Source organism: Nitrospirae bacterium CG2_30_53_67, from assembly GCA_001873285.1.
Lineage (GTDB): Bacteria > CG2-30-53-67 > CG2-30-53-67 > CG2-30-53-67 > CG2-30-53-67 > CG2-30-53-67.
The window spans coordinates 1-52,690 of sequence record MNYV01000017.1 but is presented as its reverse complement, the minus strand read 5'-3'; the positions used below and the strand labels follow the sequence as shown (position 1 = coordinate 52,690).

The following is a 52,690-nucleotide window of genomic DNA, read 5'->3' as shown; positions in this document are numbered from 1 at the left end:
TACAGTGTACCAGAGGGGTACGCCTCAGTCGCGCGCCTTGATGAGACCACCCTACGACCCTCTCGGTACGTCACCATATTTACGAACAGGACCACTAAGCGAGTCATGAATAAATTTTCTCACCGTCTCATGGAAGGACTCCTTCACCCAGACCAGGATATCGTTGTGTCCGGCATCCCGGACCGTGAAAAAGGTCTTGGGTTCATTGGCTGCATCAAAAAGCCTCTTTCCCAGTTTATAGGGAACGATGTCATCCCGGTCCCCGTGGAGAATCAACAGGGGAACATGAACCTTGCCGATCTTTCCGATGGAATCGTAGCGGATGCGGAAGGGGATAAGACGGCCCAGAACGGGATAGTGGACCTCCGCCATGTCGCGGACCGAGGTAAAGGGCGATTCCAGAATCAGGCCTGCGCAGGGAGACTCCATGGCCATCTGAACGGCCACGGCTGACCCGAGGGATTCCCCGAAGAGGATCAACGCCATAGGCGAGACCCCCTTGTCCGAGGCAAGATAGCGGAGGGCTGAACGGGCATCTTCATAGGTCCCCTGTTCAGAGACCTTCCCGCCACTCTTCCCATACCCCCGGTAGTCCACGATCATCTGATTGACCCGCCACGCATCATGGTAAATTTTGAGCAGTTCCACACGGTCCCCGATGTTCCCGGCATTTCCGTGAAACCAGAGCAGGGTCGCTTCCGCCCCTTCACAGGGAACATACCAGGCGCAAATCCTGACCCCGTCTCCGGTCCGGATAAAGACCTCCTCATAGGCAAGCCCCACATCCGAGGGCGTGCCGGCCACATGAGCATCCGGGAAGTAGATGAATCCGCTCTCAATCGGCACGCTGCATCCCATGACAACCAGTAATATCCAGTTGAAAAATAAGAATTTTCTCATCTGCGGGGAGTATACCCCATGTCATCCTTCCCGCCAAGCCATTCCTGTAAGAATCCAGGTAAAAATCCGGGGCCAGGGCGGCTGACCTGATTTTTCCAGACCTGCTCAAGTTCTGGCCCATTTTATCCGATAGATAAAATAAATAAAGATACTAAAAGACTAAATGGATAGCAAATCATCGTGGAATGCATCCGGAAACATCCTGCTATCGGCGTGACCATGCTTCAGCACGTCAGCTTCCTCGACCGGGAGCGGCTGATCATCCTGCACCACCACGAGTGGTTTAACGGTTCGGGATATCCCTCCAGGATCCGCGGGGAGAGGATCCCCATCGGAGCCCGGATCATCGCCGTTGCCGATGCCTATGTGGCCATGTGCCATGACAGGTCGCACCGCAAAGGCAGAGGAGACAAGGAAGCCGTTGAAGAACTTATCCGGAACAAGGGGAGACAGTTCGATCCATCGGTCGTGGACGCCTTCATCCGGGCCTTGGCCGGGGCGGGCCAGCCCAGGTAATATCCCTTTAATTCAAGGTCTTTCTCAGTCCCTGAACCACCCTGCCTGTTCCTTCAACTCCCTGTCCATAAATGTCTCCGCCTCACGTTGATTTTTTCCTTTGAAACGGCGATGAATTATGCTATTGTGCATTTCCGAATTAAAAATCATCTCCAAAAGAACGGGTGAAAACATCAGGGGTCAAGGGGTCAAGGATTCCAGGGGTCAAGTGAAGCGATCAAATACTACAGGGTAGTTAACGGTTTGGCAGAAGTCTTATCAATTATGCTTGGAGATTTACAAAATAGCAAAAAAATTTCCTGAAAAAGATAGTGATATCGAGGAGGTTGAGCGAATGCTCAAGGCTCTGATCAAATCACTGAAAAACAAACACTTGACCCCTTGACCCCAAGATACCTCAGTGTAGTAGCCGTCGCAGACGGCAAGGATAGAGAAAAGCGGTGCACGCGAAGCGTAACCCTGGAATCCTCGAACCCTTCTTACCCTCTATATGGGAGAAGAACTTAAATTAAAAGAAGGCGCATTTGTATCCAATCATCCCCACCTGCAGGATCAATGTTTTAAAGCAGGAGCATTATTGAAGCTTCCATCGTTGAAAATCAAAAATATCCATGTGCCCCGTCCGATTATCCAGGGAGGGATGGGGGTCGGCATATCCTGGGATAACCTCGCTGGAAACGTGGCTAAAAACGGGTGCATCGGGATCGTCTCAGGGGTCTGCACCGGTTATCGGTATCCCGACTTTGTGAAGACTTTCCAGGGGCGGCCGTTGAGCCCGGCCAATCTGCACCATCGCGAATCCCTGATCCGGATTGTCAAACGAGCCAAGGAGATCGCCGAGGGGAACGGAGCGGTCGGGGTGAATATCCTGTACTGCATCACGGATTACGGAAGGGTGGTCAGGGATGCGATAGATGCGGGGGCCGATCTGATCATCTCCGGCGCAGGAATCCCGTTGCGTCTTCCCGAATATGCGGGCGATGCGGATATCGCCCTCATTCCCATTGTCTCATCGGCACGGGTTCTCGGCATCATCTGCAAAAGCTGGCTCCGCCGCTACAACCGCCTTCCCGATGCGGTGGTCATGGAAGGACCCAAGTCCGGCGGACACCAGGGATATACGTTTGAGCAGTGTGAAGATCCTGAATACGCTTTAGAAAATATCTTTCCCAAGGTCCTGGACGAGGCCAGGAAATGGGGCGACTTCCCGGTCATCCCTGCGGGCGGGATCTGGGATAGGGCGGATATCGAAAAGTTCATCTCGAAGGGGGCCGCCGGTGTTCAGATGGCCACCCGGTTCATCGGAACCTACGAGTGCGACGCGCCGGATGAATTCAAACAGGTCATCGTAAATTCAAGGAAGCAGGATATTTTCCTGATGAAATCCCCGGTAGGGTATCCTGCAAGAGGCATCCTCACCCCTCTCCACCATGCCATCAAGCAAGGCTCCTCTCCAAAAATCCAGTGCATCTCCAACTGCATCTCGGTCTGCAACCACGGGGAAAAGTCCAAACAGGTGGGCTTTTGCATTGCCGATAGATTAGGCGATGCCGTATGGGGGAAGGTGGATACCGGGCTGTTCTTCTCCGGGAGTAACGGGTGGCGTATTAAAAAACTGGTCCATGTCAAGGATCTCATTGAGGATCTGACCCGGGAAGTCACGATCCCCCTGGAAGCGGCATCCTGTTAGCGCTGCATCCCCGAAGACCTTTTCTCTTCCAGTCCGAGTTTTTTGATCTTCCGGTGAAGATTGCTTCTCTCGATCTCCAGGACCTTCGCGGTCTGGGAGATATTCCAGTCATTCTCCTGAAGCTTCTGGAGGATATAGTCCAGCTCAAATTCCTGCCTGGCCTCTCTCAGGGTCCCGGAATAATGCATGACCTTGGCCCTGCCGGCCGCACCGCGGATCCCCACGGGAATATTCTCCGGTCCGATCGTATCTTGCTGCACCATGATCATGATCCGTTCCACGATGTTCTTAAGCTCCCGCACGTTTCCCGGCCAGTCGTACTGCATCAGGAGGTTCATCCCTTCCTTGAGAATCTCTTTGGGCCTGACCCCGTTCTTCTGCGCATACTCATGGATAAAATACTGAACCAGAAGAGGGATGTCCCCGGGCCTTTCCCGGAGCGGAGGCATATACATGGGGATGACATTCAGCCGGTAGAAAAGATCATCCCGGAAACGCCCTTCTTTGATCTCCTTTTCAAGGTCCTTGTTTGAGGCGGCAATTACGCGCACATCCACTTCGATGGTCTTGGTCCCCCCCACCCGCTGGACGGTCTGCTCCTGCAGGACGCGGAGGACCTTGGCCTGTGTGGCCAGAGTCATATCGCCGATCTCGTCCAGAAAGAGCGTCCCCTGGTCCGCCAGTTCGAACTTCCCCTTCCGCATGCTGGTCGCCCCGGTGAAAGATCCTTTCTCGTGGCCGAAGAGTTCCGATTCGATCAGCTCCTGCGGGATGGCCGCGCAGTTGACCTCCACAAAGGGATTATCCCTCCGATCGCTTTGGAAATGGATCTGGCGGGCGATCAGTTCCTTGCCGGTCCCGTTCTCTCCGTAGATCAGGACCCTGCCGTTACTGGGCCCGGCGATCTTGATCTGCTCTTTTAATTCGAGTATGACCGGCGTCTCCCCAACAATCTCATACCCCTGGATCAGACGCCCTCGGAGGGCGCGGTTCTCATCTTCGAGCCTCTTCTTTTCCAGGGCGTTCTGGATCACGATATCCAGCTTGTCCACGGATAGGGGTTTTTCGATGAAGTCGTAGGCGCCGAACTTGGTGGACCGGACGGCCGTATCGATGGTGCCATGACCGGACATCATGATGATGACGGCATCCGGGTCGTTTTCCTTAATCTTTCTTAAGACCTCGATCCCGTCCATACTCGGGAGCCAGACATCCAGAAGGGTGACATCGGGCGACACATCCCCGAAAATCTTCAGCGCTTCTTCCCCGGACCCGGCAGAGACCACCTCATACCCCTCGTCCTCGAGCACATGGGTCAGAGATTTCAAGATGCTGACTTCGTCATCCACTAAAAGAATCCGCGCCTTGGCCATAGACATTCCTTCATTGAGGTTCTTTTCCCATTGAAAATGCAAAGCGGATGCTTTGCATTTTCAAGCCGCGACCGGCAGCTCTATCACAAACATGGTCCCCTTGGGTTTATTGTCCTTCACCCGGATATACCCTCCATGATCCTTGACAATACGGTCCACGATGGAGAGCCCCAGGCCGGTGCCGGATTTTTTTCTCGAGAAGTAAGGCAAAAAGAGTTTCTCCTTGTCTTCCGGACGGATCCCGGTCCCCTCGTCCCGCACCTCCAGGGTAGCCATTTTAAGGCCGGGATTGAAGCAGGTTCTGATCCAGATCCTTCCATGATCGCTCATGGCTTCCACCGCATTCTCCAGCAGATTGATCAAGGCCCTTCGGATCTGTTCTTTGTCTATATTCAGGATGGGGAGTTTTTCGTCCAGCTCCTTGATGATTTCGATCCCTTTGTGCCCTTCATAGAGGGTGGCAGCCTCCTCGACGATGACGTGGAGATCATTGGGCGAGGGCTGCGCATCCGGCATCTTGGCGAACTCGGAGAATTCGTTCACCAGCTTTTTCATTCCTTCCACTTCGCTGATAATCGTTGAAGTACAATCCCGGATCACCTCATCCAGGTCCTCGGATTTCTTTTCGTGCTTGCGCAGCAGCCGCTGGGCCGAAAGCTGGATCGGAGTCAGCGGGTTTTTGATCTCATGGGCGATCCGGCGGGCTACCTCGCGCCATGCCGCCGCTTTCTGGGCCTTGGCCAGCTCGGTGAAATCATCCAGGACCACGACCGCGCCCAGATAGTTTCCCCGGTCGTCTTCCAGCGATGTGACATGGCCCTTGACATGCAGGGTCTTTTGTTCGGTCGAAATCTTAAGATCCCTGCCAAAGCTCTTTTGATGTCCGGTCGTCACCATCTGGATGCTCTCCAGGAGTTTGGGAAACTTGAAGATGTCCCGGTAATCTTTTCCTCTGGCGTCCACCATCCGAATCCCCAGCATCTGTTCCACTGCCCGGTTGATGGTGGTGATGCGCCCCTGCCAGTCCATGGAGATGACTCCGGTATCGATATTCTGCAGGATGGTCTCGATGTAACTCCTCCTTCTGTCCAGCTCTTCGTTCGAAACCTTGAGTTCGATGTTCGTCCGCTCGAGATTTTCCTTGCTTCCCTTGAGATCGCTCATCATCCGGTTGAAGGAGTCCATCAAAACACCCAGTTCATCCTTGGCGTCCACATCAATCACAAAGTCCAGATCCCCCTCCGCAATCCGGTGCGTGGCCCCCGTCAGCTCCTGGATGGGGATCGTAATCTTGCGGGCCAGATAAAGCCCCACCCAGATGGCCGAGAAGGCGATCACCAGGGTGCCCAGGAAAAGAACCATGATGTAGAGGGCCTTTTTGGGATTTTTTAAACTTGCCTGCCTGCGATATTCATCAAAGGCGCTGATGATGTTCATCATTTTGTTGGCCAGGCTCTTCTGGACATAGTAGTTGACCACGATCACCCCGACCACATCCGTGCGGTTAAAGGAGGAAACCACCGGCACCACGCCCCGGATGATATCCCCCTCTCCCATGGGTTCGCTTTCCGTGTGTTCCTTGCCCTTGAATCCGATCTCGATGATCTCAGAGCGCGGCCCCACAAAGGTCTTTGAAGGGACCTCCGGGTTCATGGCCTTGACCAACTCTTCGTGCGTGGCCGAAAAGACCTCCACCACACCGAGGTTGTACTCTTTCTGCTTCTGGTTGATGAGTTCCCGAAGCCGCTTCAGATTCACCTCGTTGAGCAGCTTGTTTTCCGTGATCTGTTCGCTGATCTGCCGTCCGTAATAGAGGGCGTTCAGCTCGGAATTCTTATAGTAGACCTTGGCCACGTCCATGGACTCCTCCAGGGAATCCTCCACGCGTTTATTGAACCAGTTGTCTATGCTCGTGGTGATCAGGAAACTGGCGATGGTGAACAGAAGCACGGAAGGAATCACGGAGAAACCGATAAAGGCGATGATGAGCTTAGTCTTGATTCTGGCCCTCGGCAGAACCTTTCTCCCCTCGAAGTAATACTTGATCAGGTTTCGAAAAACCATAAGGATGAGCACAAGGGAGAGGATGGTGATGATCACGGCCAGAGCAAGAAGGATGCTGTAATCGGAGACCGGGATCCGGATCTTCTCCGAGTTCTCAAGCTTCGATCTGAACCTGAAAAAGAACCCGATCAAGGCCAGGATGCCGAGGATGACAAACAGTTTCGGACGGAAGCGATGGGAGGAATGGGATCTCTCGGATCCGGATTGCCGATCCGCCATGCTTTTCCTCCTTTGAAATGCGGTTATCCTTTCATGTTCCTGTAAAATTTCAAAAAATTATAACCCAGCGGGGGGGAAATGTCCATATGTAAAACACCCCCATACTTTGCTCTTAAGCAGGGTTGACGATGATCTCCAAGGGCCGGATCGGATCTCGTCGGCTATGGAACCGAGGGGAGAGATAAAAAAAGGAGCCGGCCTCTGACGGCCGGCTCCTGATACTTTTTGGTGGAGCTGATCGGGATCGAACCGACGACCTCTTGAATGCCATTCAAGCGCTCTCCCAACTGAGCTACAGCCCCGAATTAAATATAAAATCAATATAGCATTGAGAAAATTCCCTTGTCAAGGCTAAATCCTATTGACTTTTTTGAAGATTATTGTAAACTGAAAAAAATTTCAGAGTGATCATTTCTTAAGCATGATATCCTAAGAATCAAGAATAAGGAGGTCTCATTATGGCTGTCCGTGTGGCAATTAATGGGTTCGGGAGAATCGGGAGGAATATTTTAAGAGCGTCTCTCGACAACAATAAACTGGATTTTGCAGCGATTAATGACCTGACCACGCCGGAGACTCTGGCCCATCTGCTGAAATATGATTCAATCCACGGCACATTGGAGACGAAGGTCAAGGCCAAGAAGAACGCCATCTCGGTCGGGGAGCGGGAGATCAGGATTCTTTCGCTCAGGGATCCGGCGGCTCTTCCCTGGAAGGAATTGAAAATCGATGTGGTCGTGGAGTCCACGGGACTTTTTTTGGACCGCGCCAATGCATCCAAACATCTTGCAGCCGGAGCCAAGAAGGTGATTATCACCGCTCCGGCCAAAGAGCCTGATGTGACCATGGTCCTTGGGGTGAACAACGGGATGTACAATCCCAAGGAACACCATATTATTTCCAATGCCTCCTGCACCACCAACTGTCTTGCCCCCGTGGCCAAGGTCCTCCTGGAGAATTTCGGCATTGTCAAGGGGCTCATGACCACGGTCCATGCCTATACCAACGATCAGAGGATCCTCGATTTCCCGCACAAGGATTTACGCCGCGCCCGGGCCGCATCGGTATCCATTATCCCGACGACAACGGGCGCCGCCCGGGCCGTTTCCCTGGTTCTTCCCCAATTGAAAGGAAAACTGGACGGGATGGCCATGCGGGTTCCCACGCCCAATGTTTCAGTGGTTGATCTGGTGGCATTGACCGAAAAAGAGACCACCAAAGAGGAGGTCAATGAAGCCATGAAAGCCGCATCCAAAGGGGCGCTCAAAGGGATCCTGCAATACATCGATGAGCCGCTGGTTTCCAAGGATTTCAATGGGAGTTCTTTTTCATCCTCTTTTGACGCAGCCCTGACTTCGGTGATCGGAGGGAATCTGGTCAAGGTGATTGCATGGTATGACAATGAGTGGGGGTACTCCTGCAGGGTGAGGGATCTGATCCTTTTTATCTCCAAAAAGAAATAACTTCAGAAAAGAAGGATTTGTGATTTATTTCCATGCCGGCCGAAGGCTCGCTTAGAGCGGATCCCTTGTTCTGCCGGCATATTTTTAGGCGCAAAAACCATGTATGCTGTGATCCTGGCCGGGGGAAGCGGCACCCGGTTCTGGCCCAAAAGTCGGCGGAGAAGACCCAAACAGCTCCTGAACATTGTCGGTCTCACATCCATGCTCCGGCAGACCGTGGAGCGGGTCCTCACGCTCATTCCTTACGAACGGGTCCTCATCGTTTCCAGCTCTGAACTTGTGGAAATGGTGAAGCAGGAAATCCCTGAACTCCCCAGGGAGAATCTTCTCATCGAATCTGTAGGGCGAAATACCACCCCCGCCATCGGCCTTGCGGCTATGGTCCTGAAAAAAAGGGACCCTGACGCAGTGATGGTCATCCTGCCGGCGGATCATGTGATCCGTAAAAAAAGCCGCCTGCTGCAGGGCTTGAAGAAAGGGGATCGGATCGTGAGAAAACATCAGGTCTTGATTACCCTTGGGATCAGTCCCACTCGTCCGGAGACCGGATATGGATATATCGAACAAGGGAAGGAATTTGAAGACGGGGTCTTCCGGGTGCGGCGGTTCACCGAAAAACCGGTTCGTAGAACCGCCGAAAGGTTTCTGAAGACCGGGAGGTTTTCATGGAACAGTGGAATGTTCATCTGGAAGGCGGCGGATATCCTCTCTGCGATTCAACGCTTCTGCCCGGAACTCTACCCAGGGCTGATTAAGATCGAAAAAGCTCTGGGAACAGAGAAAGAGGCACAGACGATCAGCCGGGTTTATAAAAAGATCCGGGGAGATTCCATCGACTATGGGGTTTTGGAGAAGGCGGACAACATCCTGGTGATCCCTGTGGATCTTGGATGGAATGATGTGGGTTCGTGGAGCGCTTTGGATGAACTTTCAGGCAAGGATAAAAACGGGAACGTGGTCCATGGGGATTCTATCCTGTTGGATACCCGGAGAAGCATCTTCTATTCCGAAGGGAGGATGATTGCGGCTATCGGGGTGGAGGATCTGGTGGTGGTGGAGACCGGGGATGCGCTCCTGGTCTGCCGGAAGAATCGGTCCCAGGAAGTCAGAACGGTCGTGGATCTTCTGAAAAAGAAGGGGTTGGATCAGTATCTGTGAGCCGGATCATTGGCATCGGGATTGATATCATCGAAATTGCACGGATCGAGAAGGCCATGCAGAAGGGTTCCGACCGTTTCCGTCATCGGACCTTCACGGACCGTGAGGTGGAGTACTGCGAGAAGAAGAGGAAAAAATATCAGCACTATGCCGCACGTTTTGCCGCCAAGGAGTCGGCCATGAAGGCCCTGGGGACGGGGTGGCGCAAAGGGATCGGTTTTTCAGAGATTGAGCTGATCCATGGGTCCTCCGGAAAGCCGGAGTTGTTCTTTCATGGAAAGGCCGGGGAGATCTTAGACGCATCAGGAGGGAAGGAGGCGTTTGTTTCCGTTTCTCATTCTCATAATTATGCCGCAGCCATGGTCGTACTCACGGGGTAACCTGGTTCCTGATTTCTTTTCCCCGTTTTGATGATTTTTGCCGAGGCGCCGGATCCACAAAGGTGACGCTTTTTTCTTCCGACATCACCGCCAGAATTTTTGCAGGTAACGAAGCCGGTCCGCTCAGAATTCTTTCAGCCAGCGGTACTTCAATGAACTTTTTGACGGCGCGCTTCAAAGGTCTTGCTCCATAACGCGGATCGGCGCCTTCGCGGATCAGAAAATTGATGACATTCCTGCTGAACCGGAGATGGATCTTCATCCCGCTGAGTTTCCGCTGCAGGTGTTCAAGCTGCAGTTGGACAATCCTTCGTGTTTCCTTGTGTCCGAGCGGGTTGAAACAAATGATCTCGTCAATGCGGTTCAGGAATTCAGGGCGGAAGATCTTCTCAAGGGATTTCAGGGTCTCACGCCTGACCACGTTACGATTCAAGACGTCCTGTCTCGTGAATCCTACGGCGCTTTTCATCTCCTCAATTCCTTCAACGCCTGCGTTGCTCGTGAGGATGATCACGGCATCCTGGAAGGGGATTTTTCTCCCTTTATTGTCGGTGAGAATCCCCTCATCCATGATTTGAAGAAGCAGGTTGTGGATCATGGGGTTTGCCTTTTCGATCTCATCGAAGAGGACCACATTCACCGGCCGTTTCAGCATCTGTTCGCTAAGGCTCCCGCCGTCATCGTATCCTACATAACCCGGAGGGGCGCCGATCAGCTTGGCATATTCATGGGGCTGCGAGAACTCCGAGCAGTCCACCCGGACCATATTTTTCTCATCCCCGGTCAAGAACTCGGCCAGGGCCTTGGCCAGTTCGGTCTTGCCTACGCCGGTCTGCCCGATGAAAAGGAAACATCCCACCGGCCTGTTTGAATCCTTGATCCCGACCTTTGCGCTTTTGATAGACTGGGCGATCTTGTTAATGGCCTCATCCTGTCCTATGATCCTCTTTCTTAACGAGTCTTCGATTCCATGGATTTCCCGTATGCAGGTCCAGAGGTCTTTTCCCCCTGTAGAGAGGAGCAAAGAGGATCGCTCATTTTTTTCCTGCACGGGTATATTGACATTGTAGATATTCAAAGACGGGTTCACCTTGATACACATCCGGTAGAGTTCCTCGATGGCGCTTTCAATGTCGACCTCCCGGTCATATTCACGATGGATCAAGGATCGGACCTCTTCATCGTACTCAGGAATAGACGCCTTGATAACCAGCTCCTGGTATGAGCTTTTATCCCTCATGTCTGCGTTTTGAAAAAACAGGTCCATTTCTTCCTGGGTCAGCTCTTTGACCTTGATGAAGGAGTCGATCATCGGACAATATCTCATTTTGAGGCTTGATTTGAACTGCATGGATGGTTCCTCCCTATCCATATCTCAGGACGTCATTCTCATGCTTTTATGAATATTTTATCGGATCTCATGGCCCGGAACTTGAGAGGATTCTTGGATGATTCAAGAACCGAGCCGGTGTTTATTTATAATAAATAATCCTAAAGAGGGGTTGCAATTTTCATGCGGGGTGACTATATTTTCAACTCTATTAGCACTCCTCATTGCTGAGTGCTAACAATTCCACTAATCTTTTAAGCCGTTAAAATGGGAAAATGGTGATGTTTAATAGTAACTCATTGAAATGAAAGGAGAATCAATATGCTCAAACCATTGAAGGATCGGCTTTTGATCAGCTACCTGGAAAAGGAAGAGAAGACGGCTGGAGGGATTATTATTCCAGACACCGCCAAGGAACGCCCGCAGAAAGGGAAGGTGGAGGCCATCGGGAAAGAAGTGGAAGACATCAAGGTCGGGAATGTGATCATGTTCAAGACCTACTCTCCGGACAACATCAAGATGGACGGCAAGGAGTATGGGATTTTAAAAATGGAAGACGTCATGGGTATTATTGAATAACATCTCGAAAACCAAGGAGGAATAGAATTATGGCGAAGCTCATCAAGTATAGTGAGGAAGCAAGAACTGCAATTTTGTCCGGAGTCAATCAACTGGCTGACGTGGTCAAGGTTACCCTGGGGCCGCGGGGAAGAAATGTCGTCCTCGATAAAGGGTTCGGCGCGCCGATTTCGACCAAAGACGGCGTGAGCGTTGCCAAGGAAGTGGAGTTGGAAGATAAGTTCGAGAACATGGGGGCTCAGATTGTCAAGGAAGTTGCCAGCAAGACTTCGGATGTGGCCGGAGACGGAACGACGACAGCGACGGTTTTTGCCCAGGCCATTTTCCGGGAAGGGATCCGGAATGTGACGGCCGGCGCCAACCCTATGGAACTGAAACGCGGGATCGAAAAGGCTGTGGCCGTGGTGGTTGAGGAACTCAAAAAGCTCAGCAAACCCACACGGGACAAGAAAGAGATCGCCCAGGTAGGGACCATCTCCGCTAACAATGACACAACCATCGGAGAGATTATCGCCGAGGCCATGGAAAAGGTCGGCAAGGAAGGGGTCATCACGGTTGAAGAGGCCAAGGGGATGGAGACGACCCTGGAGGCCGTGGAAGGGATGCAGTTTGACCGCGGGTATCTCTCTCCTTATTTCGTGACCGACGCTGAGCGGATGGAGTGCGTTATCCATGATCCTGTCATCCTGATCCATGACAAGAAGATCAGCAACATGAAAGATATCCTCCCGCTTCTGGAAAAAATCGCCAAGATGGGCAAGCCGCTGCTGATCATCTCGGAAGATGTGGAAGGAGAGGCCTTGGCCACCCTGGTCGTTAACAAGCTGCGCGGAACGCTGAACGTGGCCGCTGTGAAGGCCCCCGGATTTGGCGATAGAAGAAAGGCCATGCTCGAAGATATTGCTGTGTTGACGGGCGGCAAAGTGCTTTCGGAAGAATTGGGAATCAGTCTGGATTCGGCCAAGGTCGAAGATCTGGGCAGCGCGAAGACCATCAAGATCGACAAGGACAATACCACCATTATCGATGGCGCAGGTAATCCCACGGCCATCAAGGACCGGGTGAAACAAATCCGTGTCCAGATTGAGCAGTCCACTTCGGATTACGACAAGGAAAAACTCCAGGAGCGCCTGGCCAAATTGGTCGGAGGGGTTGCCGTCATCAATGTGGGGGCTTCTACAGAGACCGAGATGAAGGAAAAGAAGGCCCGTGTCGAGGATGCCCTTCATGCAACCCGTGCGGCGGTTGAAGAGGGGATTGTCCCCGGCGGCGGTGTGGCATTTCTCCGGACCATTCCCATCCTTGAAAAACTGAAATTGGAGGGGGATATGCAGATCGGGGTCAGGATCGTGATGCGTGCGCTGGAAGAGCCGATCCGTCAGATTGCCAATAATGCCGGCAAGGAAGGCTCTGTCGTGGTGGAGCATGTGAAGAAGGAAAAAGGGAACATCGGGTATGATGCCAATACAGACCAGTATGTGGATATGATCGAGGCAGGGATCATCGATCCGACCAAGGTCTCCCGTACGGCGCTGCAGAATGCCTCAAGTATCGCTTCTCTTCTGATTACCACGGAGGCCATGATCACCGATAAGCCGGAAGAAAAGGGAAGCCCGGCCGGTATGGGCGGAGGCCATGGCATGGGCGGCATGGGCGGTATGGGCGGTATGATGTAAGCCGTACTTGCAGAAATCTTCAATTAAAAAAGACCCCCTGCTATGGAGGCGGGGGGTCTTTTTTTGTGGTTTCCCTGGATCAGGAGAGAAAAGCCTCTCTCTCCTCTGCCGTGATCTCCACCTCTTTTCCGGCAAGGCCTTTCCGGAAAGGGTGAAGACCTTCAATATACTCTCCGCTCGAGCCCTGTTTTTCAGGGTTCGTTTGAAACCGCTCCAGATAGAGAAACCTTTGATCAAGAACCTCAAAACAGCGATATTGATAAAACAGCGGGGATAGGAGAGGGGCTGCCCTGAGGGACCTTTTCATCAGCATAGGAAATTCCGGGTAGATCAGGGCAGCCCGGGGGGAAACCGTTTTGTTCAAGTCAAGGATCGGGAACAACTGCCTGAGCATGGAGAGGTTTTTTACAAACCAGTCCGATTGAGATTCCGCATTCAACAGGGCGTTTTCATCCGGTCCGACATCAGCAAGAATCAGCAGAGGCCTTCTATTTCTATCTTTCATTACCAGATCAATCAGGGGGAATTCCTCCGTTCCGATCGGGCCGCCGAGAATTTCAACCCCCTGTTCAATCAGGGTTGAGGTGTTCCTGATGAGCTGGATCAGGTCTTGTTTCTTGTTCAGATGGATTTGTTTAAATGGCATCCGTTTTGTTTTAATCCTTCCTATTCCATATTTCCATCGGAACTGCGCCTCCGGTCATCATCCTCAATGATCAATCTGCTGATATTATACATTTGTCTTCGTATCTCGGAACTCGGCCATTTCAATACCAATGGGACCCCTTGGGATATGGATTCGTCGATCTCCTCTCCTTTCTGTATAAAAGCATAGCTGACAAGATCTTTTTCCAAAAACCGTTTTGCATTCTTGGCCATTTTGAAAAAGGCGTCTTCCGCATCCTGCTCACCTTTTTCAGAATAAACAATCAGGCCGGTTTGAATCTCTCCAGACTTCTGATGGAGAGCCTTGATCACAGAGTAGGATTTGAGCATACCTGCCCGGTCGGAAGGCGAGATGACAATACAGAGGGAGATCTGTCTGAGCAGGGTCCCCAGTTCTTCCAACCGGGTGGATGGGATGTGAAAAATCATGAAATCATATTTTTGATATTCTTCAGGCCAGGGACAACGCCTCCCATCCCGGATGAGTTCCCTGTAAGACATGAGATGGCTGAGAAAAGGAGTGCGGTAGGCAATGCGGACACCCATGGGGGCATGGATCAAGATGGGTTCGGCGGCGTTCTCAATGTCGGTCACCCCCATGAGCCGGGTCACGTTCAAACTTCCGGGATCCTCGTCGATCACCAGCACCCGGTACCCCTGTCTGGCCAGCTCGATCCCGATGTTGCAGATGGCAAAGATGCCCATCCTCTCCATGGGGCCGCCCGTGATTCCGATCGTGTGAATTTCAGGCATCGCATCACATCTTAAATCAAACTCCTGCACGTTCCGACCGAGTGGGTTATCGGTTGATCTCGTTGAGGATTCAGTTGAGAGGAATACATGGGATATCTCCTCGAGCCCTCTTCCCAACCGCCGCCCTGACATGGTATCTCCTTTTTGACCTTAGTGGCCCTATTCGTAAATACGGTGGCATTCGAGTGCCGTAAGGCGGTCGGATCAAAGTTCCGCTCCTTACGGTGTACCAGAGGGGTACGCCTCAGTCGAGCGCGGAGATGAGACGCCCTACGGCCCTCTCGGTACGCCACCATATTTACGAACAGGACCACTTAGATAAATGGAAGATCCGGCCTGCTTCACTGAATGACCTTCAGGGTCATTGGAGCCGGCATGATGCGTTCATATCGGATGCGGGGTCACTCCCTTTTTGCTGATGGCGTTCCCAGTAAGGGACTTCCACAACCGAGTCAATCCCGCCGAACTCGTTGATGATGTATTTGGGATTATATTGGTCCTCCTTCCACTCTCCATCCGCGATGAACTTGTAATGGTAGGTTCCGGGCGGCAGGGAGACCAATTTTTTCCAGGTCCCATCCGGCTCTTTCTGAAGTTCGGAAGACGGATCCGGCGTCCAGTTGTTAAAGTCTCCCACCAGTTTCAGGGATTGTATATCGGCTCCCTTGTAGGAGAAAAGGACGCCGTTTTGCACCGGACGAGGGCCGAGGATCTTCGCGGTCTGTTCCTGCGCTTCCTTTTCGGGAATTTGAAGAACCTCTTGTGCAAGGGAAAGAAAATCTTTGTATCCGATGCAATGCTTGTCAAACTCGGTGATGGGAGAGCCGAAACTGGCTGCCTCTTTGAGGCGGATGTTAAAGTGAATGACCGTCTGGAACGTGTTTTCCATGAAATGTTTTTTGATCTCCTCAAAGATCTCGCTCGAAAGCCTTGTTCTTCTATCGAACATGGTGAGCAGAATATGAATATGAATGTTGTGACTTAATTTTTCAGCAAAGAGCTGGATGGTCTCCGTGAGTTTCCCAAGACCGTGGAGTGAGAAAAAACTCGGTTCAACGGGGATGATCGCATACTGGGATGCCATCAAGGCATTGAAGGACAAAAGTCCCACAGAAGGCGGACAGTCAATGAGAATATAATCATATTCTTTCTTCATTCTCTGGATGGCCTGCAGGAGCCGGGTTTCTCTCCCCGGAGCGTTGGCCATTTTTTGTTCAAAGACAGACAGGACTATATTGGAAGGGATCAGATCGAGATTTTCCCCTACATGGGAGATAATGTCTTCCAGTATAGGCCTATCCACCTCATCGATCGAGAGGAGGACATCATAAAGACAAATTTCGAGTTCTTTTGGACTGACATTGAGCCCTAATGATGCATGTGACTGTGGATCCATATCGATCAGCAAGACCCTTTTACCCAAAGAAGCAAGAGATGCTGAAAGATTGATGGCCGTTGTTGTCTTACCGCAGCCTCCTTTTTGGTTGACAATTGCTATTGTTTTCATAGCCTGCTCCTTTCAGGTTCGCTGACTCTCTGCTATAGACATACGATCTTCCCTTGGAAGTTCAAAAGCAGGTCAGAACCATTCATGGTGTCTTTTCTGCATCACCTCCTCGTTATGTTCATGCAGGACAGATTCCCTCCTCCGTCCTATTTTGTGTTTATTGATGAAAGATACACTATATATGGTGTAAAAGATAGACAAAATAAGCGTGGATGTCAAGAAAAATTATCAAATTATTGACAAAAAAATAGAGGGCTGCTCGTATGCTCAAAAAGAAATGGTTGAGTTAGAAGGGGGTAGTGCTTAAATTCCGTACTTTTCCATTTTATAGCGGAGGATCTTTCTGGTCGTATGGAGGAGTTCTGCGGCCCGGATCTGGACACCTTCGGCCTGGATCAACGCCTTTTTGATGTAAGATTTCTCCAACTCTTCCACCACATCGGATAGAGAAATCCCTTGTTCCGGGATGATGATCTCATTTAGGGATGCGGCGGTTTTTCTGGGACGGTCAGGGAATGTAAACGATTTCGGGGTTAAGGTATCGGAGCGGGTCAATACGACGGCCCGCTCGATCAAATTCTGAAGTTCTCGTACGTTTCCCGGCCAATCATAATGAATTAACAAATCCATGGCCTCAGGTAGTATGGTTTTTTTCGTCTGATGGGTCTCCTCCGAGTATTTATCAATGAAGTGATGGACCAGAAGGGGGATGTCCTCCCGGCGTTCCCGGAGAGGGGGAATTTCGATGGGAACCACATTAATCCGGTAATAGAGGTCCTCGCGGAAGCGGCCCTCCCGAACTCTCTGTTCCAGATCGGTGTTGGTCGCCGCGATCATCCTCACATCCACCCGGATCGTTTGTGTGCCGCCAAGACGTTCAAACTCCCCGTTCTGAAGGACCCTTAAGATTTTTACTTGAAGAAGCGTATCCATATCGCCGATCTCATCCAGAAAAAGGGTCCCGCCGTCTGCCAGCTCGAAACGCCCCGGTTTTTGCCGTTCCGCTCCGGTGAAGGCCCCTTTTTCATACCCGAAAAGTTCGGACTCCAGGAGGGTGCCGGGGATGGCGCCGCAGTTCAGTTTGATGAAAGGCATGGACGATCGGTTGCTGTGGTAATGAACGGCCCCGGCAACCAACTCCTTGCCGGTTCCGCTTCCTCCCCGGATCAGAATCGTGCTTTTGGTGGGGGCGATCTGATTAATCAGCTGGAAAATCCGCTGCATGGGATTACTCCTGCCGATGATGTTATCGAACCGGTATTTTGACTGAAGCTCGGATCTGAGCTGTTCGTTTTCTCTTGCAAGCCTTCGGTAACGGACGGCTTTCTCTACAATGATTTCCATCTCTGAAATGTCAAAGGGTTTCAGAATGTAATCAAAGGCCCCGGCTTTCATGGCTTCCACGGCGGTTTGCACCGTGCCGTAGGCCGTCATGATGATCACGGGAATTTCCTCGCCTATGTTTTTGATCTCATGAAGGACCTCCATTCCGGACATGCCCGGCATCTTCATGTCCGTGATCACCAATGAAGGGGTGAGTGTCTTGGCCCGTTCTATCCCTTCAAGTCCCGTGCTGGCAGGGATGACATGAAATCCCAGCCCTTCCAGGGAGATCTGGAGGATCCGATGCATCTTTTTTTCATCATCAATGACCAGGATCTCTTCCATGTGTGCACCTTTTTTTTAGTAGCCTGGATCGGTAGAAAGCATACAACTTTTTAAAATGAGGTTCTTCTCCCATTTAGTGGGTAAAAAGGGTTCGAGGGTTCCAGGGGTCAAGGGGTCAAGTGTTTGTTTTCCAGTGATTTGATCAGTTTGTTATTTTGTAAATCTCCAAGCATAATTGATAAGACTTCTGCCAAACCTTTAACTCCTTATCGTGTTTGAGCACTTCACTTGACCCCTGGAATCCTTGACCCCTTGAACCCTTATGTTTTCACCCACTCTTTTGGAGATGGTCTAAAAAAAATTATTTAGCGGAGCCGGTTCTCACGGCATCTTCCTGATCAGCGCTGTCAAACTTCTCTGCCACGGGCAGGTGGATGTTAAACCGCGTCCCCCTCCCGGCGTCACTGGCCAGGAAAATCTTGCCATGATGGTTTTCGATGATTTTGCTGACCACGGAGAGTCCAAGTCCGGTTCCCTGTTCTTTCGTGGTGAAGAATGGGTTGAACACCTTATTCAGGTTATCCTCAGGAATGCCGATTCCGGTGTCCGCAAAAATGATTTCGATCTGATTCAATTCTTTAAGATGGCGTGTGGTGATCTCCAGAGAATCCCCCTGGTCCGTGGCCTGCAGGGCGTTCAGAATCAGGTTTAAAAAGACCTGGTGGATCTGGTGTTCGTCCGCCATGATCAGGGGGAGGTCCGATTTAAGGTTTTCATGGATGCAGATTTTATTTTTTTCTATCTGCAGCGCGGTCATTTGAATGGTTCCGCGGATCAATTCATTGATGTTCTGCGGCTTGAACTGCGGTGGTCTCGGCCGGGCGAATTCCAGAAAATCGTTGATCACATCGTTCAAACGGTCGACCTCCTCCAGGATGACCGAACAGAGTTCGTCAAATCTCGGGGGTTGTGAGCTCGAGTCCTTCTTGAGGATGCCGGCAGCTCCCTTGATGATTCCGAGGGGGTTACGAATCTCATGGGCAATCCCTGCAGAAAGTTCCCCAAGCGCCGCAAGACGGTCTTGCCTGCGGATATGTTCCTTGAGCGCCTGAATCTCGGTGAGATCCCGGATCAGGACCACCAGTCCGGTTTTGGAGCCTGCGGGTCTGACCGGATCTTCCAACGGGGAGAGGGAGAGCTCGATCGGGATGATCGCCCCGTCTCTCCGGTGGAGGATGGTTTCCATGCCTTCCTTGACCTGGCGGCGTTCGAGACCCTCCTGAATCCATGCAAGGATCGATGGATCCTGATCAAAGACGGCGGAAATCTTTTTGCCTACCATCCTCTCCGCCGGCAAGTTCAGGATGTTTTCGGTCGATCGGTTTATTCTGATGATCATGGAATCCGGATCAATCGTCATCACTCCATTGAGGAGACTGCGAAGCATATTCTCGGTATAGTTCTGGTTTTCCACCAGTTTGGCGATGGTCGCCTTGAGACGATCCGTCATGAGGTTGAAGGATCCAGCCAGTTCTCCGATCTCGTCCCGGCTCCGGACTTGTATTTTCTGGTTGTAATCGCCCGCGCTGATGGCCTTCACCCCGCTGGACAACCGAAGGATAGGCCAGGAGATCCCCGTGCCCAAAGCCGATCCGGCGATGACGGAAAGGAGCACACCGATGAAAATCAGGATATAGTAGAAGCGGGTTGAGGCGAGCTTCCGGCTCAGGGTCTCGGAGGAGGATATGCCGTTGAATAATATATACGATACACGACCGTCGGCATCCGGCAAGGGGGTTAAAAGGGCGTGATACTCTTCCTCTTTCTCTTCAAGCCGGATCCTCGAAGACTTGGTGAATGCCTGGCGGCCATGGGTTGCCACACTTTTTAGGATTTCATCGGGGAGGTCCAGCCTCCCTTTTGTCTCTATGGAGAAGTACCCCCCGGACGGGTCCTGTTTGAAAAGCATGGACTCCACGCCGGTCACGCTCTTGAGGTCGTTGAGAAATTCATTGCCGAGCGGATAGCCGGTCATGATGGTCCCGATGGGACGTCCCTGGTCCGACACAGGCAGAAGAAAGACCAGGAGCGGCCACGGTTCGCTGCCGGATTGTGTCCGGAGCAAGGTCATCCCCTCCGCCGGATTTTTCGGACGGGTGAATTTCTCGCCCGTGCTGGTGAAGATCATATGGTTTTCATGATTGAAAAGGTAAACCTGGAGCGGCGTGTCAAACCAGAGGAATTTGATGTTCACTCCGCCCTGGATGACCTTTCTGAGTCTCGGATCCCCGGAAAAAGAACGGGCCACTCCCTCGAGTTCCGTCTTCTTCTTGGCAATCAGGTAAACGGCGGATTTTCCCGCGTAGTTGATGCGTTCCTCAATCCCCTTCTCCAGCCTTCCTGAAGCGATCTCGACTCCGATATACGTTGCGAGAAGCATGGGGAAGACGCCGATGATGATGAAGGCGGCGATTAATTTTATCCGGATGGAAAAACGCTTTATCATACGATCCGTCCGTCTCCATAACGGGCTATGAGATCAGCTGGTCAGCATGACTTCAAACTGCTCTTGATGGAAGTCGGGCTCTCCCTTAATGACGATTCTTTTCTTGAATTTGTTCTCCAGCTCTTCGACCTCTCTTCTCTGCTCATCGTAGAGCATATCTGCCACATCGATCTGGGCAACGACCAGAATTTTCTTTTCCTTAGTCAACGGGGCGATCCTGCTGATCTCCCTGAAGATATCATAGCTGACCGTGATCTTGGATTTGATGTATCCTTCCCCTTCGCAGTAACTGCATGGCTCCATGAGGACCCTTCCGAGATTTTCCCGGACCCGTTTGCGCGTCATCTGGATCAGGCCGAGTTCCGAGATCTCATAGATCGTGGTTCTGGCCTTGTCGTTCATGAGGGTTTTTTGCAGGGCATTGAAGACCATCATCCGGTTTTTCTTGTCTTCCATGTCGATGAAATCGATGATGATGATCCCTCCGATGTTCCGGAGCCTGAGCTGATAGGCGATTTCCCGGGCGGCCTCCATGTTGGTCTTGAAGATGGTCTCCTCCAGGTTTCGCTTGCCCACATAACGTCCGGTATTCACATCAATGGCCACCAGGGCCTCGGTCTGATCAATGACGATGTACCCTCCGGATTTCAGCCAGACGCGCCTTTTCAATGCGCGTGAAATTTCCACTTCCACGCCCTGGGCATCGAAGATCGGCTCGGCCCCGTCATACAGTTCGATTTTGCTCATCAGGTTGGGAAGAAACGTTCCCACGAACTCCTTGACCCGGTAGTACTCGGAAGGTGAATCAATGACCATCCGGTCCACTTCAGTTGTAAAGAGGTCTCGAATCACCCGGAATACCAGGTCCAGGTCGCTGTGGAGAAGACAAGGGGCCGAGGCTTTCTCGACTTTCTTCTGAACATCGCCCCATAGACGTTTTAAGAACTGCTTGTCCGCCAGGAATTCCTCGTCGTTTTTTCCTTCGCTGACCGTCCGCACGATGTACCCTTCTCCAGTGCCTTTCAGACCCTTGATGATTCCCCTCAGCCTATCACGCTCCTTCTCATCGCTGATCTTTCTTGAGATCCCCACGTGATCCACGGAAGGCATATAGACCAGATTACGGCCGGGCAGAGAGATGTAAGATGTGACGCGGGCCCCTTTGGTCCCGATCGGCTCCTTGGCGACCTGTACGATGATCTCCTGCCCTTCCTTGAGCAGATCCTCTATGGGCGTGGCGTAAGGGACCTTTGTATATTCCTCTTTGATCTCTTCACCGACCTCCTCGTCGATCTCCTCATCCTCAAATTCATTCCCCGGGATGGCCTGAGAATAATGTTCTATTTTGCTGTAGATGTCGGCGACATAAAGAAAAGCGGATTTTTCCAGGCCGATATCGACAAACGCCGCCTGCATGCCGGGAAGAACCTTGATGACGCGTCCCATGTAGATGTTTCCCACCACGCCGCGCCCCTTTTTGCGGTCGATGTAGATCTCAACCACATTGTTGTTCTCAAGCAGGGCAACCCGCGTCTCATAGGATGTGGAGTTAACAATCAGTTCTGTGGTCATGGCTGCACGCGTTCATCTTTAATGGGCCGTCTCAACCTTTGTTTCCTGAAATGGGATGGCGCGATATCGGTTTGTATAGAGACCCGTTCGAGTGATCCGGACGTCCTGAAGGTTTGATGCCGGCTGATTTAACAGCGTCTGCAGCACTTCATCAATACGGGCGCCCCCCTGGTCTCCGGTTTGAACGATGAGTCTTACGATCACTTGTTCTTCGTCCATGGAATGGATCTCCATTTCCTCGATCATCGGCCGGATATCCAGGGTTTTGATCCGGTCCTTCTGATCCCTGGTGATCAGGATCTCATGCCGGCCCATAAGCTCCTGCACTGCAAGAGACGGATCTTCCCGGAAGGCGGAGCGGGGAAGATCCAGGAGATACTCCCCGAAGCGGATCACCGAAGAGATGGCCGGGGCCTGTGCCGGAATCCAGTTGACTCCAGTGACCCGGATCCCATCGGGGAGGACCTGGTTTAATCCGGCCGCGAGGGTCTCCTCGAATACGGATCCGATCACGTTGACGTCCAGGTATTCGGCCATGGCCGATACCCCCACGGGGAGAGCCGGCCCCATGGCCATCTTCGGATGCGGGTGAAATCCATGGGAGTACTCCAGGGGGATTCCGGCGCGGGCGAATGACCGCACCATGGTGTTGATCAGTTCCAGGTGAGAGAGAAATTTAAGGCGCCCCCCCTTGGAGTATCGGATCCGGAACCGTTTCACGACCGGTAGGTTCGGCCGGGGAGAGCAAACCTTGATTCCGGTCTCTTCTCCGGAGCGGGCAAGCGCAAAACCCGGTTCCTGTCCGCAGGCGCCGCAGAGCGTGCAGGCCCCGTAACGGCAGTCGGGTGTGATCTCCCCTTTAAGGGATTGCCTATATTCCTCGGCCAGAAAGGTCTTGGTCACGCCGCTTTCAATATGATCCCATGGAAGGATCTCGGCCAGGTCCCTCTCCCTGTAGAGATAGAAGTCGGGGGTGATCCCTGTGTTCTGAAAAGAGAGGTCCCATTTTGCAAGGTCGCATTCATCGGTCCAGCCGTCGAAACGGCAGCCCAGCCGCCAGGCCTCGCAGAGAACAAGGCCGAGCCTGCGGTCTCCGCGTGAAAAGATCCCTTCAAGCCTGCTGATCCCCGGTTCATGCCATTTCAAAGAGAGCTTCTTGTGCTTGAAGCCCCTCTTTAGAAATTGGTATTTATCCGCGATCTCTTCCGGCCGGTTCTGCCGGGACCATTGGAAAGGGGTATGGGCCTTGGGGACGAAGGGAGAGACGCTGACATGGATCTGCTTGAACCTCGGATTGGCTTGCTTCGCAATCTTCAATGCCTTGAACGTGAGATCCGTGATTCCCTTGACGTCTTCCTCGGTTTCAGAGGGGAGCCCGATCATGAAGTAGAGCTTGAGGATCTCCCATCCGGCGGAAAACACCTTCTGCACCGTGGTGAGCAGGTCTTCCTCGGTCACCCCTTTGTTGATGACATCCCTGAGCCGCTGCGTTCCTGCTTCAGGCGCAATCGTGAATCCGGTCTTGCGGATCTTTTGAATTTCTGCGATGATCTCTGAAGAGAGGGTCCCCGGCCGCAGGGACGGAAGAGCGACGCTCACATGCCTCTTCTCGGAAAACCTAACCGCTTCCTTGACGAGTCTTGGCAGCTCGGTATAATCGCCGCTGGAGAGTGAGGTCAGGGATATTTCCTCGTATCCTGTGCTCAGAACGGAATCTTTCAGATAACCGATGATGGTCTTCACGTCTCTTTCCCGGACGGGCCTGTAAATCATGCCTGCCTGACAAAAACGGCACCCTCGTGTACAGCCCCGGGAAATCTCCAGGGCCACACGGTCATGGACGATCTTCATATAGGGAAGGAGAGGGGAGCGCGGGTAGGGCGCCCTGTTTAAGTCCTTGACCATCCGTTTTCGGATCCGCTCCGGCCCCGGCCGGGTCCTTCGGATTTCCCGGATTGGCCCGTCAGGGGCATACAGGATCTCAAAGTCGGAAGGGACGTAGACACCCTCCAGTTCGGCCAAATGACCGAGGAGGGTCTCGCGATTCAAGGACCGGTATTTTTTGAAAAGGTCCACGATCTCCCCGATCACCTCCTCGCCGTCCCCGATCACGAAGAGATCGAAGAAGCCGGCAAGAGGTTCTGGGTTGAAGGCGCAGGGTCCCCCGCCGATGATCAGGGGAAAGGATCCATCCCGCTCAGCCGAGAACAGAGGGATCCCCGCAAGATCGAGCATATTCAGGATGTTGGTATAGCTCATTTCGTACTGCAACGTGAATCCGAGGATATCAAAATCCCGGAGGGGAATACCGGACTCCAGAGAGCAGAGAGGCCTCTTTTCTGAACGCAGGAGTTGTTCCATGTCCTTCCATGGGGCAAAGACGCGTTCAGCCGCCGTATCTTTTCGGTTATTCAGGATTTCGTAGAGGATCTTGAGCCCGGTATGAGACATCCCGATCTCATAGGCGTCAGGAAAGGCCAAGACCACCTTGATATCCACTCGTTGGTGGTCCTTTTTAACGGCATTGATCTCCGAGCCGATATAACGGGACGGCCTGGACACACGGGCAAGGTCTTTTTCTGTCATATGGAATATCGCCTTATTCTTAAGGTTCTTCTCCCATTTAGTGGGTAAAAAGGGTTCGAGGATTCAAGAACCATAGGGTTATAGGAGTCAAGGGGCCAAGGGTTCAAGTGAACCCCGTTAGAGAGACGAGCTCTCTAACAGGGTGAAATACTTAAACGCAGGCAAAATCTCCAGAAAAAAACACTCTAACCCTTGACCCCAAGATACCTTGGTGTAATAGCCGTCGCAGACGGCAAAGATGATAGAGAAAAGCGGGGCACGCGAAGCGTAACCCTTGAACCCTCGGCCCCTTATGTTTTTAGCACTTCACTTGACCCCTGGAATCCTTGACCCCTTGGCCCCTTTTGTTTTCACTCACTCTTTTGGTGAAGACCCTTTCTTAAAAGATGAATAATAAAATTAACATTTTAATAAAAATTGTTCAATATGTTTTTCCGGGGCTGTTTTTCCGGGGCGGGTGTGCGACAAATTTATGGGCAAATATTTCTCTAAGAGCGTCATTCCCCGACTCGATCGGGGAATCCACCCTTCGACAGGCTCAGGGTGACAATTGTCATGGTGAGCTTGTCGAACCATGGATTGTCCGGTCGGAGGACAGGCATTTTTGTCGCAGACCCTTCCGGGGCTCCGGGGCGGATTTACTCGTAATTGCATTTAGGTAAACCCCCGACTCTGCCGGGGGACTCCCGGAGTTTGGCCATTCCGGGAGTATGCAGTTAACCGAAATGCTTTACCCCTCTCCCACAAGGGGCGAGGGAACTGCCATATGGTTTCCACTCCCTTGATGGGAGGGGATTAAGGGGAGGGTGTTCTTAACCGTTTGCGAATAAGCCCATTTGAGGGGCCGGCAAACGTCAAGCCTCCGAGGTCACTGACTTTTTTTGCCGGGTCCCGTGTCGGCATTGGAGGGGCCGTCCAGGGCGAACAAGAGGAGTCCGGTGAGAAGGTAAGCGGCGAAGAATTTGTAATGGGCCGTGGTCTGGATCTGCCAGGGGAGAAAGATCTCGCCGCTTGCAAAGGGGGAGTGGATGATTCCGAAAAGCGAGAAAACCCCAGCCGTCAAGAGAAATGCCGCGGCGATCTTGAGCTTTCTATCAATAATAAAGGCGGTGATGGAGCCCCAGAGGAGCGATGAGAGGATGAAACCGTTTCCCATCATCATGATGGTCTGAAACGTGACGGCCACCTCACCGGTCAGATCCGAGGCTTCCTTCCCGAGGTTGGTGATATGGCTTCCGATCTCGATAAAGAGAAGATTGGCGATCACCGGGATGAAGGCCATGGCCACGGCCTTGGCATGACGGGCCGGACTGGACTCAAAGGCCTGGGCCGTGATCTCGAGCCCGATAAAGACCAGGATCGGGGCCACGGCCGCTTCCGGGAGGAGATTAACGAAAAAGGAGAGGTATCCGAGGATACCGCCTAGGCCGATAAAGACCGCGGTCGCCAGGGTGTATGCGGACCTCCCTCCCATATCCTTGTAGGCCGGATGGCCGATATAGGGGGTGCTCTGAAGGATTCCGCCGCAGAGGCCCGCAAGGATGGTCCCGATCCCGTCGGTCAGGATGATCGTCCTGCTGTCGTACTCATCCCCGGCCGCGGCCGCGGATTCGGTGACATCAATCCCTCCCACCACAATCGCAAGCGCAAAAGGCGCGGCAATGGGGAGATATTTCAGGGCCTCAGTCATTCCTTCCATGAAGCCGAGTGTGGGCAGAGGAAACCCCACGCTTAGATGGAGTCTCGGCAGATGCTCTTCCGGAATCACCGAGATACCGGTCAGGTGAAGGAGATAATAGATCACCGTTCCGATCAGGACGGCGGCCAGGGCGCCCGGCATCCTGAAGGGGAACTTGATCTTTCCGATCAGGGTCATCAGGATGATCCCCAGAGAGACAAAACCGACAATAGGATTGGAAAAAATCTTGAGTGAAGGGAAGAAGGCGATCAGCATCATGGCCACGGCGGCAATGGAACCGAGGAGCCCGGCCCGCGGCACGAGCCTTCGTATCGCAGGACCGGTCCAGGCCCCGATGATCTTGATGATCCCCATGAGGATGATGACCGCCGTGGTGATGTGCCAGACCAGGATCGGGTCCTTGAACTTGAGGTAGGCCGGGCCGATGATGCCGAAGGCCAGCCCGAACGTGGAGGGCGTATCGAGTCCCAGCGGCATGGCCGTCACATCGTCTCGGCCCGTCTGTTGCGCCAGGCGAAAGGCAAGAAAGGTATAGATCAGGTCCCCGAACAGCACGCCGATCGCCGTGCCCGGAAGCATCCGGTAAAGAACGATCTCCTTGGGGAAGCCGAAGACCCCGATCAGGATCCCGGCCATGATCACCAGATCGGACATGTTGTCCAGCATCAGCCCGAAAAAGGCGTTGATGTCCCCGATCCGGGCCCAGCGGTATCTGAACTCTGCCATGTGGTCCCCTTTCCCCGACGAAGAATGGCGTCAAAACAACGGCCGTGATCACCGAAGACGTTATGGTTAAAACTTTTATATCAAGGCATTAGAAAAACTTCAAGGAAAAACAGACAGAGGGGTGTTTGGGGTAACATACCCATTCGATGCCCAGCTTCTGACCGATCAGGGACATGAGCGACTCGATGCAGTTGCTGGTCTTCAGGCTTCTGCAGATCTCCTGAAACAGCCCCAGCTTGTGTAACGTCCAAGTCTCCTCAAGAGAGGAAATATGGGGTTCTGGAAGAATGGCCGGAGGGGGACTGTGCATTTTTCCTTGATGGTTTATCCAAATCTTATGTTATGATTTCAACTTCATTAACGGTCTTAAAATTGTTATGAGACCCTTAATATATCATGAATCTTTAAAATCTTATGGTGGGTCATGGGCATTATCTTCATGCTTTTTGCTTCCGTCTGCTTTGCGACCATGTCCGCGCTGATCAAGGCGGTGGGTCCGGGGATCTCTCCGATGGAATTGGTCTTCCTGCGTTGTTTAATCTCCATCCCTCTCCTGTTTCTGTTTGTCCGATTGCGTAAAAAACCTCTTTGGGTCAGGGCGGGGCACGTCATGTTCTTCCGAACCCTTTTCGGGATGGCGGCCATGACCGGATCTTTTTATGCCCTGACCCACATGCCGCTTGCCGAGTGCATGTTCATCGGGAGTTCGCATCCGCTGATCCTTTCACTCCTCGCTCCGTTTGTCATCGGAGAGAGGACCCCGAGATCGGCATGGATCGCCATTTTTGCCGGTCTGACCGGTGTAGCCGTGATCATGAAGCCGGCCATGGCCTGGCCCACAGCCGCCTGGGTGGCCCTCGGGGCATCAGCGGCTTCGGCCATGGCCCATCTTTTGGTCCGGCGTCTCAATGCCACGGACTCGCCTCTGGTTATCGTGTTCAACTTTACTTTGCTGACGGCCGTTTTGACTTCGTTCCCGGTCCTTCCAACATTCGTGATGCCTGACCTCCGGCAGTGGTTCTTTCTCTCCGGGGCGGCGCTCTTTGCCAGTCTGGGCCAGCTCCTGATGACCCTGGCGTACCAGAGGGACCGCGCGCCGGCCGTGGCCTCGGCCGGCTATTTAACGGTCATTGTATCCGTGATCTATGGCTATGTTTTTTGGGGGGAGGTTCCGCACCCCCTCGCCTGGGCCGGCGGGGGATTGATTATTGCAGGCGGCTTATGGCTGATTAAGGACCGGCTGCAGACCACGGAGCCGGCGGCCTCCGTGACGATCTGAAAAGTGATTTGAAAAGGCCCTATTCAGGGGTAGCGTCTGGGGGGTCTGCGACAAATTTGTCGCGCACCCGCGTCTGGGTTTTGTCTTGACAATAAAAAACCCCTATGTTAACAATTTAACTTCTGTCATATCGCCGGAAAAAGACGGTTAAATTTAATAAGAAAGGTTAAGAAAGGGAGGTCATGAAAAAGAAATATCTGCTTGCCCCAGGACCTACACCGGTCCCGCCGGAGGTTCTTTCGGTCATGTCGGAGCCGGTGATTCACCACCGGTCTCCGGAATTCGCTGCTATTTTAAAGGAGGTACTGGAAGGGCTGAAGTGGTTATTCCAGACTAAGAATACGGTGTTGATTCTGAGTTCATCAGGGACCGGCGGCATGGAGGCCGCGGTCACCAATTTCCTCTCCCCTGGGGATCGTGCCGTCTGCGTCCGCGGCGGGAAGTTCGGGGAGCGCTGGGCCGAGATCTGCCACGCCTACGGAGTGACCCCGGTCAACATCGACGTCCCCTGGGGCGAGGCCGTGAAACCTGATGCCGTTCGAGAGGCCCTTGAAAAAGACCCGTCCATCAAGGCGGTTTACGTTCAGGCGAGTGAGACTTGTACGGCCGTGGCCCATCCGGTCAAGGAGATCGCGGAGATTGTCCGCAAGCGGGAGCATACCATCCTGGTCGTGGATGCCATTACGGCGCTCGGGGTGGTGGACCTTCCTGTGGATGAATGGGGGATCGACATCTGTATCACCGGCTCTCAGAAGGCGCTCATGCTCCCTCCCGGTGCGGCATTCCTCAGTGTCAGCGACAAGGCCTGGCGTTTCAACGAGTCCGCCAAATGCCCCCGTTTCTATTTCAACCTCAGGAAGGAAAAGGCCAAGGCCGAGACCGGGCAGACCAACTTCACCAGCCCGGTTTCAATGATCATCGGTCTGAGAAAGGTTTTGGAGATGATGAAGCAGGAGGGGCTGAAGCAGATCTTCGCCCGGCATGAGAAGCTTGCTCACGCCACGCGTGAGGCCTTTCGGGCCTTGGGGCTTCGTCTCCTGGCCGTGGACTCTCCGAGCAATTCCGTAACCGGCGTCTATCTGCCGGACGGTATCGATGGCGGGGCCTTCAACAAAAAATTGCGGGATCATTATGGTGTAACCATTGCCGGAGGGCAGGACAAGCTCAAGGGGAAGGTCATCCGGGTCGCCCATCTCGGCTATGCGGACGTGCTGGACGTGATCAATGCCGTGGCTTCCGTAGAGAGAGGACTCAAGGAATTCGGGTATTCCTTTGAACTCGGTGCGGGCTTACGCGCAGCAGAGAAGGTCCTTTTTGAAGTATAAGAGAATGTGAGGATTAAACATGAAGATTCTGATCAGCGACAACCTGGCCCCTGAAGGGATAACCATCTTCAAGGAGGCGGGCATGGAGGTCGACGCCAGAACATCGACGCCGGCGGAGGAACTTGCCGGGATGATCGGGGAATACGATGGTCTGGTGATTCGAAGCGCCACCAAGGTGACCGAAGGACTCCTTAAACATGCAGCCCGGCTGAAGGTTGTGGGACGCGCCGGAACGGGTCTCGATAATGTGGATATCGCCGCCGCCAGCCGCAAGGGGATTGTGGTCATGAACACGCCCGGAGGGAACACCATCACCACGGCGGAGCATACCCTGGCTATGATCATGTCCATGTGCCGCAATATCCCTGAGGCCACGGCGAGCCTGAAGATCGGCAAGTGGGAAAAGAAAAAATTTACAGGCATTGAACTCTATGGGAAGACCCTCGGGGTCATCGGTCTGGGCAATATCGGGAAGAACCTGGCCCAGCGTGCCAGATCTCTCGGTATGAACGTCATCGGATACGATCCTTACATGACCGAGGAGATGGCCCGTTCCCTGGGCGTGAGTCTGGTCTCGCTTGATGAGATCTACGCGCAGTCCGATATCATTACGGTCCATACTCCGCTCTCGCCCGAAACACGATACCTGATCAACTCTGAGACGATATCCAGGATGAAGAATGGTGTCCGCCTGGTGAACTGTGCCCGCGGCGGGATCATCAAGGAGGCGGATCTCCTTGAGGCTCTGAAAAGCGGTAAAGTAGCCGGGGCCGCTTTGGATGTATTTGAGAACGAACCCCCCTTGGGCAATCCTTTGCTGCAGCTTGAAAATGTGGTGGTCACCCCTCATCTCGGGGCATCCACCAGTGAGGCACAGGTGAACGTGGCTGTCATGGTGGCCAAACAGATGGTGGAATACCTCAAGACCGGTGTGGCAAGGAATGCCCGGAACATGGCCGCCGTTTCCGCGGATGAGTTCCAAAAGATCCAGCCGTATATCTCACTGGGGGAAAAGCTCGGATCCTTCCTCGGCCAGGTAGCCGACGGAAGGGCCGACGAGGTGATCATGGAGTTTTTCGGAGATGCCTCGGCATTGAATACTGATCCTGTTTCCAATGGAATTCTCAAAGGGTTCCTCTCGAACTTTACGGATGTCAACTACGTGAGCGCCCCCTTTCTGGCCAAAGACCTGGGTATCAGGATATCTGAAATCAAGTCGAGCGAAAGGCCGAATTTTCAGAACAAGATTATGGTCACCATTCGTGGGAAATACGGCCGGAACTCTATTTCCGGGACCTTGTTCAACAACAAAGACCCCAGGATCGTCATGGTGGACGGGATGCCCCTTGAGGCCATACCGGAAGGGGAGATGCTCATTTTCCGGAATCATGATAAACCGGGTGTGATCGGCAGCGTGGGAATAGCCCTGGCCGATGCCGGGATCAACATCGCCCGTATGCAATTCGGACGGGAGGAGCCGGGAGGCAAGGCCATTTCTATCGTGAATGTCGACAGTCCTGTGGATAAGAATCTCTTGAAAAAACTGTCCGGTCTTCCCAATGTAGTGGATGTCCGGGTGGCCCGTTTGTAATCCATCCATTCTTGAAAGGAGCGCTTTGTGGCGACGGTAGTGGCGGTCGGTTCCCAGTGGGGTGACGAAGGTAAAGGAAAAATTGTGGACATCCTGACGGAGAAAGCCCAGATGGTGGCCCGGTACCAGGGAGGCCACAATGCCGGCCACACCGTGGTCATCGGCGATCAGGAATATATTCTTCACCTGATCCCGTCCGGCATTCTTCATCCCGACAAGAAGTGCGTGATCGGCAACGGAGTCGTGATTGATCCCGCCGCCTTGATGCAGGAAGTGGAGGGTCTGGAGCAGAAGGGGATCCGTCTGGATGGCCGTTTTTATATCAGTAAAAATGCCCACCTGATCATGCCGTATCATCTTGCGCTGGAAAAATGGAGTGAACTCGCAAAAGGCGACAGGAAGATCGGCACAACCGGCCGAGGGATCGGTCCGGCCTATTCGGACAAGATGGCGAGAACCGGTTTCCGAGTCTCGGACTTGCTTGATCCCGACCTGTTTCGGAAGAAGCTGAAATCCAACCTGAGCTATTACAATCCCCTGATCAAGGCGCTCTATCAAGGCGATGAAATCAACGCGGAACCGATTCTCAGGGATTACAGCCGCTATGCAGAAAGGATCCGATCATGGGCATCGGACGTCTCCCTTTTAATTCATGAGAGTATGAACAAAGGCGAGCATATCCTTTGCGAGGGGGCGCAGGGGACGCTTCTGGACGTAGACCACGGGACGTATCCCTTTGTGACCTCATCCAATCCCACAGCCGGAGGGGCCTGCACCGGTCTCGGTTTCGGACCTGCCAGGGTGGACCATGTCATCGGCGTGGTCAAGGCCTACACCACACGCGTGGGGAGCGGGCCTTTCCCGACTGAGGTCAAAGGGGATCTGGAAGAAAGGTTCCGAAGCATCGGCAAGGAATTCGGCGCCTCCACCGGGCGTCCCAGGCGCTGCGGGTGGTTTGATGCCTTGGTGGTTCAGTATTCGGTCCGCATCAATGCTCTGGCAAGTTGCGCGCTCACCAAGCTCGATGTCCTGGATGGATTCGATCCCATACCGATCTGCACGGGGTATCGTTATAAAGGGTCAGCTATAAAGGAATTTCCTGTAGAAATCGCTGTCCTTGAGGCCTGCGAACCGGTCTACGAAGAAATCCCGGGCTGGAAGTGCAGCACCGTGGGAGTCCAGGCCTTTCAGAAACTTCCTGAAAAGGCCCGGAATTATATCAAAAGGCTGGAAGATCTGATCAGAGTTCCTTTCTCAATTATTTCTACCGGGCAGAAGCGGGAAGAGACGATTCTCATCGGCAATCCTTTTCAATAGTTTTTAAAAATAAAATAGACCAGCACCCAGGGGCCTTTGTGCCGGGTAGAGGGGACCCTGTTGGTGTTGTGTCTTTGGAGACGTTGGATGATATCCTGCGTGTGGCCGATATAGTATCGTCCTGTAGCTTCGCTCTCAAGGATGTAGAGGTAGAATGGCATGTCCTTCAGGAGAGAGAGCAGAATATCTGGCGGGGCGGACGGGGGTCGAACCCGTGACCTTCGGCGTGACAGGCCGACGTTCTAACCAACTGAACTACCGCCCCCCCAGCTATCCTGCTCGGGGTTGATGGGACTAAGTGGTCCTATTCGTAAATACGGTCGCATTCGAGTGCCGTAGGGCGGCCTCCTCGGCGTTCCGCTCCTTGCGACGTACCGCAGGGGGTACGCCTCAGTCGCGCGCCTTGATGATGCCGCCCTACGGCACTCTCGGTACGTTACCATATTTACGAACAGGACCACTAAGCGACCTTCCCGGTCACAACCGGGACGTTCTAACCAACTGAATATGCAGGTTTGAAATTTGAAATTTCAAATTCTTATTACTTGGTAGGCGGAACAGGGATTGAACCTGTGACCCCCGGCTTGTAAGGCCGATGCTCTCCCAGCTGAGCTACCCGCCCGTTCTTTCTGATCGAACATGTTGCTCAGTGGCCCGTGACCCTCCCGGTCGTAACCGGGATGCTCTCCCATCTGAGCTATCTGCCCTCTCTTCTAAGTTTTGAAATTTGAATTTTTTGTTTGGCGTCCCCAGGGGGATTTGAACCCCCGTCGTCGCCGTGAAAGGGCGGTGTCCTGGGCCAGGCTAGACGATGGGGACGGCATATATGATCTTATCATTTTCTTCTCAGAGGGCAAAAAATTCTCAGGTTATGCCCCTGTCCGTGAATGTTTTGCCCCCCCCTTTTTCTTTGGTGAGCCGTGTTGGATTCGAACCAACGGCACCCGCCTTAAAAGGGCGGTGCTCTACCAGCTGAGCTAACGGCCCAAGTATGAATATCCTCCGGGAGCGGTTAAAATTGCATGATGCGTTCTGCAAACACAAAAAGGAATTTTCTTCCGACCGGAAGCCTTTAAGATCTTTCTAAAGAAAAAATAACTATATAAAATCATTCTTTCCTTGTCAATAAAAAATAAAACATAAAAAATAAAAGAAGTTGAAAACCAGCTTGCCATTTGATGGATTTTTTGTTATGAATGATCATATTCAAGGTATTTTGTTTGCAATCATTATGAAGGAGGGATTTCTACCATGAAAATACGTCCTTTGAACGATTGGGTGCTCATCAAGCCCGAACCTTCCGAGAATCGTTCTTCCGGTGGGATCTTGATTCCGGATTCTGCAAAGGAGAAGCCGACGCGGGGAATCGTTGTGGCAGCAGGGAGAGGATGTTACGAAGAGGAGAGGGACAAGAAGGGAAACCTGACCGGAGAGAAGAAATTCATTAAAATCGAGGTGAAGCCTGACGATAAGATCCTTTTCAGAAGATTCGGCGTGGATGAGGTTAAGGTGAAGGGGGAGGAGTTTGTGATGGTCCGGGAGCGTGATATTTTGGGGACTCTGTAGATTCCTATCCCCTTCGAAAGGACGCCTGCTCCATGAGAAAGGGAATGAATTCATGCATCTGCCGTGGGATGAGATCGATACCGTGCTCCTGGATATGGACGGGACTCTGCTCGACCGGTACTTTGATGATTATTTCTGGGAGGTCTTCGTTCCGAGGGAGTATGCCGAGTCCAACGGCATTTCCACGGAAAGGGCCGCGAAGGAGTTGACGGCGCGATACAAAAAAGAGGAAGGGACGCTGAACTGGACCGATCTTGATTTCTGGTCCGAGGAACTGGGTCTCGACATCCCTTTTCTCAAGACACAGGTTGAACACTTAATCCAGGTGCACCCTTATGTAGAACGGTTTCTGTGTTTTCTAAGGGATGCAGGAAAGGAAATCTGCCTGGTGACGAATGCGCATGGGAAGACCCTGGATCTGAAGATGAAGAAGACCCTTCTCGGGCCTTTTTTCCATGAGATTATCTCCGCTCATGATTTCGGCGTTCCAAAGGAGGATACTATGTTTTGGAAGGCCTTGGTGTCCCATCTCGGTTTTGATAAGGACCGTGCGCTTCTGGCCGAAGACAGCGAAGCCAATCTCCGTTCTGCGAGGCAGGCCGGTATCCGTCACCTTGTTTTTGTCGCTCGCCCAAGCACACAGGCGCCCATTCGCGGGTCTTCGGAATTCCCTTCTATTATCTATTTTCTGGAACTTCTTCCCGGTCAAGGCGTATCTCGTTAGAAGCCTCTCCTATTTTTTCTTTTTTTGCTTAAGCCGTTTGATTCTTGCTTTTCTTCGTTTTCTCTTTTCTGTTTTGTTGTATTGTTTCCCCATAAGGCTCCTTCGAATGGTGCGAGAGGATGTGATGAAACCGGTTTTGTTTTGTTGCCGGTTCATTTTACACATAAAACGGCACGGTATCAAGTGCAGAATGCGTATTGAAAAAATAAGTTGAGTTTATTTTTCAAATCCTTTATTGTAAAAAATCGAAAGGCGCGGACGCATGGGAACTTCCGTGAAGGGTCAAAATAAAGTTTCCGAAGAAAGGAGGTCGGCCAGCCGGTTAGAGGCCAACCTCAAGGTCAGTTTCTGTATTATCTGCGGCAGGACAGGCAGAAGGACCAAACGCATTCCTGTGTCGGTCAAGAATCTCTCTATCTCCGGCTTTTGTATGGCCACAGACATGACCATGGTGGAGGATCTTCATGTTCTGGCCGGCAGTTCAGGGGGAGCGGACAATACCCTGGAGGTCAGGATTCAGCTTCCCGATCAGAGTGAAATTCTGATTCAAGGGTCGGCATGCTGGTACAATCTTTCTGAGCCGGGGGATTTCTGCCGATATAATGTGGGGGTTAAGATCAGAAAAATTTCCGAGACGGATCTCGCCCTGTTAAAAAAATTCCTGCGCCGGAACCGGAAGGAGAGGTTCTATAAAAACATCCGAGAAATCAAATGGGTTCAGAGATTGATGCGGGGCGTCAAGGGCAAAGGACTATAGCTGTTTCAATTTCTGCCTGGCCATCTTCGCTTCTTCCGCGTCAGGATATTGATCAACTAGCTTCTTCAGGAGTTGGCGGGCCATGCTGGTATCTTTGAGCTCCTGGAATGAAAGCCCTTCCTTGAGCAAGGCGGCCGGGATCTTTTCCCCCTTGGGATATTGCGTGATCACTTCTTCGAACTCGATGATGGCCTCCTCATACTTCTTCTGCGCAAAGTAAGATTCACCTATCCAGTACTGGGCATTGTCATTGAGTTCATTCCCCGGATATTTCTTGATAAAGCTGCGAAGCTGTCGGATGGCCTTCTCATACTGTCTCTGCTTCATTGCATCCATGGCTTCGTTGTATGCCCGCTCGTCCTCAGGGGGTGAGGACTCTTTCCGTGTTTCTTCAATCGGCAGCGCAGGCGGTCTCTCGATTTCAGCCGCCGGTGGAGGCGCCAGAGGGGATTCGGAGGGGCCGGTTGATGAAGGAATCTCCATGTTCATCGGCTTTGTGGGAGAAAGGGTTTTTTCCAGTTCCGCCACTCTGGCTTCTAAGAATGAAAGATGTTCCTTCAGGTTCCGAATCTCCTCCGAAATCCCTTGTTGTACAGGGGCAGTATTCACACGAGTGTCGCTTCTATCCTGAATCTCGTCAACTCGTCCGGCAAGCTGCTGGATTTGATTCTGAATCGAGTCCGTCTGAGAAGAAAAATCCGCCATCTTCCTGCGGACATCCTTGGATGACACATCCCATTCAGCGGATTTCTGCAGGACGTCTTTCATTTGTCCTTCAAGAAAGTTAATGCGCGCGTCCTGGTTCATTGCCGCACAGCCGCAAAACAGGCCTATTACCATGGACAAGATCATCCACTGCCGGATTCGGTGCATGTTCGTCAAGGCGGTTCCCCTTAAAGCGTGCCTCTGGGCTTATCGGTTTCTTTCAATCTCAACATCCAAGCTGTGAGTTACTTCGCGGACAAGTGTGCCCGTCTGTTTTTCGACCAGCAGGACTCTTCATGTTCCGTACACTGGGGTTTTTCCTCGCCGTACGAAATGGTGGAGAGGCGGTCGGCCTTGATCCCTAAATTGATCAGATAATTATAGGCGCTTTTTGCCCTTCTGTCTCCCAGGGCGATGTTGTATTCATTGGTGCCCCGCTCATCGCAGTGACCCTCAACCGCCACCTTGACATTAGGATTGCTTTCAAGCCATGCAGCATCGTCGGCCAGGGTTGCACGCGCTTCCGGAGAGAGATCAAAACGGTCGAAATCAAAAGAGATATCCTTGAGTTCCTTGGGTTGGATCGCCTCGATCTCTTCAGAGCCCATACCGCCTTGTTTCATGCCTGTGCCGGCGCCTTCTTCCCCTGCGGCTGATTTGGTCGTGTCCACTTTCTTCGCGCAACCGCCAAAGGCGAATAAGAGTACGACCGCCATGGCCATGATACTAAAAGACATCCATCTGTTCTTCTTCATATGCTGCTCCTCCTTCTCTTGTTGAAAAAAAATACCACAAAGATACAAAAAGACCACCTCTTTGTTCCCCGTGGCTGTACCACCCTTTTCAAACATGGTTAAGTATAATACAGAAATTTAATTTGTAAACAGTTTTTTTAAAGAATTTTTTATTCAACAGAAATGCCTGGCGACCAGTTGGGCGCCGTATTTTTAGCCGGATTTGAGGTGATTTTACGAAGATTTGTGCCATTGGCGTTCATGATATAAATGTCCGGTTTCCCGCCCAGTGTGGAACTGAAGCAGAGAAACCGTCCATCCGGCGACCAGGAAGGGTACTCATTGTTCCCGGCATTGGACGTCAGCAGGATCATCTGGGACCCATCCGGCTTGATGGTTGCGATCTGGAAATGCCCATTGGTCTGACTGGAAAAGGCGATCCGGTCCCCCCGTGGAGACCAGGCCGGCGAGGCATTGTATTTACCCTGGGAGGTGACCCTGGATACGTTTGTGCCGCTGTAATCCATGATATAGATCTGTGGAGTCCCTGCCCGATCCGACATGAAGGCGATTTGTTTGCCGTCCGGCGACCAGGCTGGGGATACATCCGTCGCAAAGTTTTTGGTCATCGCCCTCGGGGTTTTGGAGTACTTGTCGAGAATATAGATCTCAGGATTGCCTTCTTTGCTCATGACGTAGGCCAGCCTTCCCCCTCCGGGCGAGTAAACGCCTCCTGTATTGATGCCGGGTTCCCCGGAAATTTTCTGGACTTCGCCGGTCTGTGCGATGATCTGATAGAGGTCGGGATTCTTTTCCCTGTATGAGGTAAAAACGATCTTTTCGCCGTCTGTAGACCATTTGGGCGCAACGATGATGGGTTTTTCCTTCAGACTGACATGGTCATTATAACCGTCGTAGTCCATGATATGGATCTCATAGAAACCGCCGGCAATGGAGAGATAGACGATCCGGGTATCGAAGGCCCCTTCCTCTCCGGTGATCTGTTTGATGATCTCGTTTGCAAAACGATGGGCCATCCTTCGAACCTCGCTGACCTTGCCGTAATATTTTTTCGCAAGAATCTGCTTTTGCAGGATCACATCATAGAGATAAAATATGGTCTGGAGCTGGTCTCCGCTCCGAAGATAGGTTCCCTTGATCAGGACATCGGCACCCACGATCCGCCAGTCTTCGAAGCGGATCTTGGACGGATCGGTATCCGAAGCAGCGGGGTCTTCAATGAAGCTCGTGGGATCCAGGATCTGGAGCAGCCCGGAAAAGGACAAGTCGTCGCTTAAGGTCTCATGAAGCTCCTTCCCGATGGGGAGGTCCTCAGGAGCCTGTTTCAAATCCTTGAAGAGTTGGATGGCCACAGGGAGCCTCCGGATAACCGGGGCATTGATATCCAGGTAGATCTTGGGATCGGCCGAAGCATCCGAGAGAAAAAGAAAAAATATGGAGGTCATGGCCAGAACGGCAACTTTTTTCAGATAGGGGGTAAGATGTCTATTCATTGATAATCCTCTGGAGTAAAACGGATACCCACCGGAAGCTCTTCTTCCTCGCCTGGAATCGGTGGAAGGGGGCTGCTTTTTTCAATGGCCCGGATGGTCGAATCATCAAAGGCCTGGTTCCCTGAGTTTTTTTCAATGGTGATGTCCGATATTTTCCCATTTTTTTCTATCACGATGCCGATCACGGTTTCCATATCGCGTTCAATGGATATGCCTTGGGGGATGATCCATGCGTCGCGGATAATCTCCCAGATTGTGCTATAGTAGGTTTTATACCGGATCTCCATCAGCCGGCTGGATATGGCGCCCCGGCCGGCAATGGCCTGCTGCTGGCCCTGGCCTGCCACGCTCCCTGCCCCCCCATCCTTTTCGGATATCTTTTTCTTCAGGTTCTCAATGGCGGACCGGATATCCTTGTTACTGTAGTCCTTGTCCGGCGGTTTTTCAGGAACCGGTTTTTTCTTGACCGCCTTTTCCGCCTCAGGCGCGGCCTTCTTGACTATTTCCGGGGCTTTTTTCTCCTTCTTCACATCGGGTATGAGGATCTTCTCCTCAGCCTTTGGTTTCGGAGGAACCATCACCGCCTTTTCCTGTGGCGGGGCCGGGGCCTCGGCCTTCTTTTGCGCCTGCCCGGCCATGGAAACCAGATCCACGGTCGTAGCCGAAGGCGGGGCATAATAAATGGGAAGTGGGGCGATCTTCCGGGCAAGGGCAATGAAAAAGATTACGGCAAGGTGAAGGGCCAGGGAGACCCAAAACATCCGCCAGAAATCCCTGTCAAATTCGGTTTCTTCAAAAGGGCGAAACCTGATCACCATCAATCTGCTATCTCCGACACGTCGGTGACCATGCCCAGCTTCTGGATACCCGCTTCCTTGATGGCCGCCATGACCTTGACCACGAAACCGTAAGGTACGTTTTTGTCGGCTCGAAGGAAAACCTCCTTATGGGGATCTGCCTCCAGGATTTTTATCAGTTTCTTCTGCAATTCCTCAAAAGTAAAAGGGGTCTTGTTGATATAGATATTCTTGCTTTGGGTCACGGTGACCACGAGGCGCTCTTCCTCGATCTTGATGGGAGAAGTCTTGGTTTTCGGCAGATCCACGTCTATTCCCTGCTGCAGCATGGGTGCGGTCACCATAAAGATGATCAGCAGCACCAGCATGACGTCCACGAGGGGAGTCACGTTGATCTCCGACATGCTGCCGTACTCATTATTTTTTCCTGTCGGTCCCATGGTCCGTTCTTGAAAAAAAGGTTTTACTTCTCCAAGTATTTTTCCGCGATCGTAATGAATTCGGAAGAAAAGTTTTGCATCTCATTGGCAAGAACCCGGATCTTGCGAACAAAATGGTTATAGGCCACGACCGCAGGAATTGCCGCGGCAAGCCCTGCGGCTGTAGCCACCAAGGCCTCGGAGATCCCCGGAGCGACCACGGCCAGGCTGGCCGACCCCCGGGCGCCGATCCCGCGGAAGGCGCTCATGATTCCCCAGACCGTGCCGAAAAGCCCGATAAACGGCGAGGTGCTGCCGGTTGTGGCTAAAAAGGTGATGGATCGCTCCAGCCTCGTGATCTCGGAGATGGTTGCCCGGTTCAGGGCCCGTTTGATGCGCTCAATTCCCATGGTCTCGGTGATCCCCGTCATTTCAACATGCGCTTCAGAATTTTGAGACTTCTTTTTTAATAACGCCTCTTTTTGCATGATCTTGTTCAGCTCATCATATGCGGCCTCAAAGAGTCTTGAGATGGGACTGGCCGAATATTGTTTGGCTGAACGGATCAGGGTATTCAGGGGATGATCCATCCAGAAAACCTTGAGAAAATTGTTCGATTGGATCCGGGCCAGACGGATGACACGATATTTATAGAAAATGATGGCCCAGCAGGCCACGGAGAATATCAGCAGGATCAGGAGAACCCCCTTGACCACCCAGCCTGCCTGCATGACCAGAGAGAGTATTCCGTTATTCCCAAGGGTTACTGCGGCGCCTTCCATAGAGGTTATCCCTTCAAAAGGTATTCTTTCCAGCAGCTTGTTTTGCAACAACTTTTTGAAACTTTAATATACCTCGTCATCTAAAGTCAAGATCCGAATCTCGATTCATAGATTGGATTGCCGAAGATGTTGCTGCGGTCCATGCCGGGTTCAGGGCTCATAGGGCCCGAGATCGCGGCGCCGGGCCTTGTCCCGCAGCCTTTTTCGTGCCTCAGCGAGTTTTTGCCGTTCCTTCTCATCCCGGCTCATACAGATCAGAGGATTGACACGGGCGGGACATCCTTTCCCATCCAATGCAACATAGGTGACGAGTGCGGAGCAGGTCTGCCTCCGTTCGCCGGTGGTCGGGTGCTCCGAGAAGATCTCCACTTCCACCTCTACCGAGGTTTTGAAGGCCGCATTGAGACGCGCCCGGATGATGGCAAAGTGGCCGACCTTGATCGGATGTTTGAAATCCACGCGGTCCACGGATGCCGTGACCACGATTTTACGGCAATGGCGCATGGCGGCCATGGCGCCGGCCAGATCAATCATGGATAAGACCTTGCCTCCGAATACGTTACCCAGATGATTGGCATCATTGGGCTGGACCAATTCCGTGCTTTCGACCATGGACTCGGAAACGGTTTTTCCTTTTAATCTCTGTTTCATTGGACACGCCTCCGGTCAAAATCCCTGGATGGGTGGATCTCTCCAAGTTCGTCCACGATCAACCCCTGCACATCGGGGATTTTATCAATCAATGCCATTCCGGCTTCAGGCCCGAGGACAAAGACCGCAGTGGCCACGGCATCGGCCATAATGACTGTGGGGCAGATGATGGTGACGCTCCGGCATCCCTGCGCCGGATAGCCTGTCCTCGGGTCCATGATATGATGATACCGGACACCGTTATAGATGAAGAACCGTTCGTAGTCCCCGGACGTGGCTATGGCACAGTTCGTCATCGGCATCTTTTTTATCAGGGTGTTCCGGTTTCTCGGATCCTGTATCCCGATCTCCCATGGCTGTTGGTCGGAACGTCTTCCGATCACCAGGAGATCTCCACCGGCATTGATGACGGCGTTTTTGATCCCTTGCGCCTTAAGAACGGCCATGGCCCGGTCCACGGCATACCCCTTGGCGATCCCGCCGAGTCCGATGGACATGCCGGGCTTCTTCAGCAAGACCCTTCCCTGATCATCCATCAGCACGTCGTGATAGTTGATCAGAGGAAGAACCTTCCGGATCTCCTCTTCGGACGGCGGGCGGCTGTCCGGCTCCATAGGCCAGAGGTTTGAGAGCGGCTTGAAGGTGATGTCAAAAGCGCCGTTTGAGAGACGGCTGTACCGGAGGGATTCCTGAATCACAAAAAGCAGTTCAGGGTCGACCGGCCTCCACGCCTTGCCGGCTGAACGGTTGATCAAAGAGATATCGCTTTCAGGGATATAGGTGCTCATGACCTGTTCTATGCGGCGGATCTCATGAAAGGCAAGGTCTTCGGCCCGGTCGGCCAGATTCGGTTCGGCTCCGGAGATGGAGATGCTCACCAGCGTTCCCATGAGCATCTGCTCCCTGGTGGTTAAGGGCGATGCTGAGGGGCTGCATCCTGCAGCGCCTGCCGGCAGCAGGAGGAGAATGAAGATGACCAGGCATCGAAAAGGTTTCATTCAATAAAATCTGCCAAGGGTTAACGAGGCTATAGCTCTCGCTTGTAAATGAAATCAGAGACGGCAAGAAGGGCGTTCTTTGCAGGAGAAGGCTCAAAGCAGTCCAGGGATGCCTTGGCTTTTTTGATATATCCCTGGGTTTTTTCCATTGTATATTCCACCCCCTTGTCGTTCGCGATGCACTCGAAGACGAATTCAACATCCTCGGGCTTGGGCCGGCGGTTTTTAAAAATCCGGACCAGCCTTTGAGACTCCTCCTTGCCGGATTTCATCAGGGTATGGATCAGCGGCAGGGTGATCTTCCCTTCGAGAAGATCCTTGCCTACCTGTTTCCCGAGTTTGCGCTCCTCGGCGGAATAGTCGAGCGCATCATCGATCAACTGGAACGCGATGCCGATATTCATGCCAAAAGCCGTCATGGCGTTCCGGATCTCCTGGGGCGCCCCTGCAATAATGGTCCCAAGGCGGCAGGCTGCGGATATCAAGGCCGCCGTTTTATAGGTGATGACCTCGATGTATTCCTCTTCCGTAATACCGACGTTCCCGATATGGGCGAGCTGCATCACTTCGCCTTCGGACATGGTCGTGGTCGCCTCCGACAGGACGTCCATGATCTGCTGGTTATGCTCTCGTACGGCAAGGTAAAGGGCCTTGGAGTAGAGAAAATCTCCCACCAGAATGCTGGCCTGATTCCCCCAGACCCGGTTAGCCGACTTTTGTCCCCTGCGCATGTTGGCCTCATCGACCACGTCATCGTGGAGCAGAGATGCGGTGTGGATATATTCGATGATGCCGGCAAGGAGGTAATGCCTGTTTCCCCTGTATCCGCAGGCCCTGGCTGAAAGCAGGAGCAACAGAGGCCGGATCCGCTTTCCCCCTCCTTTGAGAAGATGAAACCCCACCTCCGGGATCAACGGGGCCTTGGACGCAAGATGGGTGATGATGCACGCTTCGACATCCGCCAAATCCTTCTCTAAGCTTTTCCAGACTTCCCCGATTTCCATAAAAATTCCCTATAAAATAACGTGATAGTAGAGCATTGATCCTTGCTTGTCAAGATGTAAGGCGGTCCCAATCCGGGTGATAGAAACGGCCGGAACCCTCCGCCTAAGCCTCCATGTTTTTTAACCAACGAGAGCATGGACGTGACTTGCGGCGCCTCCCGATCCATGAGGGTATGGGTATATAGATAGGATTTTATCGCTCCATTCGCATGTGGATTTTGGTTTGACTTTTATCCGGAGCAAAGGTAGAGTGGATGAAAATGAGATGATAAGGTTATGAAGTTTTTATATATTGCCGCCTGTTTAATTTTTATTACCGGGTGTACCCCGGCCATTCCCATGGAGTATCTCTCCAAGATCGACCGATCTGCAACTTACCCGATAGTGAAATCAAACATTCAAAAATATATCGGCGTTACAGTGGCCTGGGGTGGATATATTCAGGAGGTTTCCAATATCCCGGAAGGAACCTATATCGAAGTGATTGAATCCCCTCTCGATTCAGGGAACCGCCCTGAAGATCTGGACCAGACCCGAGGCCGTTTTCTTATTGGGTATCCGGGATATGCCGAACCCGTCCGATATGCCAAGGGGAGAGCCATCACCGTGGTCGGCGAGGTCCAGGGTTATCAAGAGCGCCCTTTAGGTGAGATCCGTTATGGCTATCCGGTGATCCATCGTCTATACGACCGGTTGTGGGATCCAAAAACAACTTCCGATATCCATTTAGGGATCGGGGTGGGCGCCGTATTCACCCATTAAATGATTGCAAGAGTGGGAAACGTGAAGATAGGCATCCTTTCCGATACGCATGGCGTCCTTCACCAGGCTGTTCTTGATCTTTTTGAAGGGGTGGATGCCATTTTTCATGCCGGCGACATCGGCGATGACGACGTGCTGTCAAGGCTGAAAAAGATCGCCCCGGTCATGGCGGTCAGAGGGAATATGGATTCGCCTCCCTTGTCATATGACGTTCCGGTTTACCGTGTCAGCCGTCTGGCGGATAAGAATATCCTGATCACCCACCGGGTAGGAAACCCCATGAAGCCTTGCGCGGAACTGCAGGAAAGGCTGCTCCAGGTCCGGCCTGCCGTGGTGGTGTTCGGGCACACCCATCATTCTTTCAATCAATGGATCAACGGGATTCTCTTCTTCAACCCGGGTACCGCAGGCAAGAAAAGTCATGGACACCCGCTCTCTGTGGGGTTCATAGAAATGGATGCGGATGAAATAAACGGCAGGATCATCTATTTTGATCATGAATAGAGAAGACCTTGTCATTTCGGAGATCAAACACAATATGTGGGCTTACTAACAGATAAACCGCAAGATGTGGAAAAAGAATCCCTTGTTGCAACCTCTGACAAACAAAGGAAATTCTAATAGCATTTTATTCAAGATATGGTGGTTATCCACATCTTATATACAAGATGTGGATAACCATAAAGCCTCGATTTTATTCTTCAGGACTTTTGTATTTCTCCTTTTTTTCCCCTTATGGGGTCTGGTCCATGTCTCTCCACTTCATGGAGCGGAACGTTTTCCGTTGAATTATATTTCCCCTGAACAAGATCGGATCATCCTCATGGCCGAGTCGCTGGTGATGGAACGCCGCTATGATGAGGCCATGGGCCTCTTTGACCAGATGGAGAAAGAGGAACCTGAGTCGATTCTGCCGAGCATGGGCCGCCTTCTGATCCTCATGGCACACTCTTTAGAGAAGGGCGAGACATTCGAGCGTATTGAAAAGGAGATCCTGGCCGAGATGAAGAAGAACACCCGGCTTCTAAAAAAGATGAAGGACCAACCAGACCTTACCGCATGGGATCATTATATCATGGGAGGATCGCTCGGCGCCCAGGGCCTCTATGAGTTGGAACACCAGCGCTATGTTTCCGCTTTTATGCACGGGATCTCCGCCCTTTCCCATTTTAAAGAGGCGCGGATCATGGACCCCGAAATTCATGATGTTGACTTTGCTACGGGGCTTTATAAGTATTTCCGGAGCGTCAAGACCCGGTACCTCTGGTTTCTCCCGCTGATCCATGACCAGCGGCTGGAGGGGATTGAAGAGATCCGCACGGCATTGGGAAAAGGGCATTATGCCGTTCCTGCATGCAAGATCGCCTTGATTGCTCTTGCCGAAAAAGAAGGCCGGGATCTCGAGGGGATCAAGATGGGCGAGGCCTTTCTTAAAGAGGGTCCGAAATGTCTTCTGATCCGGGATCCCCTTGCAAAGATCTATCGGCGCCGGTCTCAATGGTTCGATGCCGGGATGACCTATTATAACGGCTATGACGGAGATCCATCCATCCGATGGGTCCTCCTTGAAGCCGGACGGGATTTTCTGATGGGGAATGATCTGACCGAAGCCGAGACGGCATTTCAGGCATATTTATCCGGTTCTCCTCCTGATTCCGGTGCGGCGCAGGCACACCTGGGGCTTTCCAGAATTTACCATAGGAAAGGCGATCCCTCCCTCTCTCAGCAGGAGAGGGCATGGGCGGTCAAGCTTGATCCTGAGTTGAGAAATTCCCCGATAGAGAATTAGATTTAAAAACCGTTTAAAAACAGCTTACATCTTGACATTATTCTGTGGGTTTAATATAAACAGAGGTGCTTGCTCAGGTTGACAAATGGAAAAGACCATAAGGATACATGATCGAAAACTTGACGAGGTGAGCTGTGAATAAGATGACGATTGAGGATGTGGAATTAGAGGGGAAGCGTGTTTTTATCCGTGTTGATTATAATGTTCCTATGGACGATGACGGGAACATCACCGATGACCGAAGGATTCGGGCGTCTCTGTCAACGATTAACTACTGTATTGATCGAGGGGCCAGGGTGATTCTCGCCTCTCATCTGGGGAGGCCCAAGGGGGTTCGGAATGCCAAACTTTCTCTGACTGCCACGGCCAAGAGACTCAACCGTCTCCTGAATAAAGAGGTGCGGTTCGCTCCGGATTGCGTGGGCCCGGAAGTCCGTGCCATGATCGATTCCCTTCGGAACGGCGACATCATTTTATTGGAAAACCTTCGTTTCCATCCGGGGGAAGAAATCAACGATGAAGGGTTTGCCAAAGAGCTGGCCCAGGGCATGGATGTCTATGTAAACAACGCCTTTGGAACAGCACACCGGGCGCATGCCTCGACCTTCGGGATCAGCCGCTTTGTCCCGGTAGCCGTGGCCGGATTTCTCATGAAAAAAGAGATCGAATATTTTGAAAAGGTCATTACGAATCCGGTGCGTCCTTTTGTGGCGATCCTGGGGGGGTCCAAGGTTTCCGGAAAGATCGGTGTGATCAAGAACCTGATAGACCGGGTGGACAAAATCATCATCGGGGGCGGAATGATGTTCACTTTTCTCAAGGACTCCCAGCTTGAAGTGGGGAACTCCCTCGTTGAAGAGGAGATGGTCGATTCTGCCCTTCACATGCTTAAGCGTGCCCGGAAACAAGGGGTCAAGTTCTACCTCCCTGTGGATGTGGTTGTGGCCGACCGGATTCATGCCCATGCCAATACCAAGATCGTCACGGTCCAGGAGATTCCTCAAGGATGGTACGGATTGGATATAGGGCCGGCCTCCAGCAAACTTTTTGAGCTGGCGCTTCAGGGCGCTAAGACCATTGTCTGGAACGGGCCCATGGGAGTCTATGAGATCGATGCCTTCAGCCGGGGGACCTCGTCGCTGGCGCACACCGTGGCCGGATGCTATGCCACCACGATTATCGGAGGGGGAGATACCGCTGATGCGGTCAACCGGGCCGGCGAGGCCGATAACATGACCTTCATCTCCACGGGCGGAGGGGCCTCGCTGCAGCTCCTTGAGGGGAAAAGCCTTCCCGGCATTGAAGGGTTGACCGAAAAGAAGGTTTTGTAATGCGGTTTATTTAATGAGGAGAAAAGAGATGCGACGAAAGATGATTGCCGGGAACTGGAAGATGTATAAGACCGTGACTGAGGCGCTTGCGCTGGTGGAGGGACTGAAGAAGAAGCTCAATCAGATTGATGATGTGGATATGGTGGTGGCCCCCCCGTTCACGTCGCTGGCCAGGGTTTATCAGGCCATTCAATCCAGCAACATCATGCTCGCCGCACAGGACCTCTTTTATGAGAAGGAAGGCGCTTATACCGGAGAGGTTTCCGGCGGGATGCTCAAGGACGTGGGATGCCAGTATGTGATCGTAGGACATTCCGAGAGGAGAGGATACTTCGGAGAGACCGATGAGATGGTCAACAGAAAGGTCCATGCGGCCTTGAATGCCGGACTGACCGCCATCCTGTGCTTCGGCGAATCTTTGGAAGAGCGGGATGCCGGGAAGACCTTCCAAGTGGTGAGCCGGCAGGTTAAGGCCGGTCTTGCCGGATGCAGCGAAAAAGAGATGGGAAACATCGTGATGGCCTATGAGCCGATATGGGCCATTGGAACGGGTAAGACCGCCACGCCGGCACAAGCCAACGAAGTTCATTCCTACCTTCGTCACCTTCTCTCTGATGCCGTCAATGACCAGACTGCGGAAAAGACGATGATTCTTTACGGAGGGAGCGTGAAGCCGTCCAATGCTGCGGAACTGATGAATCAGCCGGATATCGACGGGGCATTGGTGGGAGGAGCCAGCCTGACCGTGGAATCCTTCTCAGAGATTATCTTCTCCAGTCGTGGATAGGAAAGGCAACAGAGAAAACGCTGCCTTAAATGGCCGTTGTCCAGCCCAACCGCGGATGTTTACTTGAATTTTCTGGAATTTTTGGCGTCTAATGGATAAAAAGGTGGATCCAATATCCGAGGATCTGGAATGGGTTCAAAGATCCCAGGATGGGGATCAGGAGGCCTTTTCCGAACTGGTACGGAAATACCAGAAAAGGGTCTATTACCTGGCGTATGGCATGCTCGGGAACCGGGAGGATGCCCTGGATATCGCCCAAGAGGCCTTTCTCAAGGCCTTTCGTTCACTAAAAGGGTTTCAGGGGGGCGGGGGGTTCTATACATGGCTCTATCGGATCGCGTACAATTTATCCATTGATTTCATGCGGAAGGAATGGCGGAAAAAGAATTTGGAATACCGCGACAACCAGGATCTGACAGAAGAAGAGGATCCTGTCATCCGCGTTCCATCCTCTTCACATCCCGGGCAGGAAATGGCACAGAAAGAATTGAACCGGGTGATCATGGATGCCATTCAGTCATTGCCGGAGGAACACCGATCGGTCATCCTCCTCCGGGAGATGGAAGGGCTATCCTATGAGGATATCGCAAAGACGCTCAGGATAAGAAAAGGAACCGTGATGTCGAGGCTGCATTATGCCAGGCAGGAGCTTCAGAAGAACCTGATGCCTTATATTAAAGAAGGTGAGATCCGTGAGAAAAAGTAGATGCAGCAGGATACTTCAATGGATCGGCCCCTATGATGACGGGGAGCTTTCTCCTTTTAGGAGCGCCAGGGTCAGGGGGCATCTTGAGGATTGTCTTTCATGCCGGACGGCTCTAAAGCGCCTCCGGCAGACACGGAGATTAGTCCGACAAGGTGTTGCTCTCTCGATGGCTGAAGAGAATTCGGATCTTGAAGCCCTCCATTCAAGGGTTAGAGACGGGATCCGGTTGCAGGAATCGGAGAGCAAAGGACGATGGTGGGGTGGGAGGCTCAAAAACCTCATGTTCCGGGGGTCGAGGATTCTGGTCCCTTCAGCTATTGCAGCGGTCCTGATTGCAGCGGTGGTTTTAAAGATTTACAATCCCCTATCATCTGTGATAAAAACTTCCGGGAAGAATGAATGCATCGTGGACTCGGTTGAAGGCGCAAACGGCACGGTCATGTTGTTCAAGACGCATGACTCGCAAATGACGGTGATCTGGTTGTCTTCGGATCATGAATCGAATGAGGAGGCGCAAGGGCGATGGACACCCTATTCCGTCTAAGAAAAACATTCTTTTTCATGCTGGCCGGGGGCATTTGCTTTATAAGCCTTGCCCGTCCCGCTGTGGCTGAGGTTTTTAATACGGAGGTCCGTGTCATTCTGGCTTCAAATTCAGACCAGGGGTTTGACCCGAGGCTTCTGGACCTGAAAAAGGATCTTCTTGCCCTCAACTACATGTCCTTTGAGCTCGTTGATCAGACCGGATTGTCATTGGGCGGCGGCCAGACCGGTAAAGTGCCGATACCCGGGAGAAGGGTCATGGAGCTCACTCCCACAGGTGTGGAACGGGGGAAGATTGTCATGCAGGTCAACATCCGTGAAGGGGGGACTTCGCTTCTAAAAACGCAGATCCGGATTGCCAACCATGGGACCGTGATCATCGGGGGCCCTTCATTTCAGTCCGGTTTTATCGTTTTGGCCGTTACAGCGCACTTTTAGCATGAGAGCCTCATGTGCATCCCGGGGTTTTTATCCCTTGTCTTTATCTTCCATTTATGGTAATGAATAGAACATGAAAATTGAAAAATACTTCAAGGAGAGAGCGGTATGATTCCTTTATTAATTGTCATCCACATAACGGTCTGTATCATCATGATCCTTATCGTGTTGCTGCAAGGGGGAAAGGGCGCTGACATCGGGGCCAGCTTCGGCGGGGCCAGCCAGACGGTTTTCGGCAGTTCCGGCCCCACGGATTTTATGGGCAAGTTAACCACCTGGTGTGCGGCGATCTTTATGATCACTTCTTTAAGCCTGGCTTATTTATCGGGCGGGAACAAGGCCTCATCCGTGGTGAATATGGCCCCCCTGACCTCCGAAAAGCAGGAATCTTCGAGCATCCCAGCCCCTGCCCCGGAGGGAATAGACCAGACACTCCCCCCCATCGAACAGAAGCAAGGCGTTCCGGAAAGTCCTGCTCCATCTCAGGAGAAGGCCCCTGCGCCGGAAACAGAAGCCAAATAAATTAAGGACACATGATCTCACCAGAGATCCCGGAATGATGAGAATGATATCTGTAAAACGTCTAACCGTTCCGCTTCGGTTTCTTTTCATCAGCATCTTTATTTCCTCAGCTCTGTCGGGATGCAGCCCCCCGGAAAACAAAGAGCAATCCTCGAACGATGCCGCTCTTGCCCAGAAGCCGGTTTCCGGGGATGCCATTGTGGTGGCCTCGATCGGTGATGCCAAGAGGTTGAACCCTGTGATTGCCAATGACAGCGCCTCCGGCGACATCAATGGTCTGGTCTTTAACGGCCTGATCCGTTATGACAAGGATCTCCATTTCGAAGGGGATCTGGCCGAGTCTTGGGATATTTCAGACGACGGCCTGGTCATCACCTTTCATCTCCGGCCTAAAGTGACCTGGCATGACGGCGAACCTTTCACCGCCGAGGACGTCCTTTTTACCTACCGGAAACTCATTGATCCGAATGTGGCCACACCCTACGCGGCGGATTACCAAAGAGTGGCCAAGGCTGAGATCCTGAGTCCCCTGACGTTCCGGGTGACGTACAAGGAGCCGTTTGCGCCGGCCCTCGAGAGCTGGACCATGGGGATCATCCCAAAGCATATTCTCCAGGGAAAGGATATCAACACGGATGAGTTCAACCGGCATCCTGTGGGCACAGGCCCCTATCGGTTCAAGGCATGGCTGACCGGTCAGAAGATCGTCCTTACAGCGAACGATGCGTATTTCAAAGGGAGGTCTTACATTGACGAGTATGATTATCGGATCATCCCGGATCCGGCCACCATGTTTCAGGAACTGCGCTCCAAAGGGGTCGACATGATGGGCCTCACGCCTCTTCAGTTCAGCCGTCAGACCGACAGCGCTTTTTTCAAGGAGAATTTTAAAAAATTCAGATACCCGTCCAACGGGTATACCTATCTGGGCTACAATTTAAAAAATCCGAAATTTTCGGACAAACGGGTCCGCCAGGCCTTGGCCTATGCCATCAACAAGGAAGATATCATCAAGGGGGTCCGGCTTGGCCTGGGTTCACCCGCCACAGGACCGTATCCCCCCCATTACTGGGCTTACAACCCCAGTGTACGGACCTATCCCTATGACCCGGAAAAGGCCAAGGCCATGCTCCATGAAGCCGGATGGTCGGATACGGATGGGGACGGGATCCTGGACAAAGACGGCAGGCCTTTCCAGTTTACGATGATCACCAATCTGGGGAATGATGAACGCAAACAGGCGGCGGAGATCATTCAGCAGAACCTCAAGGCCGTAGGGCTCGATGTCAGGATCAAGGTTGTGGAATGGCAGGCCTTTATCAACGAGTTTGTAGACAAGAGGCAGTACGAGGCCATCATTCTCGGATGGTCCATCGGTCTGGACCCGGACAACTACATCATGTGGCATTCTTCTCAGACCGGACCCAACCAGTACAATTTCGTATCCTACAGCAATCCGGAAATTGATGAACTCCTGATCCAGGGAAGGAGAACCTTTGATCTGGAAAAACGAAAGGCCATCTACCGGAAGATCCATGCCATTCTGGCAGAGGACCAGCCCTATTGTTTTCTTTATGTGCCGGATGCCCTCCCTGTCGTGGATGCGAGATTTCATGGGATCAAACAGGAAAAAGCAGGAATATCGTATAATTTTGAAAAATGGTGGGCGCCCAAGGAACTCCAGCGTTATGCCGCCGCCATGACCCCGTGAGCATAAAATACTTGACAGGTTAAAGGAAGACTCTTAAAGTCTAATCAGGCGTGACGAAAGATTGATATAAGGATCCTTATGGCGATACTGAGGTGGGACCCCTTTAAGGACCTGTCCCTGGTCCAGGACAGGTTGAGCCAGTTCTTCAAAGAGGCGCTCTATTCTGTTCCCGCATTGGGTGAGGAGAAGGGAGGCGCCTATACGCCGCCCGTTGATATCCTGGAAACAGGGAGTGAAGTGATCCTCCTGGCCGAGCTCCCGGGCGTTTGCAGGGAGGATATCGATATACAGATCGAGGGGGATATCCTGATTCTGAGGGGAGAGAGAAAATTCCAAAAAGAGGCCGACCAGGAAAATTATTACAGGATGGAATGTTCCTATGGCGTTTTTCATAGGGTCTTTACCCTTCCGCAGAGTATTAAAAAAAACGAGATCCAGGCCCGCTTTGACCAGGGGGTTTTAGAGATACGCCTGCCCAAGGCGGGCCAGAAAGAGAAGGTTCATGTCAACGTGGAGTGAGCATGCAAGACCTCTCTTCTTCTAATCGGCAATCAAAGGTTTTTTTGCACGCCTTTTGATCAAAGATCAAAAGTTTTTGATTCTTGATCTTTAATTTCGGTTCTTCTCCCATATAGTGGGTAAAAAGGGTTCGAGGATTCCAGGGTTACGCTTCGCGTGCCCCGCTTTTCTCTATTTTTGTCATTAGATCCCGGCATCTCCTTGAATCTTTTTTTGCCGGGCCGGGACCGTCTGCGACGGCTACTACACTAACGTATCTTGGGGTCGAGGATTCCAGGGTTCAAGGGGTCAAGTGAAATACTGATACCGGTAAACCGAGTACAAGAACGCAAGCAAAATTTCCAGAGAAAAACACTGGAACCCTTGAACCCTATGACCCTCGGCCCCTTATGTTTTCAGCACTTCACTTGACCCCTGGAATCCTTGACCCCTGATGTTTTCACCCACT

At 52.3% G+C, this 52,690-nt stretch carries 47 protein-coding genes and 5 tRNA genes; 25 read left to right on the top strand and 27 right to left on the bottom strand.

Annotated features, from left to right (window positions below; translation table 11 throughout):
• Nucleotides 1-51: 51 nt before the first annotated feature.
• A complete protein-coding gene (locus AUK29_00950) occupies nt 52-900 on the bottom strand; it encodes a hypothetical protein (GenBank protein ID OIP66423.1) in 849 nt (282 codons plus the stop codon).
• A gap of 180 nt (nt 901-1,080) precedes the next feature.
• Between AUK29_00950 and AUK29_00945 the strand changes: the two genes are divergently transcribed.
• Together AUK29_00945 and AUK29_00940 are read left to right on the top strand one after the other, a co-directional pair.
• On the top strand, nt 1,081-1,416 hold the full coding sequence (locus tag AUK29_00945) for a hypothetical protein (GenBank protein OIP66422.1): 336 nt from the start codon (nt 1,081-1,083) through the stop codon (nt 1,414-1,416).
• A gap of 577 nt (nt 1,417-1,993) precedes the next feature.
• Nucleotides 1,994-3,106: a 2-nitropropane dioxygenase gene (locus AUK29_00940; GenBank protein ID OIP66429.1), complete on the top strand. Its 1,113-nt coding sequence runs from the start codon at nt 1,994-1,996 to the stop codon at nt 3,104-3,106.
• On the opposite strand, the gene AUK29_00935 is transcribed toward AUK29_00940, so the two are convergent.
• The 3 genes from AUK29_00935 to AUK29_00925 all read right to left on the bottom strand — a co-directional run bounded on the left by AUK29_00935 (nt 3,103) and on the right by AUK29_00925 (nt 7,064).
• Nucleotides 3,103-4,479 carry a Fis family transcriptional regulator gene (locus AUK29_00935; GenBank protein OIP66421.1) on the bottom strand — a complete coding sequence of 459 codons (1,377 nt, stop codon included), beginning with the start codon at nt 4,477-4,479 and terminating at the stop codon, nt 3,103-3,105. The two genes, AUK29_00940 and AUK29_00935, sit on opposite strands and share 4 nt — an antisense overlap.
• 60 nt (nt 4,480-4,539) lie before the next feature.
• Entirely contained in the window at nt 4,540-6,762 is a 2,223-nt protein-coding gene (locus AUK29_00930) for a hypothetical protein (protein ID OIP66420.1), read from the bottom strand.
• A 226-nt stretch (nt 6,763-6,988) separates the two neighbouring features.
• Nucleotides 6,989-7,064, bottom strand: a tRNA-Ala gene (locus AUK29_00925).
• A 156-nt stretch (nt 7,065-7,220) separates the two neighbouring features.
• Between AUK29_00925 and AUK29_00920 the strand changes: the two genes are divergently transcribed.
• The 3 genes from AUK29_00920 (at nt 7,221) to AUK29_00910 (ending at nt 9,763) form a co-directional block, all read left to right on the top strand.
• Nucleotides 7,221-8,225 (top strand): type I glyceraldehyde-3-phosphate dehydrogenase, encoded by a 1,005-nt coding sequence (locus AUK29_00920; GenBank protein OIP66419.1) that lies wholly within the window; start codon nt 7,221-7,223, stop codon nt 8,223-8,225.
• A 99-nt stretch (nt 8,226-8,324) separates the two neighbouring features.
• A complete protein-coding gene (locus tag AUK29_00915; GenBank protein ID OIP66418.1) occupies nt 8,325-9,383 on the top strand; it encodes a hypothetical protein in 1,059 nt (352 codons plus the stop codon).
• A gap of 56 nt (nt 9,384-9,439) precedes the next feature.
• Nucleotides 9,440-9,763 carry a holo-[acyl-carrier-protein] synthase gene (locus AUK29_00910; protein OIP66428.1) on the top strand — a complete coding sequence of 108 codons (324 nt, stop codon included), beginning with the start codon at nt 9,440-9,442 and terminating at the stop codon, nt 9,761-9,763.
• On the opposite strand, the gene AUK29_00905 is transcribed toward AUK29_00910, so the two are convergent.
• Nucleotides 9,753-11,114 carry a hypothetical protein gene (locus AUK29_00905; protein ID OIP66417.1) on the bottom strand — a complete coding sequence of 454 codons (1,362 nt, stop codon included), beginning with the start codon at nt 11,112-11,114 and terminating at the stop codon, nt 9,753-9,755. The genes AUK29_00910 and AUK29_00905 overlap by 11 nt on opposite strands.
• A 300-nt stretch (nt 11,115-11,414) precedes the next feature.
• Between AUK29_00905 and AUK29_00900 the strand changes: the two genes are divergently transcribed.
• Together AUK29_00900 and AUK29_00895 are read left to right on the top strand one after the other, a co-directional pair.
• Complete coding sequence (locus AUK29_00900; protein ID OIP66416.1) at nt 11,415-11,672, top strand: co-chaperone GroES; 258 nt, start codon at nt 11,415-11,417, stop codon at nt 11,670-11,672.
• A 29-nt stretch (nt 11,673-11,701) separates the two neighbouring features.
• Nucleotides 11,702-13,348 carry a chaperonin GroL gene (locus AUK29_00895; GenBank protein ID OIP66415.1) on the top strand — a complete coding sequence of 549 codons (1,647 nt, stop codon included), beginning with the start codon at nt 11,702-11,704 and terminating at the stop codon, nt 13,346-13,348.
• Nucleotides 13,349-13,427: 79 nt separating this feature from the next.
• On the opposite strand, the gene AUK29_00890 is transcribed toward AUK29_00895, so the two are convergent.
• From AUK29_00890 to AUK29_00850, 9 genes are all read right to left on the bottom strand, one after another.
• Complete coding sequence (locus AUK29_00890) at nt 13,428-13,994, bottom strand: hypothetical protein (protein OIP66414.1); 567 nt, start codon at nt 13,992-13,994, stop codon at nt 13,428-13,430.
• Nucleotides 13,995-14,014: 20 nt separating this feature from the next.
• Nucleotides 14,015-14,767 carry a hypothetical protein gene (locus AUK29_00885; GenBank protein ID OIP66413.1) on the bottom strand — a complete coding sequence of 251 codons (753 nt, stop codon included), beginning with the start codon at nt 14,765-14,767 and terminating at the stop codon, nt 14,015-14,017.
• Nucleotides 14,768-15,128: 361 nt separating this feature from the next.
• Complete coding sequence (locus AUK29_00880; GenBank protein ID OIP66412.1) at nt 15,129-16,274, bottom strand: hypothetical protein; 1,146 nt, start codon at nt 16,272-16,274, stop codon at nt 15,129-15,131.
• Between the two features lie 303 nt (nt 16,275-16,577).
• Complete coding sequence (locus tag AUK29_00875; GenBank protein OIP66411.1) at nt 16,578-17,942, bottom strand: hypothetical protein; 1,365 nt, start codon at nt 17,940-17,942, stop codon at nt 16,578-16,580.
• Between the two features lie 301 nt (nt 17,943-18,243).
• Entirely contained in the window at nt 18,244-20,388 is a 2,145-nt protein-coding gene (locus AUK29_00870) for a hypothetical protein (GenBank protein ID OIP66410.1), read from the bottom strand.
• Between the two features lie 33 nt (nt 20,389-20,421).
• Nucleotides 20,422-21,960, bottom strand: a complete 1,539-nt coding sequence (locus AUK29_00865) for a ribonuclease E/G (protein ID OIP66409.1) — start codon at nt 21,958-21,960, stop codon at nt 20,422-20,424.
• Between the two features lie 18 nt (nt 21,961-21,978).
• A complete protein-coding gene (locus tag AUK29_00860) occupies nt 21,979-24,546 on the bottom strand; it encodes a hypothetical protein (protein OIP66408.1) in 2,568 nt (855 codons plus the stop codon).
• 868 nt (nt 24,547-25,414) lie between these two features.
• Nucleotides 25,415-26,971: an MFS transporter gene (locus AUK29_00855; protein OIP66407.1), complete on the bottom strand. Its 1,557-nt coding sequence runs from the start codon at nt 26,969-26,971 to the stop codon at nt 25,415-25,417.
• A gap of 88 nt (nt 26,972-27,059) precedes the next feature.
• Nucleotides 27,060-27,281 carry a hypothetical protein gene (locus AUK29_00850; GenBank protein OIP66406.1) on the bottom strand — a complete coding sequence of 74 codons (222 nt, stop codon included), beginning with the start codon at nt 27,279-27,281 and terminating at the stop codon, nt 27,060-27,062.
• 114 nt (nt 27,282-27,395) lie between these two features.
• Between AUK29_00850 and AUK29_00845 the strand changes: the two genes are divergently transcribed.
• The 4 genes from AUK29_00845 (at nt 27,396) to AUK29_00830 (ending at nt 32,483) form a co-directional block, all read left to right on the top strand.
• Complete coding sequence (locus AUK29_00845; protein OIP66405.1) at nt 27,396-28,250, top strand: EamA family transporter; 855 nt, start codon at nt 27,396-27,398, stop codon at nt 28,248-28,250.
• A gap of 182 nt (nt 28,251-28,432) precedes the next feature.
• On the top strand, nt 28,433-29,575 hold the full coding sequence (locus AUK29_00840) for a class V aminotransferase (GenBank protein OIP66404.1): 1,143 nt from the start codon (nt 28,433-28,435) through the stop codon (nt 29,573-29,575).
• Between the two features lie 19 nt (nt 29,576-29,594).
• Complete coding sequence (locus AUK29_00835) at nt 29,595-31,166, top strand: phosphoglycerate dehydrogenase (protein OIP66403.1); 1,572 nt, start codon at nt 29,595-29,597, stop codon at nt 31,164-31,166.
• 27 nt (nt 31,167-31,193) lie between these two features.
• The gene (locus tag AUK29_00830; GenBank protein ID OIP66402.1) at nt 31,194-32,483 is read left to right on the top strand and encodes an adenylosuccinate synthase; all 1,290 of its coding nucleotides are present in this window, start codon (nt 31,194-31,196) and stop codon (nt 32,481-32,483) included.
• A gap of 188 nt (nt 32,484-32,671) precedes the next feature.
• On the opposite strand, the gene AUK29_00825 is transcribed toward AUK29_00830, so the two are convergent.
• The 4 genes from AUK29_00825 to AUK29_00810 form a co-directional block, all read right to left on the bottom strand.
• Nucleotides 32,672-32,748, bottom strand: a tRNA-Asp gene (locus tag AUK29_00825).
• A 281-nt stretch (nt 32,749-33,029) separates the two neighbouring features.
• A tRNA-Val gene (locus tag AUK29_00820) sits at nt 33,030-33,105 on the bottom strand.
• A gap of 119 nt (nt 33,106-33,224) precedes the next feature.
• Nucleotides 33,225-33,302, bottom strand: a tRNA-Glu gene (locus AUK29_00815).
• A gap of 92 nt (nt 33,303-33,394) precedes the next feature.
• Nucleotides 33,395-33,470, bottom strand: a tRNA-Lys gene (locus AUK29_00810).
• Nucleotides 33,471-33,734: 264 nt separating this feature from the next.
• Between AUK29_00810 and AUK29_00805 the strand changes: the two genes are divergently transcribed.
• From AUK29_00805 to AUK29_00795, 3 genes are all read left to right on the top strand, one after another.
• A complete protein-coding gene (locus tag AUK29_00805) occupies nt 33,735-34,049 on the top strand; it encodes a hypothetical protein (GenBank protein ID OIP66401.1) in 315 nt (104 codons plus the stop codon).
• Nucleotides 34,050-34,101: 52 nt separating this feature from the next.
• The gene (locus AUK29_00800; GenBank protein ID OIP66400.1) at nt 34,102-34,773 is read left to right on the top strand and encodes a haloacid dehalogenase; all 672 of its coding nucleotides are present in this window, start codon (nt 34,102-34,104) and stop codon (nt 34,771-34,773) included.
• 262 nt (nt 34,774-35,035) lie between these two features.
• Nucleotides 35,036-35,530, top strand: a complete 495-nt coding sequence (locus tag AUK29_00795) for a hypothetical protein (GenBank protein OIP66399.1) — start codon at nt 35,036-35,038, stop codon at nt 35,528-35,530.
• Here the strand turns inward: AUK29_00795 and AUK29_00790 are convergent.
• The 9 genes from AUK29_00790 to AUK29_00750 all read right to left on the bottom strand — a co-directional run bounded on the left by AUK29_00790 (nt 35,525) and on the right by AUK29_00750 (nt 43,134).
• Nucleotides 35,525-36,298 (bottom strand): tol-pal system protein YbgF, encoded by a 774-nt coding sequence (locus AUK29_00790; protein ID OIP66398.1) that lies wholly within the window; start codon nt 36,296-36,298, stop codon nt 35,525-35,527. The two genes, AUK29_00795 and AUK29_00790, sit on opposite strands and share 6 nt — an antisense overlap.
• A 182-nt stretch (nt 36,299-36,480) precedes the next feature.
• Nucleotides 36,481-36,972 carry a peptidoglycan-associated lipoprotein gene (locus tag AUK29_00785; protein OIP66427.1) on the bottom strand — a complete coding sequence of 164 codons (492 nt, stop codon included), beginning with the start codon at nt 36,970-36,972 and terminating at the stop codon, nt 36,481-36,483.
• Nucleotides 36,973-37,139: 167 nt separating this feature from the next.
• Nucleotides 37,140-38,483 (bottom strand): Tol-Pal system beta propeller repeat protein TolB, encoded by a 1,344-nt coding sequence (locus AUK29_00780; GenBank protein ID OIP66397.1) that lies wholly within the window; start codon nt 38,481-38,483, stop codon nt 37,140-37,142.
• Nucleotides 38,480-39,301: a hypothetical protein gene (locus AUK29_00775; GenBank protein ID OIP66396.1), complete on the bottom strand. Its 822-nt coding sequence runs from the start codon at nt 39,299-39,301 to the stop codon at nt 38,480-38,482. The genes AUK29_00780 and AUK29_00775 overlap by 4 nt, the downstream gene beginning before the upstream one ends.
• Entirely contained in the window at nt 39,301-39,720 is a 420-nt protein-coding gene (locus AUK29_00770) for a protein TolR (protein ID OIP66395.1), read from the bottom strand. The genes AUK29_00775 and AUK29_00770 overlap by 1 nt, the downstream gene beginning before the upstream one ends.
• 23 nt (nt 39,721-39,743) lie before the next feature.
• Nucleotides 39,744-40,430: a protein TolQ gene (locus tag AUK29_00765; protein OIP66426.1), complete on the bottom strand. Its 687-nt coding sequence runs from the start codon at nt 40,428-40,430 to the stop codon at nt 39,744-39,746.
• A 201-nt stretch (nt 40,431-40,631) separates the two neighbouring features.
• Nucleotides 40,632-41,132: a hypothetical protein gene (locus AUK29_00760; GenBank protein ID OIP66394.1), complete on the bottom strand. Its 501-nt coding sequence runs from the start codon at nt 41,130-41,132 to the stop codon at nt 40,632-40,634.
• The gene (locus AUK29_00755) at nt 41,129-42,130 is read right to left on the bottom strand and encodes a hypothetical protein (GenBank protein ID OIP66393.1); all 1,002 of its coding nucleotides are present in this window, start codon (nt 42,128-42,130) and stop codon (nt 41,129-41,131) included. Before AUK29_00755 ends, AUK29_00760 begins: the two co-directional genes overlap by 4 nt.
• 29 nt (nt 42,131-42,159) lie before the next feature.
• Nucleotides 42,160-43,134 carry a hypothetical protein gene (locus tag AUK29_00750; protein ID OIP66392.1) on the bottom strand — a complete coding sequence of 325 codons (975 nt, stop codon included), beginning with the start codon at nt 43,132-43,134 and terminating at the stop codon, nt 42,160-42,162.
• A gap of 276 nt (nt 43,135-43,410) precedes the next feature.
• Here AUK29_00750 and AUK29_00745 point away from each other — a divergent pair, with 276 nt between their 5' ends.
• The 11 genes from AUK29_00745 (at nt 43,411) to AUK29_00695 (ending at nt 52,242) form a co-directional block, all read left to right on the top strand.
• Nucleotides 43,411-43,896, top strand: a complete 486-nt coding sequence (locus AUK29_00745) for a hypothetical protein (protein ID OIP66391.1) — start codon at nt 43,411-43,413, stop codon at nt 43,894-43,896.
• The gene (locus AUK29_00740) at nt 43,897-44,400 is read left to right on the top strand and encodes a hypothetical protein (protein OIP66390.1); all 504 of its coding nucleotides are present in this window, start codon (nt 43,897-43,899) and stop codon (nt 44,398-44,400) included.
• A gap of 166 nt (nt 44,401-44,566) precedes the next feature.
• On the top strand, nt 44,567-45,685 hold the full coding sequence (locus tag AUK29_00735) for a hypothetical protein (GenBank protein OIP66389.1): 1,119 nt from the start codon (nt 44,567-44,569) through the stop codon (nt 45,683-45,685).
• Between the two features lie 143 nt (nt 45,686-45,828).
• Entirely contained in the window at nt 45,829-47,016 is a 1,188-nt protein-coding gene (locus AUK29_00730; GenBank protein OIP66425.1) for a phosphoglycerate kinase, read from the top strand.
• Nucleotides 47,017-47,044: 28 nt separating this feature from the next.
• Nucleotides 47,045-47,803, top strand: coding sequence for a triose-phosphate isomerase (locus tag AUK29_00725; GenBank protein ID OIP66388.1), 759 nt, complete (start codon nt 47,045-47,047; stop codon nt 47,801-47,803).
• 91 nt (nt 47,804-47,894) lie between these two features.
• Complete coding sequence (locus AUK29_00720; protein ID OIP66387.1) at nt 47,895-48,509, top strand: hypothetical protein; 615 nt, start codon at nt 47,895-47,897, stop codon at nt 48,507-48,509.
• Between the two features lie 166 nt (nt 48,510-48,675).
• A complete protein-coding gene (locus AUK29_00715; protein ID OIP66386.1) occupies nt 48,676-49,053 on the top strand; it encodes a hypothetical protein in 378 nt (125 codons plus the stop codon).
• A complete protein-coding gene (locus AUK29_00710) occupies nt 49,032-49,490 on the top strand; it encodes a hypothetical protein (protein OIP66385.1) in 459 nt (152 codons plus the stop codon). Before AUK29_00715 ends, AUK29_00710 begins: the two co-directional genes overlap by 22 nt.
• Before the next feature lie 108 nt (nt 49,491-49,598).
• Nucleotides 49,599-50,012: a preprotein translocase subunit SecG gene (locus AUK29_00705; GenBank protein OIP66384.1), complete on the top strand. Its 414-nt coding sequence runs from the start codon at nt 49,599-49,601 to the stop codon at nt 50,010-50,012.
• 37 nt (nt 50,013-50,049) lie between these two features.
• Complete coding sequence (locus AUK29_00700; protein OIP66424.1) at nt 50,050-51,723, top strand: peptide-binding protein; 1,674 nt, start codon at nt 50,050-50,052, stop codon at nt 51,721-51,723.
• Between the two features lie 78 nt (nt 51,724-51,801).
• Nucleotides 51,802-52,242, top strand: coding sequence for a hypothetical protein (locus AUK29_00695; protein ID OIP66383.1), 441 nt, complete (start codon nt 51,802-51,804; stop codon nt 52,240-52,242).
• Nucleotides 52,243-52,690: the final 448 nt, after the last annotated feature.

Excerpts from the sequence above, each read along its gene's own strand:
- AUK29_00950 (OIP66423.1), bottom strand. The coding sequence starts at position 900 with ATGAGAAAATTCTTATTTTTCAACTGGATATTACTGGTTGTCATGGGA.
- AUK29_00935 (OIP66421.1), bottom strand. The coding sequence starts at position 4,479 with ATGGCCAAGGCGCGGATTCTTTTAGTGGATGACGAAGTCAGCATCTTG.
- AUK29_00930 (OIP66420.1), bottom strand. The coding sequence starts at position 6,762 with ATGGCGGATCGGCAATCCGGATCCGAGAGATCCCATTCCTCCCATCGC.
- AUK29_00920 (OIP66419.1), top strand. The coding sequence starts at position 7,221 with ATGGCTGTCCGTGTGGCAATTAATGGGTTCGGGAGAATCGGGAGGAAT.
- AUK29_00915 (OIP66418.1), top strand. The coding sequence starts at position 8,325 with ATGTATGCTGTGATCCTGGCCGGGGGAAGCGGCACCCGGTTCTGGCCC.
- AUK29_00910 (OIP66428.1), top strand. The coding sequence starts at position 9,440 with ATGCAGAAGGGTTCCGACCGTTTCCGTCATCGGACCTTCACGGACCGT.
- AUK29_00905 (OIP66417.1), bottom strand. The coding sequence starts at position 11,114 with ATGCAGTTCAAATCAAGCCTCAAAATGAGATATTGTCCGATGATCGAC.
- AUK29_00900 (OIP66416.1), top strand. The coding sequence starts at position 11,415 with ATGCTCAAACCATTGAAGGATCGGCTTTTGATCAGCTACCTGGAAAAG.
- AUK29_00895 (OIP66415.1), top strand. The coding sequence starts at position 11,702 with ATGGCGAAGCTCATCAAGTATAGTGAGGAAGCAAGAACTGCAATTTTG.
- AUK29_00890 (OIP66414.1), bottom strand. The coding sequence starts at position 13,994 with ATGCCATTTAAACAAATCCATCTGAACAAGAAACAAGACCTGATCCAG.
- AUK29_00885 (OIP66413.1), bottom strand. The coding sequence starts at position 14,767 with ATGCCTGAAATTCACACGATCGGAATCACGGGCGGCCCCATGGAGAGG.
- AUK29_00880 (OIP66412.1), bottom strand. The coding sequence starts at position 16,274 with ATGAAAACAATAGCAATTGTCAACCAAAAAGGAGGCTGCGGTAAGACA.
- AUK29_00875 (OIP66411.1), bottom strand. The coding sequence starts at position 17,942 with ATGGAAGAGATCCTGGTCATTGATGATGAAAAAAAGATGCATCGGATC.
- AUK29_00870 (OIP66410.1), bottom strand. The coding sequence starts at position 20,388 with ATGATAAAGCGTTTTTCCATCCGGATAAAATTAATCGCCGCCTTCATC.
- AUK29_00865 (OIP66409.1), bottom strand. The coding sequence starts at position 21,960 with ATGACCACAGAACTGATTGTTAACTCCACATCCTATGAGACGCGGGTT.
- AUK29_00860 (OIP66408.1), bottom strand. The coding sequence starts at position 24,546 with ATGACAGAAAAAGACCTTGCCCGTGTGTCCAGGCCGTCCCGTTATATC.
- AUK29_00855 (OIP66407.1), bottom strand. The coding sequence starts at position 26,971 with ATGGCAGAGTTCAGATACCGCTGGGCCCGGATCGGGGACATCAACGCC.
- AUK29_00850 (OIP66406.1), bottom strand. The coding sequence starts at position 27,281 with ATGCACAGTCCCCCTCCGGCCATTCTTCCAGAACCCCATATTTCCTCT.
- AUK29_00845 (OIP66405.1), top strand. The coding sequence starts at position 27,396 with ATGGGCATTATCTTCATGCTTTTTGCTTCCGTCTGCTTTGCGACCATG.
- AUK29_00840 (OIP66404.1), top strand. The coding sequence starts at position 28,433 with ATGAAAAAGAAATATCTGCTTGCCCCAGGACCTACACCGGTCCCGCCG.
- AUK29_00835 (OIP66403.1), top strand. The coding sequence starts at position 29,595 with ATGAAGATTCTGATCAGCGACAACCTGGCCCCTGAAGGGATAACCATC.
- AUK29_00805 (OIP66401.1), top strand. The coding sequence starts at position 33,735 with ATGAAAATACGTCCTTTGAACGATTGGGTGCTCATCAAGCCCGAACCT.
- AUK29_00800 (OIP66400.1), top strand. The coding sequence starts at position 34,102 with ATGCATCTGCCGTGGGATGAGATCGATACCGTGCTCCTGGATATGGAC.
- AUK29_00795 (OIP66399.1), top strand. The coding sequence starts at position 35,036 with ATGGGAACTTCCGTGAAGGGTCAAAATAAAGTTTCCGAAGAAAGGAGG.
- AUK29_00790 (OIP66398.1), bottom strand. The coding sequence starts at position 36,298 with ATGAAAGACGTCCTGCAGAAATCCGCTGAATGGGATGTGTCATCCAAG.
- AUK29_00785 (OIP66427.1), bottom strand. The coding sequence starts at position 36,972 with ATGTCTTTTAGTATCATGGCCATGGCGGTCGTACTCTTATTCGCCTTT.
- AUK29_00780 (OIP66397.1), bottom strand. The coding sequence starts at position 38,483 with ATGAATAGACATCTTACCCCCTATCTGAAAAAAGTTGCCGTTCTGGCC.
- AUK29_00775 (OIP66396.1), bottom strand. The coding sequence starts at position 39,301 with ATGGTGATCAGGTTTCGCCCTTTTGAAGAAACCGAATTTGACAGGGAT.
- AUK29_00770 (OIP66395.1), bottom strand. The coding sequence starts at position 39,720 with ATGGGACCGACAGGAAAAAATAATGAGTACGGCAGCATGTCGGAGATC.
- AUK29_00765 (OIP66426.1), bottom strand. The coding sequence starts at position 40,430 with ATGCAGGCAGGCTGGGTGGTCAAGGGGGTTCTCCTGATCCTGCTGATA.
- AUK29_00760 (OIP66394.1), bottom strand. The coding sequence starts at position 41,132 with ATGAAACAGAGATTAAAAGGAAAAACCGTTTCCGAGTCCATGGTCGAA.
- AUK29_00755 (OIP66393.1), bottom strand. The coding sequence starts at position 42,130 with ATGAAACCTTTTCGATGCCTGGTCATCTTCATTCTCCTCCTGCTGCCG.
- AUK29_00750 (OIP66392.1), bottom strand. The coding sequence starts at position 43,134 with ATGGAAATCGGGGAAGTCTGGAAAAGCTTAGAGAAGGATTTGGCGGAT.
- AUK29_00745 (OIP66391.1), top strand. The coding sequence starts at position 43,411 with ATGAAGTTTTTATATATTGCCGCCTGTTTAATTTTTATTACCGGGTGT.
- AUK29_00740 (OIP66390.1), top strand. The coding sequence starts at position 43,897 with ATGATTGCAAGAGTGGGAAACGTGAAGATAGGCATCCTTTCCGATACG.
- AUK29_00730 (OIP66425.1), top strand. The coding sequence starts at position 45,829 with ATGACGATTGAGGATGTGGAATTAGAGGGGAAGCGTGTTTTTATCCGT.
- AUK29_00725 (OIP66388.1), top strand. The coding sequence starts at position 47,045 with ATGCGACGAAAGATGATTGCCGGGAACTGGAAGATGTATAAGACCGTG.
- AUK29_00720 (OIP66387.1), top strand. The coding sequence starts at position 47,895 with ATGGATAAAAAGGTGGATCCAATATCCGAGGATCTGGAATGGGTTCAA.
- AUK29_00715 (OIP66386.1), top strand. The coding sequence starts at position 48,676 with ATGGCTGAAGAGAATTCGGATCTTGAAGCCCTCCATTCAAGGGTTAGA.
- AUK29_00710 (OIP66385.1), top strand. The coding sequence starts at position 49,032 with ATGGACACCCTATTCCGTCTAAGAAAAACATTCTTTTTCATGCTGGCC.
- AUK29_00705 (OIP66384.1), top strand. The coding sequence starts at position 49,599 with ATGATTCCTTTATTAATTGTCATCCACATAACGGTCTGTATCATCATG.
- AUK29_00700 (OIP66424.1), top strand. The coding sequence starts at position 50,050 with ATGAGAATGATATCTGTAAAACGTCTAACCGTTCCGCTTCGGTTTCTT.
- AUK29_00695 (OIP66383.1), top strand. The coding sequence starts at position 51,802 with ATGGCGATACTGAGGTGGGACCCCTTTAAGGACCTGTCCCTGGTCCAG.